The following is a 45,263-nucleotide window of genomic DNA, read 5'->3' as shown; positions in this document are numbered from 1 at the left end:
CGCCCAAGCGGCCGACGGCCCGGAATAGAAGCGCCTCCGGTTCCGTCTTCCCCGGCTACGCCGTGGACCGCTTGGCCGACGCCTCCAGTCGGCCCTGGCGCTTTATGGGGCACACAATCAAGATCAAGGGCCTCACGGGATCAAGATCAAAAGCGGGTTTGCGGTGCCGCCGTGGCTGTGCTCTGGCTGTGACTGCGTGACTTGCCAAAGTCACTTCTCGATGACTTCCCCACGCATCGGCGCCAACCGCGCAATCAGCCGGTTCTGCGCCGTCACCGGCACGCCCTGGTCTTCCATGGCCTTGATCAGGTCCTCCACCAGCGCGTTGAAATCACTGCGGGTCAGGTGCTGGCCCTTGTGCGACTCGGCCATGGTGTCGCCGGTGTAGGTGCACGGCCCGCCCGCCTCGACGCAGAACTGCTCGATCAGCTTGTCGCGCAGGCGGGTGATGTTGACGTTGCGGAAGTGCTCGACGATGCGCTCGTCGTGGGCGATGTGCAGCAGCATACCCTCGACGATCCGGGTGATGCCGGGCTTGGCGCCCAGGTCGCGGTAGAGGCTGTCGTCCTTGGGCGGCTGGGTGTTGGCGGTGCAGGCGCCGAGCAGCAAGGCGGTGGCAAGCAACAGGCGGCGCATGTCAGTAGCTCCCCTGGATCGACAGGTACGTGCCGTTCTGGTTGTCCAGGGTAGCGATTTCGCCCAGGCGCGCGTAGGCCAGCACCACGGACACGTGTTTGTTGGGGAACCAGCCCACGAACAGGTCGGCCCAGTCGCTCTCGCCGGAGAACGACAGGTTGTCAGGCTTTTCCTTGTACTCCAGGCCCACTGCCCAGCGCGGGTTGAACAGCACCGCCACCGAACCCTCCTTGAGCACGCTGCGGGTGTCGCGGCGGTCGCCGCCAAAGCCCAGCACGCCCAGTTCGTTGGCGCGGCTGTAGCGCAGGTTGCCGTTCACCAGCAGGTCGTAGCCGAACGCGCCGCCGAGGAACAGCCGGCTGGCCGCCAGGTAGCCTTCCACGTCGGAGTCGCGCCTGGCGCCGACCATCTGTGGAATTTCGAAATTGTTGTCGTGCTTGTACTCAAGGCCCAGGGACACCTGGGGCAACTGGTCGTAGATCAGGTCGCCGAACAGCCGCACCTTCACCCCGAAGATATCCTGGCCCAGGCTGCTCTGGGGCAGGTCGAGCTTGTGCCCCAGGGTGCCGAGGTCGAAGCGCTGGTGCGCGTAGGAGACTTCCACGCGGTTGTCGTAGCTGGCCGCCAGGCCCACCACGTCCAGGTTGTAGTCGGGCAGGTCGACGTGGGTACCGAACGCCGTAGCGCCCCACTCGCCCTGCTCGCCGTAGCCGGCCAGCACCGCCCAGGGGTTGATGCCGCCACCCGCGGCGCCATCCAGGCTGGAGGCGCCACCGGTGGCCAACAGGCGCCCCTGGTCCGCCACGGCGACCGAAGACAGGCACAACGAACACAGCAACAGGGACAATCGACGGGTCATATTTCAGTGGACCATGGCAGACAATGAAGGCAGGGGTTGCTTGAGCCAGGCCTCGAAGGCCATGGCGGTAAGCGGGCGGCTGATCAGGTAGCCCTGGGCCGTGTCGCAGTGCCAGCGCTCCAGCAGGCGCAGGCTGTGTTCGTATTCGACGCCCTCGGCCACCACCTTGAGCCCCAGGTTGTGGCTCATCTCGATAGTGGAACGCACAATTACCGCGTCTTCGCTGGTTTCATCCAGGTTGCGCACGAACGACTGGTCGATCTTCAGCTCCTGCACCGGCAGGCGCTTGAGGTGCGCCAGCGACGAGTAGCCGGTGCCGAAGTCGTCCACCGACAGGCTGATGCCACATTCGCGCAGGCGGTACAGCACTTTGAGCGCCGACTCCGGCTCGCGCATGATGGCGCTTTCGGTGATCTCGAAAATCAGCTGCCCGGCCGGCACGTCGTACACCTTGAGCAGCGCCGAGACGCGCTCGGCCAGGTCCTGGCCCAGCAGGTCGTCGGCGGAAATGTTCAGCGACAGCTGCACGCGCAGGCCGCGGCCGTTCCACTCGCTGAGCTGGCGGATACCTTCCTCGATCACCCAGCGGGTCAGGATCTGGATGCTGCCGGTGCGCTCCGCCAGCTCGATGAACTCGCCGGGCGAGACGATGCCCAGTTGCGGGTGGTGCCAGCGCAACAAGGCCTCGGCCTGGCGCACCTGGCCCTGGCGGATGTCCAGCTTGGGTTGGTAGTTGAGCAGCAGCTCGCCGTTGTCGGCGGCGCGGCGCAGGTCGCGGATCAGGCGGATCTGGCGCTGGTGCGCCAGGTCGCGGCCCTGCTCGTAGACCTGCAGGCGGCCGGGCATCTGCGAGGCGTCCTTGAGGGCCACGGCGGCTCGGCCCAGCAGCTCCTCGGCGTTGGCGCCATCGGCGGGGAACGCGGCGATGCCGATGCGGCAGTCCAGGGCCACGTCGTGGCCGTTGAAGCGGTGCGGCTTGAGCAGCAGCTGCTGGAGTTTGTCCGCGCGGGCCACGGCGCTGTCGCTGTCGGTGTGCTCCAGCAGCAGCAGGAATTCGTCGGCGATCAGGTGCGCCAGGGTGTCGCCGGGCGTCAGGGTCGCCTGCAGGCGCTGGCTGACCTGTTTCAACAGGCCGTCGACGAACGCCGGGCCGGCGCCTTCGCTCAGCGCGCGCAGGTTGTCCACGCCCAGGTACAGCAGGGCCATGGGCCGGTTGGCGGCGATGGCGCTGCTCAGGCGTTCCATGGCCAGGGTGCGGTTGGGCAGGCCGGTGAGGCTGTCGTGCAGGGCGTTGTGCGCCAGCTGCAGTTCGCGCTCGGCGATGCCCTCGCGCATGTGGTTGAAGGCCTTGGCCAACACCCCCAGCTCGTCGCGACGCTCCAGGTGCACCGGGCTCTGGTAGTCGCCGTTGCCGATGCGCTGGGCCGCCTGGGCCAGCACTTCCACTGGCTGCGACACGCTGCGCGCCAGCAGCAAGGCGCCGGCCAGGGACGCCGCCAGCGCCGCCAGGGCGATCACCAGGATGGTGTTGTCCAGCGTCGCGAAGGCGTGCAGGGCGTCGTCCAGCGGGCTTTGCAGCAGGGCGATGACCTGGCCGCCGTCGTTGTCATCGAGCATCAGCGGCTGGCTGAGGTAGCGGCGCTGGTCGTGGCTGGCCAGCGACACCTGGTGGCTGGCGCCGTTGGCCAGCATCCACTCGGTAATCGACGGCAGCAGCGCGGGCGGTTGGGTGCTGACCAACGTGCCCAGCTGGCCGCCGTCACGGGACAGGAACGACACCTGCAGGTTGGTCAGGCTGTGCAGTTCCTGGGCCAGCGCGTCGTCCATGACGAAGCCCACCACCACCCGGCCGATGGGCAGCGGCGCCATCACCGGGGCCTCCACCAGCAGGTGCGGTTGGCCCCCCAGGGGCACGATCAGCATGGCCTGGTTCTGCCGCCGCGCATCGCGCAGCGCCTGGTCGAAACGGAACGCCGTGCCATCCGCAAGCCCGGCCACGGTGCTGGCCATGACCTTGCCGTCCATGCCCAGCAGGATCATGTCGCTGGCGCCAATGCGCGAGCCATGGTTGGCCAGGGCCGAGCGAATGGTCGCCGAGTCGCCGCTGGCCACCGCGTCGCGGAAGCCGAAGTCGGCGGCCAGCAGCTGCGCGGCGTCCTTGAGGCGCTTGCCGCGGGCGTCGAGCAGGCGTTCGAATACCCGCGCGCCCAGCTGCAACTGATCGGCAGCCTGGCCCCGCACCGCATCGGTGGTGGCCAGCTTCACCGACAGGGTCAGCGCGGCGATCACCACCAACAGCAAGAGGATGAGCACGCAGGCGATGCGTGCCTGGAAACTACTTCTCAGTTTCACGGACAGCTTTATTGAAGGCATCGCCGAAGCCACTCGTTTCAGGAGCATGGGGGGTGTCGGCCGCAGGCGGCGTCACCGTGAGGTTCCAGGAACGCTGCAGGCCGCTGGCGGCGACGTCGATGGCGCCACCGCTGACGGTCTGCATGTCGGGCAACTGCGGGTGCCACAGGGTGACCTGATAATGGCCTGGCGGCACGTCCAGGCTGAGGCTGCCGTCGGCACCACTGACGGCAAACCATGGATCATCGGTCACGTAGATATAACCCAGCATCCAGTCATGAATGTTGCAACCCAGCACCACTACCCCGGGTTTGTCGAACAGCAGTGGCTTGGTCGGCGTCCCTTCGTACAAGCGTAGTTCGAAACGCTTGGGGGTTGAGAACGAATACACCTGGTGGCGGATGTTGTCGCTGTTGGGGAACTTGATGTTGGTGCCGGTGTGCACGGCCAGCACGTGGGGCACGAACTCCTGCTTGACCTGGTCCATGTCGGCGTTCGGCGCGGCGTTGCCCGGGCCCTGCCCTTGCAGGCTGAGCACCGCGCCCGGCAGCGGCTTGCCGGCGGGGTCGACGATTTGCACCTTCAATGGCGCGGCCACGCACGCGGCGGCCATACCCAGGCCCAGCAGCGTTGCAGCAACATGCTTGAACAATTTCGCCATAGCGGCACCCAAGGTCAGAAATCAGAATGCGCCAGCCTTGGCAATCGCGTGCTCCGGCAGATTAACCGTACCGGACAAAGAGATCACGCGGAAAAAAGAGGCAAATAGCCATCACTGAATTTTCCCGACGAAAGGCGGCGAGCCAGGCCGCGAGAATAGCACTTGAACGTCTATTCCGTGGCCTGCAACACAGCTCATGTGCACGTGCCGGTGGGTATATGAAGGTTATCGTCAGCTTTTGGTAAAGCTGGAGTGCCGCCATTGAAACCACCGGGCATCTGCCCCATCTAACCGCCATAGTCATTTGCGCAGGTGCCCCATGAGCGACCAGCAGGATTTCCCCGAACACCCGAACGAGCAGCCGGACCACGAGCACATCGAGCATTCGCCCCATTCCAGCACCGAGCTGGCCTTGCCCGACCAGAACCTGCCGGACAAGGTCTACATCATCCCGATCCACAACCGGCCGTTCTTCCCGGCCCAGGTGCTGCCGGTCATCGTCAACGAGGAGCCCTGGGCCGAGACCCTCGACCTGGTAGCCAAGGAGCCGCACCACTCGCTGGCGCTGTTCTTCATGGAGACGCCCCAGGACACCCGCCACCTGGACACCTCCAACCTGCCGCTGTACGGCACCCTGGTGAAGATCCACCACGCCAGCCGCGAGAACGGCAAGCTGCAGTTCGTGGCCCAGGGCTTGTCGCGGGTGCGCATCCGCTCCTGGCTCAAGCACCACCGCCCGCCGTACCTGGTGGAAGTCGAATACCCGCACCAGCCGGCCGAGCCCACCGACGAGGTGAAGGCCTACGGCATGGCCCTGATCAACGCGATCAAGGAACTGCTGCCGCTCAACCCGCTGTACAGCGAGGAGCTGAAGAACTACCTCAACCGCTTCAGCCCCAACGACCCGTCGCCGCTCACCGACTTTGCCGCCGCCCTGACTTCGGCCACCGGGGCCGAGCTGCAACAGGTGCTGGACTGCGTGCCGATGCTCAAGCGCATGGAAAAAGTGCTGCCCATGCTGCGCAAGGAAGTGGAAGTGGCGCGGCTGCAGAAAGAGATCTCCGCCGAGGTGAACCGGCAGATCGGCGAGCACCAGCGCGAGTTCTTCCTGAAGGAACAGCTCAAGGTCATCCAGCAGGAGCTGGGCCTGACCAAGGACGACCGCAGCGCCGACCTCGAACAGTTCCAGCAGCGCCTGGAAGGCAAGACCCTGCCCGCCCAGGCGCAGAAGCGCATCGACGAGGAAATGGGCAAGCTGGCCATCCTGGAGACCGGCTCGCCGGAATACGCCGTCACCCGCAATTACCTGGAATGGGCCACCGCCCTGCCCTGGGGCGTGTACGGCAAGGACAAGCTGGACCTCAAGTTCGCCCGCAAGGTAATGGACCAGCACCACGCCGGCCTGGATGACATCAAGAGCCGCATCCTCGAATTCCTCGCCGTGGGCGCCTACAAGGGCGAGATCAGCGGCTCCATCGTGCTGCTGGTGGGCCCGCCGGGCGTGGGCAAGACCAGCGTCGGCAAGTCCATCGCCGAATCCCTGGGGCGGCCGTTCTACCGCTTCAGCGTCGGCGGCATGCGCGACGAGGCCGAGATCAAGGGCCACCGCCGCACCTACATCGGCGCCCAGCCGGGCAAGCTGGTGCAGGCGCTGAAGGACGTGGAGGTGATGAACCCGGTGATCATGCTCGACGAGATCGACAAGATGGGCCAGAGCTACCAGGGCGACCCGGCCTCGGCGCTGCTGGAGACCCTGGACCCGGAACAGAACGTCGATTTCCTCGACCACTACCTGGACCTGCGCCTGGACCTGTCCAAGGTGCTGTTCGTGTGCACCGCCAACACCCTGGACTCCATCCCCGGGCCGTTGCTGGACCGCATGGAAGTGATTCGCCTGTCGGGGTACATCACCGAGGAAAAGCTGGCCATCGCCAAGCGCCACCTGTGGCCCAAGCAGCTGGAAAAGGCCGGCGTCGACAAGAGCAAGCTGAGCATCAGCGACAGCGCCCTGCGCGCGGTCATCGAGGGCTACGCCCGCGAAGCCGGCGTGCGCCAGCTGGAGAAACAGCTGGGCAAGCTGGTGCGCAAGGCCGTGGTGAAACTGCTGGATGAGCCGGACCAGGTCATCAAGCTGGGGCCCAAGGACCTGGAAGCCTCGCTGGGCATGCCGGTGTTCCGCAGCGAGCAGGTGCTGTCGGGCAAGGGCGTGATCACCGGCCTTGCCTGGACCAGCATGGGCGGCGCCACGCTGCCCATCGAGGCCACGCGCATCCACACCCACAACCGCGGCTTCAAGCTGACCGGGCAGTTGGGCGAGGTGATGAAGGAGTCGGCGGAGATCGCCCACAGCTACATCAGCTCCAACCTGAAGCAGTTCGGCGCCGACACCACCTTCTTCGACGAGGCCTTCGTGCACCTGCACGTGCCCGAGGGCGCCACGCCCAAGGACGGCCCAAGCGCCGGCGTGACCATGGCCAGCGCCCTGCTGTCCCTGGCCCGCGACCAGGCGCCGAAGAAAGGCGTGGCCATGACCGGCGAGCTGACCTTGACCGGGCACGTGCTGCCCATTGGCGGGGTGCGCGAGAAAGTCATCGCCGCACGCCGGCAGAAGATCAACGAACTGATCCTGCCGGAGGCCAACCGTGGCAACTTCGAAGAGCTGCCCGATTACCTCAAGCAGGGGCTGACGGTGCACTTCGCCAAGCGCTTCGCTGATGTAGCGAAGGTACTGTTCTAAGTCCGCCGCACGCAATCTGTAGCCGCTGCCGCCAGGCTGCGCTGGCCCTCTGCCTCGCTGAAGATATTCGGTGAACCCCAGGGCCAGCGCAGCCTGCGGCAGCGGCTACAGCTGTGCGCCATGACACACATCTTCGGTTATGCTGGCGGCCATCCCGTTCACCTGGAGCCGTCCATGACCGCTGCCCGCCTCCTCCTGCCTGCCAGCCTTGCGCTGCTGGCCGCTTGCGCCCAGCAACCGACGCACAACGTCGACCTGGCCAAGCAAAGCCAATGTCCCTTGAAACTGGTCACCGGCCAGACCCTGACCCTGGCCCTGCCCAGCAACCCCACCACCGGCTACCGCTGGCTGGTGCAGAACCCTGCGCCCAACGTGCTGCAGGTGCTCAGCCCCGAGGTCTACACCAACCCCGAGGACGCCGGCCTGGTCGGCGCGGCCGGCCAGTCGGTGTGGCGCTTCCAGGCCAAGGCCGCGGGCGACGGGCACTTGCTGCTGGTGTTGCAGCAGCCGTGGGCGCCGGAGGTGAAGCCGGTGCAGGTGTTTGATTGTTCCATCAGCGTCAAATAGCCCTTGTGGGAGCTGGCTTGCCAGCGAGCTTTTAGAGGGTCCCAACAGCTCGCTGGCAAGCCAGCTCCCACAGTCTGTCTATCTCACCTGCAATAAACCGCCAATCCCGGTAAAATCCCGGCCTTCGTTTTTTACCGACCCGCCGGAACCGCCGTGAGCAAAGAACCCGACCGCCTTTTCGCCCAGCCCCTGGCCCAGGTGCCCGACTTCGCCTTCAACGAAGACGTGGTGCGGGTGTTCCCGGACATGATCAAGCGCTCGGTGCCCGGCTACCCGACCATTGTCGAGAACCTCGGCGTGCTGGCCGCGCAGTTCGCCCAGCCGCACACCGCGCTGTACGACCTGGGCAGTTCCCTGGGCGCCGTCACCCAGTCGTTGCGCCGCCACGTGCGCAGCGACGACTGCCGGGTGATCGCCGTGGACAATTCCAGCGCCATGGTCGAGCGCTACCGCGAATACCTCAACGCCCAGGACTCGATGTTCCAGGAGCTGCTGCCGGTGCAGGTCATCGAAGGCGACATCCTCAGCCTGGACTTCGCCCCGGCGTCGGTCATCGCCATGAACTTCACCCTGCAGTTCATCGCCCCCGACCAGCGCCTGGGCCTGCTGCAACGCATCCGCCAGGCCCTGGTGCCGGGCGGCGCGCTGATTCTGTCGGAGAAGCTGCGCTTCGCCGATGAACAGGAACACGAACTGCTCACCGACCTGCACATCGCCTTCAAGCGTGCCAATGGCTACAGCGAACTGGAAATTGCCCAGAAGCGCAGCGCCATCGAGAACGTGATGAAGCCCGACAGCCTGGAGGAAAACCGCGAGCGCCTGCTGGCCGCCGGTTTCTCCAAGGTGGTGCCCTGGTTCCAATGCCTTAACTTTGCCTCGTTGATTGCCCTGCCATGATTGATCTAGCCCCCCTGGTCCGCCGCATGGCGGGCACGCCCCTGGCCAAGTGGAGCGAGGGCCTGCAGGCCCAGCTCGACGCCAAGATGGAAAAAGGCCACGGTGACCTGGAACGCTGGCAAGCGGCCCTGGACGCCCTGCCCGCCCTGGTGCCCAGCGAAGTCGAGCTGGCCAGCAGCCTGACCCTGGACTGCGCCTGCGACGACGCCACCCGCGCACAGATGCGCAGCGCGCTGATGGGCCTGTCGCCCTGGCGCAAGGGCCCGTTCAACCTGTTCGGCGTGCACGTGGACACCGAATGGCGCTCGGACTGGAAATGGTCGCGAGTGGCCCCGCACCTCGACCTCAAGGGCAAGCGCGTGCTGGACGTGGGCTGCGGCAATGGCTACTACCAGTGGCGCATGCTCGGCGCCGGCGCCGACAGCGTCATCGGCGTGGACCCCAACTGGCTGTTCTTCTGCCAGTTCCAGGCCGTGCAGCGCTACCTGCCGGACCTGCCTGCCTGGCACCTGCCGTTCGCCCTCGAAGACCTGCCGGCGAACCTGGAAGGCTTCGACACGGTGTTTTCCATGGGCGTGTTCTACCACCGCCGCTCGCCCATCGAACACCTGCTGGCCCTCAAGGACTGCCTGGTGAAGGGCGGCGAACTGGTGCTGGAAACCCTGGTGGTGGAAGGCGACAAGCACCAGGTGCTGGTGCCCGAGGACCGCTACGCGCAGATGCGCAATGTATGGTTCCTGCCCTCGGTGCCGGCCCTGGAGCTGTGGCTGCGGCGCGCCGGTTTCACTGACATCGAGTGCGTGGACGTGAGCCTGACCACCGTGCAGGAACAGCGCAGCACCGAGTGGATGAAATACCAGTCGCTGGGTGATTTCCTCGACCCCAACGACCACAGCCGCACCATCGAAGGCCTGCCGGCGCCGATGCGCGCGGTGATCAAGGCCCGCAAGTAACCCTCCTGTGGGAGCTGGCTTGCCAGCGAGCTGTGGCTGCCCCGAAAAGCTCGCTGGCAAGCCAGCTCCCACAAGGGTTACACCAACCCGTCGATCATCACCTGCGCGGTGCCCCGGGAGCAGCGCTCCACCCGCCCGCGCACGCCATACACCGCCGCCAGGCTGTCACCATCGATGACCTCGGCCGGCGCCCCATGGGCAATCAACCGCCCGCCCTTGAGCATCAGCACCCGGTCGGTCTGGCGCAGGCTGATGTTGATGTCGTGCAGCACGATCAGGGTCACCATGTTGCGCTCGCGGGTCTCCTGGCCAATCACCTCCATCACGTGAAATTGGTGGTTGAGGTCCAGCGCGCTCAGCGGCTCGTCCAGCAACAGCAGCAGCGGCTTGCGGATCAGCGCCTGGGCCAGGCCCACCAACTGCTTCTGCCCGCCTGACAGCTGGTCGAGGAAGCTCATGGCCAGGTGGGCGATGCCCAGCCGCTCCAGCAGCGCCCGGGCTTCGTCGATGTCCTGCTGGCGCGGGGTGTTGCCACTGGCACGGCGCGCCACCAGCAACGATTCGAACACCCGCAGGTGCACGCTGGCCGGCAGGCTCTGGGGCAGGTACACCACACGCTCGGCGCGGGCGGCGTAGCTGGCCTTGAGCAGGTCGTCGCCTGCCAGCAACACCTGGCCGCTGGCCGGCGTCAGGCCGGCGATGGCCTTGAGCAAGGTGGACTTGCCGCAGCCGTTGGGCCCCAGCAACGCCGTGACCTGGCCCCGGCCGATGCCGGCCAGGGACAGCTGCTCGATGATGCGACGCTTGCCGTAGCTGACGTCCAGTTGCCGTACTTCAAGCATCAGTGGCCTCCGCTGCGGCGCAGCACAATCGACAGGAAGAACGGGATACCCACCAACGAGGTGACGATACCCACCGGAATCAACACCCCAGGGATGATGTTCTTCGACGCCACCGAGGCCAGCGACAGAATCAACGCACCGGCCAGGGCGCTGCCCGGCAGGTAGAAGCGATGGTCCTCGCCGAACAGCAGCCGCGCGATGTGCGGGCCCACCAGGCCGATGAAGCCGATGGTGCCGACGAAGGCCACCGCCAGCGCCGACAGTACGCTGACCCGCAGCAGGGTCCCCAGGCGCAGGCGCTTGACGTCGATGCCGAAGCTGGCCGCGCGGTCTTCACCCAGGCGCAGCGCGGTCAGCTGCCAGGCCCGGCGCAGGGCCAGGGGCAAGGCCACCGCCACGGCCAGCGCCAGCAGGCCGACCTTCATCCAGCTGGCCCGGGCCAGGCTGCCCAAGGTCCAGAACACCAGGGCCTGCAGCGAGTCTTCGGTGGCCACGAACTGAATCAGCGACACCAACGCACCGAAGGTGAAGCCCAGGGCGATGCCGAACAGCACCACCACGCTGGTGTCGGCCTTGCGCCAGCGCGCCAGCAGGTCCAGCGCCAGGGTGGCGATCAAGGCGAAGAGGAAGGCATTGATCGCCACCAGCCACTCGTCCGGCACGCCGGGAATGCCCAGGTTCAGCACAATCGCCAACGCTGCGCCAAACGCCGCGGCATGGGACACGCCCAGGGTGAACGGGCTGGCCAACGGGTTGTTGAGGATGGTCTGCATCTCGGCGCCGGCCAGGCCCAGGGCGGCGCCCACCAGCACTGCCATCAGCGCCTGGGGCAGGCGAATGCTCCAGACGATCACCTGCTGGCCGGGGTTCACCGAGGCCTTGTGCACCAGGGTCTGCCACAGGTCGTGCAAGGTCAGGCCCGATGGCCCGAGGGTGAAGTCCAGCAGCAGCGAGGCGACGATGGCCACCGCGAACAGCCCCAGCAGCACCAGGCGCCGGCGCAGCACGCGCTGGTAGTCGTCGGTGATCGCCTGCTGCGTTGCAACCTCCATGTTCATGGCGCAGCCTTCAGGTCGGCCCAGAAGGCGCCGCTGATGTCTTCAGGCAACATTTTCTGCAGCTCCGCCTGGGTCTTCAGCGGGTCGAGGTCCTTGAACTGTTGCGGGTAGAACCACTTGGCCATGGCTTCCACCGCCATGATGTTCAGCGGCGAATTGTAGAAGTTGTGCCACAGGCCATGCACCCGGCCTTCGCGCACGGCCGTCAGGCTGTTGATGCCTTCGCGGGCCACCAGCGGCTGCATGCTGGCGCGGGCATTGGCCACGCTCACGCCGATACCGGCCTTGTAGCCAGGGTCGGTGGCGGTGTTGTCGCGGGTGCCGTCGACCAGATAGAAGCGTGGATCGGTGGCGATGAGTTTTTCCAGATTGATATCGCCAATGATCCCCGGCAGCAACCCGACAGCAATGTTGTTGCCGCCAGCCGCCTCGATGAAGTCGCCCATGTTGCCGTTGCCGGCAGTGTGGCAGCAGGCAACGCCACCCTTGCCCACCCCTGCGAGCATCTCGAGGAACACAGTGGGGCGTTGTTCATGGGGAATGGCGTTGACCACATCCTGCACGCGCTTGAGGTGCTGCTGGTAGAAATCGATGTAGGCCTGGGCCTGTGGCTCGCGGTGCAGCACCTTGCCCAGCAGGCGCATGCTGGGCACGGTGTTCTGCATCGGGTGCTGGCGGAAGTCGATGAACACCACCGGCACGCCGGCGTCCTGCAGCTGCTTGACGATGGGGTTGTCCAGGCTCGGGCCATGGCCGGCGATGCCGAAGATGGCCACGTCGGGGTTCAGCGCCAGGACCTTCTCGGCGCTGACGCTGGCTTCGGAGGTGGTGCCGATGGTCGGCACCTTGGCGATGGCCGGGTAAATGGCCTTGAAGGCGTCGTAGCCGGGCTTGTCCACCGAGCTCAGCTCACCCTGCCAGCCGGCCACGCGCTGGAACGGCTGCTTGCCTTCCAGCAGCGCCATGGCGTAGATCATCCGCCCCTCGCCCAGCAGCACGTGCTGGGGGTTGTCCGGCACCTGCACCGTGCGCCCGGCGATGTCGGTGACCGTCTGCGCCAGCAGCAACGGGCTGAACAGGCTCAGGGCCAGGGCGGCCAGCAGGCCTTTGGCGCGGGTGGAACGGGTTGCACGGCGTTGCATCGGGACACCTCGGTCGGATGAAAAACGCCGCCGATTTTAACTGCCAATGATTCTTAACTCCGTGAAACATGTGTCAGGTGTGGCTCACACCAGCACGCTGCGGTCGAACACGAACACCTTGCCCGGCTCCGGGCGGTGCTCGAGCAGGGTCTGCGGGCGGCCCATGGGCGGGCGGTTCTTTTCCCCGGTGTCGACGATCCAGCCCTTGTCCTTCATGCGTTCCAGGCGCCCGCGCAAGGTGGTGTGCTGCACCGCCTGGCCCAGGCTGGCCTCGAACGCGGCCAGGGCCTCGGTGACGGTGAAGCGCGGCTGCAGCAGGTGCAGCGGCAAGGCCGTGTACACCGCCTTCGCCGACAGGCGGGCGTGGGCCTGGGCCACCAGCTCGGCGTGGTCGAAGGGCAGCGCCGGGATGGCGTCCAGGGCGAAGAAGCGCAGGTCATCGCCTTCCAGCGCCGTGGTCGGGCACAGCAGCGCCAGGTAAATGGTGCTCATGGACCAGCCACGCGGGTCGCGGCTGGCGCTGCCCACGGTGGCCACCTGCTCCAGGTGGCGTGGCACTACCCGCGCCTTCTCGTCCAGGGCGCGGGTGGCGGCGGCGTCCAGGCTGGCATCGGCGCAGCGGCCGTTCACCAGCACGCCGGGCAGCGCCCACTGGTCCTTGAACGGCTCGCGGGCGCGGCGAATCAGCAGCAGCTCCAGGCGCTGCTGCGGGTTGAGGCGCAGGGCGACGATGTCGACGCTGGCCAGTATCTGCGCGTTGTTCATGGGTGGCAGGTCCTGTTGGGGTGCGGCTGATGGCCCTATCGCGAGCAAGCTCGGCTCCTACAGCGTACACGCCGTCCCGTAGGAGCCGAGCTTGCTCGCGATGAGGCCCGCAGCTTCGATGCAAATTTCTGCTTGACCACATATTACATCAGGTGGAATATGTAGTCACGCACAGCGAAGCAAGGAGTTGCCCCATGAAGATCGCCAGTTTCGACATCGACGCCCAGAAAGGCTTCACCCCCCTCTGCCCGGCCGAGCTGCCGGTGCCCGAAGGCCATCTGATCGGTGCGGCGCTCAACCACCTGGCCAGCTTCGCCAGCCTGCGCCTGGGCAGCAAGGACGCCCACTCGCCGCAAGCGGCCTGGGTGGTCGACAGCCCGGAAAAAATGCTCCAGCCGCTGGCCCTGCCCAACGCCGACATCACCTGGGTCAGCCACTGCGTGCCCGGCACCACCGGCTTCGAGCTGCTGGACGAGCTACCCAAGCCGCTGGACTACGATTTCTTCGTGTGGAAAGGCATCGAGCCCGACCTGCACCCCTACGGCGCCTGCTACCACGACCTGGCCGACACCCGCAGCACCGGCGCCATCGAGTTCCTGCGCCAGCAGGCGGTGGGCTTCGTGCTGGTAGGCGGCCTGGCGCTGGACTACTGCGTGAAGACCACTGCCCTGCAGCTGCGCAACGCCGGCTTCCGCGTCGGCGTGTACCTGCCCGCCTGCCGCGCCATCGCCGAAGCCACTGCCACCGCCGCCTGCCAGCAGATGCAGGCCGCGGGCATCGAACTCTATGCCAGCGCCGCTGAACTGGCCGCTGCCGTGAACAAGGAGGCCTGAGCATGGCCGAGAGCGTATTTGCCGACCGTATCGTGCAGAACCTGCTGGACACCGACTTCTACAAACTGACGATGATGCAGGCGGTGCTGCACAACTACCCCAACGCCGAGGTGGAGTGGGAGTTCCGCTGCCGCAACGCCGAGGACCTGACCCCGTACCTGGCCGAGATCCGCTACCAGATAGAGCGCCTGGCCGACATTTCCATCACTCATGACCAGCTGGCGTTTCTCGAACGCATTCCGTTCATGAAGCCGGACTTCATCCGCTTCCTCAGCCTGTTCCGCTTCAACCTGCGCTACGTGCACACCAGCGTCGAGGCCGGCCAGCTGTGCATTCGCCTGCGCGGGCCGTGGCTGCACGTGATCCTCTACGAGATCCCGCTGCTGGCGATCATCAGCGAGGTGCGCAACCGGCAGCGCTACGGCAATATCGTCATGGAGCAGGCCAGCGAGCAGCTGTACAAGAAGCTCGACTGGCTCAAGGGCGAAGCCAGCGCCAGCGAACTGGCCGGCTTCCAGCTGGCCGACTTCGGCACCCGCCGGCGCTTCAGCTACCGGGTGCAGGAAGAGGTGGTGCACATCCTCAAGCGCGACTTCCCCGGCCGTTTCGTCGGCACCAGCAACGTGCACCTGGCCCGCGAACTGGACGTGAAGCCCATCGGCACCATGGCCCACGAGTGGTTCATGGCCCACCAGCAACTGGGCCCGCGCCTCATCGACAGCCAGATCGCCGCCCTCGACTGCTGGGTGCGCGAATACCGTGGCCTGCTGGGTATCGCCCTGACCGACTGCATCACCATGAATGCCTTCCTCAAGGACTTCGACCTGTACTTCGCCAAGCTCTTCGACGGCCTGCGCCACGATTCCGGCGACCCGCTGCAGTGGGCGGAAAAGGCCATCCAACACTATGAAAGCCTGGGCATCGACCCGCTGAGCAAAACCCTGATCTTCTCCGACGGCCTGAACCTGCCCAAGGCGCTGGAACTGTATAGAGCGCTGCACGGGCGGATCAATGTAAGCTTCGGCATCGGCACCAACCTGACCTGCGACATACCCGGGGTCGAGCCCATGAACATCGTGATCAAGATGACCGCCTGCAACGGCCATCCGGTGGCGAAGATTTCCGATACGCCGGGCAAGACCCAGTGCCTGGACGAGAACTTCGTCACCTACCTCAAACATGTATTTCGCGTCTGAATCGCACCCTCAGGAGTTCGACATGAGCAACCGTCAAATCGAAATCGCCCAGGCCCTCAACGTGGTGCCGCCCTTCGCCGACGCTGCCGCGCTGGAAGCGGAAATCGACCGTCGCAAGGCCTTCATCAAGCAATGCCTGCGCAACGCCCACGTCAAGGTGCTGGTGCTGGGCATCAGCGGCGGCGTCGACTCGCTGACCGCCGGCCGCCTGGCCCAGCTGTCGGTGGAAGAACTGCGCGCCGAAACCGGCGACCAGGGCTATAAATTCATCGCCGTGCGCCTGCCGTACAACATCCAGCACGACGAGCACGACGCCGCCGCCTCGATGCAGTTCATCCGCGCCGACGTGGAAGACACCGTGAACATCGCCGGCGCCGTGCTGGGCCTGTCCGAGCAGGTCGCCCACCTGCACGGCCTCACCGACGCCCGCCGTGACTTCGTCATCGGCAACACCAAGGCGCGCATCCGCATGGTGGCCCAGTACACCATCGCCAACGCCAACAACGGCCTGGTGATCGGCACCGACCACGCCGCCGAGGCGGTGATGGGCTTCTTCACCAAATTCGGCGACGGCGCCTGCGACCTGGCCCCGCTCAGCGGCCTGGTGAAGCACCAGGTACGGGCCATTGCCCGGCACCTGGGCGCGCCGGAAAACCTGGTGGAAAAAGTGCCCACCGCCGACCTCGAGGAGCTGCGCCCAGGCAAGCCCGACGAAGAGGCCCACGGCGTCACCTACGCGCAGATCGACGCCTTCCTGCACGGCCTGAAGGTGAGCGACGAGGCCTACGCCATCATCGTCCGCACCTACGACAACAGCCAGCACAAGCGCGAGCTGCCGTTCGCGCCTTAACCCGCCAGCACGTGCTGGCCGCGCTCCTTGAGCAAGGCCAGCAGCACCTGCGCCGCCGGCGACAGGTAGCCATCGATGCGCACCGTGACCCCCATGGTGCGCGTCACCGTGGTCTCCGCCAGCTCCACCTCGCGCAGCAGGTTCATGCCAATGCCATGCTCCAGCGACTCACGCGAGAAGAAACTGAGCAGGTGCGTGTGGGCGATCAGCCGCGGCAGTACCGACACCGTGTTGCTCTCCACCTGTACCACCGGCGGCGGCAGCTCGCGGCTGCTGAACAGGTTGTCCAGCCAGCGCCGCGACGACACCGTGGGCCCAGGCAGCACCCAGCGGTAACGGTTGAGGTCGGCCAGGGTGTAGGGGCCGTCGAAGATCGGGTGGCTGGCGCTGGCCACCACCACCGCCTCGTCGCGCAGCAGCGGGTAGCTGGCCAGCGGCCCTTCGCTGGCGATGAACGAACTGATGATCAGGTCCAGGCGCCCCGCCACCAGCGATTCGCGCAGCACGTCGTCCTGGCCGATGGTCAGGTTCAGGGTGATGTCCGGCGCCCGTTCCAGGAGTGCCGCGGTCAGCTGCGGCAGCAGGTGGTCGGCCATGGACGCGGCGCAGCCCAGGCGAATGGTGCCCACCGTGCCGCTGGCGAAGTCCTTCACCTCGCGCTCGGTCTCGGCGATGCTATGGCGCAGCTCGCGGCCACGGGCCAGCAGCAGCTCGCCGACGTCGGTGAGCTTGATGCCGCGGCCCTCGCGCCGGAACAGTTGGGTGCCCAGGGATTCTTCCAGGCGCTGGATGCTCTTGGTCAGCGCCGGCTGGCTCCGGTTGAGCTTATCGGCGGCCCGGCCCAGGTGGCCGAGCTCGGCGATGGTTTCAAAGTAGGTGAGGTCGCGCAGGTCCATAATTCATAACCGCCAGTTATCGTTTCATCAGTATTAGAAAATAGACTTGATCGGTTGCCAGGTCGATAATTCTTCCGCGTCCTGCCTTGACCAGGGCGCCTGGAGACTTGAAACCGTGTCGCGTGCCCCTTCCCTCGCTCTACGCTACTGGCCCACCTGGGCCCAGTGGTTCGCCCTGATCATCCTTGCCGGCAGCGCCGGCCAATTGCTCAACCACCTGCAACTGCCCGCCGGGCAATTCGTCGGCCCCATGCTGGTGGCCATCGGCTTCGGCGTCTGCGGCACCACCCTGCGCATCCACCGCCAGGCGTTCCGCCTGTGCCAGGGCACCATCGGCCTGCTGGTGGCGCACTCCATCAGCATGGCCGTGCTGACCGCCGTGGTGCAGTCCTGGCCGGTGATGCTGTTCGCCACCGCCCTCACCGTGCTGCTGAGCACCGCAGTGGGCCTGGTGATGGCCCGCTACGGTGGCATCGGCGCCCGCACCGCGGCCTGGGGCACCTCGCCGGGGGCAGCCTCGGCCATGGTCTCGATGGCCGAGGACAACGGCGCCGATGGCCGCATCGTCGCCACCATGCAGTACGTGCGGGTGGTGTGCGTGGTGATGATCGGCGCGCTGGTCAGCCGCCTGCTGGGCGCCGACGGCAGCGGCACCCAGGCCCATGGCGCGGTGGTCAGCCTGCAGGGCGCGCCGCTACTGGACCTGGCGCTGAGCCTGGCGGTGATCGTCATCGGCGTGCTGCTGGGCACGCGCCTGCCGGCCGGCGCCCTGCTGGGGCCGTTGCTGCTGGGCGGCGTGCTGCAGCTGTGCGGGCTGATCCACATCGTGCTGCCAGCGCCGGTGCTGAGCCTGGCCTATGCCACGGTAGGCTGCTACGTGGGCCTGCGTTTCGACCGCACCACCATCCGCTACGTGTTCAAGCGCCTGCCGGCGATGATCAGCGGCTCGCTGCTGCTGATCGTGCTGTGCGCACTGTCGGCGTGGCTGGTGGCAGACCTGCTGGGCAAGGACTTCCTTTCGGTGTACCTGGCCACCAGCCCGGGCGGCCTGGACTCCATGGCAATCATCGCGGTGGACACCCATTCGGACGTAGGGCTGGTGCTGGCGATGCAAACGCTGCGGTTGTTCGGGGTGATCGTGACCGGCGCGTGGCTGGCGCGGTGGGTGATTCGGTTGTCGGAGCGCTAGGCCGTATTGATTTCACTCCAAAGGAATGAAATCAATACGAAATGAACCGAGCGTCCGGCTTATCGAGCGATACCGGACCTCGGTGGCTTTGGAGCCGTAATGATTTCATTGCACTCTTAAAGACGTAAAACCGTAAATAATTGATTTATAACGATTTAATTTCTGGCACTGCCCTTGCTCTGTTCAACCTCATTCCAAACAGAACACAAGGACCGCGCCATGTTCTCCAAAAGCCTCACCCTCGCCGATTTCGACCCCGCCCTGCACGACGCCATCGCCCTGGAGGCGCGCCGCCAGGAGCAGCACATCGAGCTGATCGCTTCCGAGAACTACACCAGCCCGCAGGTCATCGAGGCCCAGGGCTCGGTGTTGACCAACAAATACGCCGAAGGCTACCCGGGCAAGCGCTACTACGGCGGCTGTGAGTTCGTCGACGTGGTCGAGCAACTGGCCATCGACCGCGCCAGGCAGTTGTTCGGCGCCGATTACGCCAACGTGCAGCCGCACTCGGGCAGCCAGGCCAACGCCGCGGTGTTCCTGGCCCTGCTGCAACCGGGCGACACGGTGCTGGGCATGAGCCTGGCCCACGGCGGGCACCTGACCCACGGCGCCAAGGTGAGCTTCAGCGGCAAGCTGTACAACGCCGTGCAGTACGGCATCGACGACCAGGGCCTGATCGACTACGACGAGATGGAACGCCTGGCCGTGGAGCACCAGCCAAAGATGCTGATTGCCGGTTTCTCGGCCTATTCGCGCACCCTGGACTTCGCCCGCTTCCGCGCCATCGCCGACAAGGTCGGCGCCTACCTGTTCGTCGACATGGCCCACGTCGCCGGGCTGGTGGCCGCCGGCCTGTACCCCAACCCGCTGCCTTACGCCGACGTGGTCACCACCACCACGCACAAGACCCTGCGCGGCCCGCGCGGCGGCCTGATCCTGGCGCGCAGCAACCCGGCGCTGGAGAAGAAGCTCGACTCGGCGGTGTTCCCCGGCGGCCAGGGCGGCCCGCTGATGCACGTCATCGCCGGCAAGGCGGTGTGCTTCAAGGAGGCGCTGGCGCCCGGATTCAAGGCGTATCAACAGCAGGTCATCGACAACGCCCAAGCCATGGCCGCGGTGTTCGTTGACCGTGGCTACGATGTGGTGTCCGGCGGCACCGACAACCACCTGTTCCTGGTCAGCCTGATCCGCCACGGCCTCACCGGCAAGGACGCCGACGCCGCCCTGGGCCGCGTGCACATCACCGTCAACAAGAACGCCGTGCCCAACGACCCGCAGTCGCCGTTCGTGACCTCGGGCCTGCGCATCGGCACCCCGGCGGTCACCACCCGCGGCTTCGGTACCGCCGAGTGCACGCGCCTGGCCGGCTGGATCTGCGACGTGCTGGATCATTTGGGCGATGCCGACGTGGAAGCCGAGGTAGCCGCCCAGGTTGCGGCACTAAGCCGCGACTTCCCGGTATACGGCCGCTAGTCGGGCCGGGTTGCCCTCTGGCACACTTCGCCCGGAAGAACTGCCAAGTAGGGCAACCTAGCAGGCCTGCGGGCCCATGTCGGGAATAACAATGAAACTGCATCAACTTCGCGCTTTAGTCTCCATCCACGAAACCGGTAGCCTGCAAGACGCCTCGCAAGTGCTGCACCTGACCCAGTCGGCCCTGAGCCGCGCCATCAAGGAGCTCGAAAACGAGCTGGGCATTACCTTGCTGGTGCGCTCCAACAAGGGCATGACCCTCACCGAATACGGCCAGCGCATGCTCGGCCACGCCCGCCAGGCACTGGAAAGCGTGCGCCGCGCGCGCCAGGAAATCGAAGACATGAAGGGCCTGGTGGTGAGCGAGATCACCATCGGCGTGACGCCCGTCACCGCTTTGCTGCAGCCGCTCAAGCAGAGCCTGGTGGACTTCCAGCACAGCTACCCCAACGCCACGCTGAAGGTGCTGGAAATGCGCCCCACCCAGCTGCTGCAGCACCTGCGCGACGGCCTGCTGGACTTTGCCCTGACCTCCCAGGTGCCGGCCAACGCCGTGGGCCTGGACTGGCAGCCGCTGTGCCGCATTCCCGGCGTGGTGGTGGTGCGCAAGGACCACCCGCTGCGCATGGTGCGCTCGCTGCGGTTGTTGCAGCAGGCGCACTGGATCAGCGTCGACCCGCTCACCGACAGCCAGTCGCAGTTCAACCAGCTGTTCGAAGGCAGTGCCCTGGGCCGCCCGCGCAAGGTGTTCGAGTGCACGGCCATGAACCTGGCGATCAAGATGCTGATCGACAGCGACGCGGTGATGATCATGAGCCAGCCGGCACTGGGGCATGACTTGGTGGGCCTGAGCGACATGTCCAAGCACCTGCTGAAGGTCGACATCCAGGAACCGGTGCCCGAATATTCGGTGAACCTGGTGTGCGTGAACCGCAGCTACCTGACCAAGACCGCAGGGCAGCTGTTTGCCCAGTTGCAGGAACAACTGGCCAACAAACCCGCCATCGTCTAATCCGTAACAACGATATCGGGTGGGAGCTGGCTTGCCAGCGAGCTTTTGGCACTTGAACAGCTCGCTGGCAAGCCAGCTCCCACAAAAACGATCCGGCATCCCAATGGAGCATTGCGCAAGGGGTTGCACGGCGCGCTGGATGAGGCGGGTGGGGGCTCTGCCACGGGGTTTGTTCTGATACGCAAATGCCGGCGCCCTATCTGGAGAGCGTCTCGCGTTACCCTTCTGCCCACCTCAAGGGCACCACATTCGCGCACCGCGAGTCGAAAATGCCCACCCGGCGCTCCCGCCATTTCATACACCGCCCCTGACCCGCACCAACGGTTGGGGGCTTGCATAAAAGCGATGTGCACTTTCACCGGCGCTGTTCAACACTGCGGACCACCACGATCCCGGGTACAGGAACATCGCCATGAAGAGCACCCCCGCCAGTGATTTGCCCCTCCAACCCAGCCCGGCCCAGGCCTCGCTGCAAGCGCGCAAGATGCGCCGCGTGGTGATTGCCTCGTCCCTGGGCAACGGCCTGGAGATCTACGATTTCACCGTGTACAGCTTCTTCGCGGTGATCATCGGCAAGCTGTTCTTCCCCGGCGAGTCGGCGCTGGCCTCGCTGCTGATGTCCCTGGCGACCTTCGCCGTGGGCTTCCTGATGCGCCCGCTGGGCGCGGTGCTGATCGGCCGCGTGGCTGACCGCAAGGGCCGCAAGGCGGCGCTGTCGCTGACCATCGCGCTGATGACCCTGGGCACCGGCATCATCGCCTTCACCCCCACCTATTCGAGCATCGGCATCGCCGCCACCCTGCTGCTGGTGTTCGGCCGCCTGCTGCAAGGGCTGTCGGCCGGCGGCGAAGTGGGCAGCGCCTCGGCGTTCCTGATGGAATCGGGGCACACCGACAACCGCTGCTTCATGGTCAGCTGGCAAGGCGCCAGCCAAGGCGCTGCGGCGCTGCTGGGTGCCCTCACCGGCCTGCTGTTGAGCAGCAACCTGAGCCCCGAATCGCTCGAAAGCTGGGGCTGGCGCGTGCCGTTCGTGATCGGCCTGCTGATTGGTCCGGTGGGCTGGTTCATTCGCCAGCACCTGGAGGAAACCCATACTGAAACCACCAACACGCCTTCGCTGATGCAACTGCTGCGCGAACACAAGGGCACGCTGCTGCTGGGCATCATGTGGATGGCCGCCTCCACCGTGAGCATGTACATGGTGGTGTTCTACATGCCCACCTACCTGGTGCGCACCCTGCATTACCCCAGCAGCTTTGCCTTCGCCCTGGTGGGCCTGGCCAGCGCCCTGCTGGCGGTGATTCCGCCCATTGCCTCGCGCTACGCCGACCGCCTGCCCCGGCGCAAGCCATTGCTGTACTGGATCGCCGGCCTGGCACTGGTGTTCGCCTACCCCGCGTTCCTGCTGCTGGGCCTGCAAAGCACCTGGCTGTGCATGCTGGCCATCACCCTGCTGATCATGCCCATGGCCGTGGGCGTGGGTGCCAGCTTCGCCATGCTGATGGAGGCCTTCCCCCGCGAGCAGCGCGTCACCGGGCTGTCGGTTATCTACAGCTTCGGCGTGACCCTGTTCGGCGGCTTCTCACCGTTGCTGGTGACCTGGCTGATCGGCCTGACGGGCAACCCGCTGACCCCGGCCCTGTACCTGATCGCCACCCTGATCATGAGCCTGATCGCCCTGCGCCTGTTCCCGGAACATCCGGGCCGCGACTGACTCCCCCCTTTACTGCCAGAAAAAGGAAGCAACCGTGAGCAACCTGATCATCAACCAGAAACTGCAAGCCAGCGCTGAACATTTCGCCACCATCCGCCGCGACATCCACAGCTTCCCCGAACTGGGCGGCGAGGTGCCACGCACCGCCGGCCTGGTGGCGGAGATGCTCGGTGCCTGGGGCTACGAGGTGCATACCGGGGTGGGCGGCTGCGGCGTGGTGGGCGTGCTCAAGCGCGGCAACGGCGCGCGCACCCTGGGCATCCGTGCCGACATGGACGCCCTGCCGATCCTGGAAAAGAACGGCCTGCCCTGGGCCAGCCAGTACCAGGGGCGCATGCACGCCTGCGGCCACGACGGCCACACCGCCACGCTGCTGGCCGCGGCCGAGCAGCTGGCCCTGCACGCCAAGTTCGACGGCACCCTGAACCTGATTTTTCAGCCGGACGAAGAAGGCCTGTGCGGCGCCAAGCAGATGATCGACGACGGCCTGTTCACCCGCTTCCCCTGCGACGCGGTGTACGCCTACCACAACATGCCCGGCCTGCCCGTCGGCCAGGCCGTGGTGCAGGCCGGCGGTTTCATGGCCTCGTCCGAGCGCGTGACCATCACCCTGACCGGCCGTGGCGGCCATGGCGCCATGCCCGAACGGGCCATCGACCCGGTGCCGGCGCTGGCCAGCATCATCACCGCGCTGCAGACGGTGATCTCGCGCAACCTGTCCACCGATGACGCCGCCGTGCTCAGCGTGGGCATGGTGCAGGCCGGCACCGCGTACAACATCATTCCCGAGACGGCCAAGGTGATGCTCAGCGTGCGCACCGCCGACCCGGCCGTGCGTGAGCGGGTGGAGAAGCGCATTCGCGAGATTGTCGAGGGGCAAGCCGCCAGCTTCGGCGTGAGGGCCGAGATCGACTACTGCCTGCTGGCCCCGGTGCTGGTCAACAGCAAGGCCGAGACCGAGCGCATGCTGGGTGTGGCCCGTGAGGTGCTGGGCGCGCAGAACGTGCTGGAGAAAATGCCGGTGCGCATCATGGGCAGCGAGGACTTCGCCTGGATGCTGCACGAGAAGCCGGGCTGCTACTTTATCCTGGGCAACGGCACCGGCGAGTTCACCGGGTGCTCGGTGCACAACGACCACTACGACTTCGACGACGCGGTGATCCCGCTGGGCGCGGCGTGCTGGGTGGGGTTGGTGGAAGGTTATTTGAAAGGTTGAGATCGCGGACGCGGCCTTCGGCCGCTGCTACGGAGGATTGTGCCATCCCCCTCCCGTAGCAGCGGCCGCAGGCCGCGTCCGAAGCCTACGCGATCAGCGAGCAGCAGCCACGATCAGCTGCTTCATCTCGCTCACCGCCGCCTTGAAGCCCACGAACAACGCATGGGCCACCAGCGCATGGCCGATGTTCAATTCGTTGATGCCCTTGATGGCCGCCACCGCTTCCACGTTGTGGTAGTGCAGGCCATGGCCGGCATTGACGATCAACCCCTGGGCCACGCCAAACGCCACGCCATCGGCGATGCGCTTAAGCTCCTCAGCTACCTGCGCCGGGGTTTCGGCATCGGCGTAACGGCCCGTGTGCAGCTCGATGGCCGGCGCGCCAACGCGCTTGGAGGCGGCGATCTGGCGCTCGTCGGCGTCGATGAACAGCGACACTTCACAGCCGATCTTGCTCAGGCGCTCTACCGCCGCCTGGATACGCGCTTCCTGGCCGGCCACGTCGAGGCCGCCTTCGGTGGTCAGCTCCTGGCGGGTTTCCGGCACCAGGCACACGTGGGCCGGACGGATGCGTTCGGCGAACGCCAACATCTCTTCGGTAACGCCCATTTCGAAGTTCATGCGCGTCTGCAGCACGTCCTTGAGCAGCAGCACGTCGCGTTCCTGGATGTGCCGGCGGTCTTCGCGCAGGTGCACGGTGATGCCGTCGGCGCCCGCCTCTTCGGCGTCCAGCGCAGCCTTGACCGGATCAGGGTAGCGGGTGCCGCGGGCCTGACGCAGGGTTGCCACGTGGTCGATGTTGACGCCGAGAAGAATGCGATTGCTGGTGGTCACGGGAGCGCTCCTTGGAATTGAGACCCCAAGGATACGTGGTGCTCACGGCTTGCGAAACAGTTCCCGACTGACCAACGGACGACCGCCCAGGTGCACGGCCAGCGCCTGGCGCATCAGGCGCTTGGCAGCGCTCAATGCGCCGGGGGCAGTCCAGTCGGCTTCGGCCATGGCCAGCAGCTCGCTGCCCTTGAACAGGCCTGGCTGGATCAGCCACACGCGTTCAAGGCCGGCGTCCACCTGCAGGCGGTACAGGCCGTCGGCCTCCACCGGGTCGCCGTTGACGTCGCTGTCCATGGCGAAGCCGTAGCCCAGTTCATCCAGCAGCCGCCATTCGAACGCGCGCAGCAGCGGCTCCAGGGGCAGGCCGGCGGCCAGCGCCTGCAAAGTGGCGGCGTAGCTGTCGTAGATAACCTGGTTGGGGTCTTCGGCCGGCAGCAGGCGGGTCAGCAGTTCGTTCAGGTACAGGCCGCTGAACAGCGCGTCGCCGACCATCCAGGAGGCCACGCCCACCGCTTCCATGCGCCCGACGTTCTTCAGCTCACCCTTGCCACGGAACTCCACTTCCAGCGGCACGAACGGCCGCGCCAGGCTGCCGGCCTTGCCACGGGCGCTGCGCAGCACGGCGCGCAGGCGGCCGCCCGGGGTAAGGAAGTCGACCAGGGCGCTGTTCTCGCGGTAGGGGCGCGAGTGCAGGACGTAGGCGGGGTAAAGGACGAGGGTGGACATGGGTCGGCACTCGGTTTCAGGCGTTCCAAACAATTGTGGGAGCTGGCTTGCCAGCGAGCTTTCGGGCCTCAAAAGCTCGCTGGCAAGCCAGCTCCCACAAAAAACCATTCCCCCAAGGGGGAATGTGGCGCAGATCAGAGGTCGCCGTAACCCAGCGAGCGCAGGGCGCGTTCGTCGTCGGACCAGCCGCCCTTCACTTTCACCCACAGGTTGAGCATGACCTTGGAGTCGAACAGCAGCTCCATGTCCTTGCGCGCTTCCATGCCGATGCGCTTGATGCGCTCGCCCTTGTCGCCAATGATGATCTTCTTCTGACCATCACGCTCCACCAGGATCAGGGCATGGATGTGCAGGGTCTTGCCCTGCTGCTTGAACTCTTCGATCTCGACGGTGATCTGGTACGGCAGCTCGGCGCCCAGCTGGCGCATGATTTTCTCGCGTACCAGTTCGGCGGCCAGGAAGCGGCTGCTGCGGTCGGTGATCTGGTCTTCAGGGAAGAAGTGGTCATTTTCCGGCAGGTGCTTGGCGATCAGGCCTTCCAGGGCGTCGAGGTTGTGACCCTGCTGGGCCGACACCGGGACGATCTCGGCGTTGGGCAGCTGCTCCTGCAACCAGGCCAGGTGTGGCATCAGCTCGGCCTTGTCCTCGATGCGGTCGGTCTTGTTGATGGCCAGGATCACCGGGCCCTGCACGTACTGCACGCGCTCCAGCACCAGTTGGTCTTCGTCGGTCCACTTGGTGCGGTCCACCACGAAGATCACCACGTCCACGTCTTTCAAGGCCGCCGAGGCAGTCTTGTTCATGTAGCGGTTGAGCGCCTTTTCGTTGCTCTTGTGCATGCCGGGGGTGTCGACGTAGATGGCCTGGATCTCGCCTTCGGTCTTGATGCCCAGCATGTTGTGGCGGGTGGTCTGCGGCTTGCGCGAGGTGATCGCCAGCTTCTGGCCCAGGATGTGGTTGAGCAGCGTGGACTTGCCCACGTTCGGGCGGCCGACGATTGCGACATAGCCACAGCGGGTTGGGGTTGTATCAGTCATTGCCATTCTCCACGCCCAGGGCAATCAGGGCTGAAGCGGCCGCTACCTGTTCGGCAATACGACGGCTCACACCCTGACCTCGGCTTTTTTCGTTCAAAAGGGTCACTTCACATTCGACGAAAAACGTCCGGCAATGCGGTTCGCCCTGGATATCCACCACTTCGTAACGCGGCAGTTCGCAACCACGCGACTGCAGGTATTCCTGCAGGCGGGTTTTGGGGTCCTTGTTGGTGTCCACCAGCGTCAGGCTGTCGAACTCGCTGGTCAGCCAGGACAGCACACGCTCGCGGGCCACTTCCATGCCCGAATCCAGGTAGATGGCACCAATCAGCGCTTCCAGGGCATCGGCCAGGATCGATTCGCGACGGAAACCGCCGCTCTTCAATTCACCGCTGCCCAGGCGCAGGTATTCGCCCAGGTCGAAACCACGGGCCAGTACGGCCAGGGTCTCGCCTTTCACCAGCCGGGCGCGCAGGCGCGACAGCTGGCCTTCGCGGGCCTGCGGGAAGCGTTCGAACAACGATTCACCGGCCACGAAGTTGAGGATGGCATCACCGAGGAACTCCAGGCGCTCATTGTTGCGCCCGGCGAAGCTGCGGTGAGTCAAGGCCAGCACCATCAGGTCCTGGTCTTTAAAGGTATAGCCGAGCTGACGCTCGAGACGGCTCAAGGAAACACTCACGGTTTACGCACGCTGAATTCGTGGTCAAATTTCACCACCAGATCGACGTTGCCGATCAGTGGCTCACGCTGTTCGTATTGCAAATGGGCGGCGAACACGTCGTCGTCCAGTGTCACTTTCATGATGTTGCGGGCTTGCAGGTCACGGATGTTATTGACACTCATGCCCTTGTCCACATGGTTGTAGAAATCACCAACCGTGTCGATTTTCTCCGCCTTGTCGGTCGCTGCCGATTCGATGATCTTCTTCATCGTCCAGTAGTCGAAATAGTGCGGCAGCACCTTGAAGGCCGTACTGGCGACAAACCCCAGTATGGCCAGCAGTACCAGCCCTCCCAGCAGCGAAATACCTTTCTGCGAACTGGCTGCGTTCATGCTCAAGCTCTCCATCCCTGCTGCCGCCTGAAAAGCATTCGGCGCTGTCCACTGGACAGCGCCGCCTGGTGTTACTTGATCAGCCCGACTCGCGAGAAGTTCGGCAAGTGGCTCATCTTCGGCTCCGGCCAGCTCATCCAGACCGCGAAGGCCTTGCCGACGATATTGCGGTCCGGGACCATGCCCAGCAGTTCCTTGGGAATACGCGGGTCATCCCAGTAACGGCTGTCGTTGGAGTTGTCGCGGTTGTCGCCCATCATGAAGTAGTGCCCGGCAGGCACGGTCCATTGATTGTCCGGCGGCATGTGATAGCGGCCCATTTCCTTGCGGATCAGGTGCTCGACGTCGCCGAGTTTTTCCTGATACAGCTCGGCGGTGCCCAGGCTGTTGGGCTCTTCGCCCAGCAGTTGCTCGGCCACCAGTTGGTCGTTGACGTACAGGCGCTTGTCATTGGTGTAGCGGATCTTGTCGCCCGGCAGGCCAATGACGCGCTTGATGTAGTTGACGTTCGGGTCGCTTGGGTAGCGGAACACCATGACATCGCCACGCTGCGGGTCACCGATCTGGATGATCTTCTGGTCGATCACCGGCAGGCGGATGCCGTAGGAGAACTTGTTGACCAGGATGAAATCACCCACTTCCAGGGTCGGCTTCATGGAACCCGACGGGATCTGGAAGGGTTCGACCAGGAACGAGCGCAGCACCAGCACGATGAACAGCACCGGGAAGAACGACTTGCCGTATTCGACCAGCGCCGGTTCCTTGTTCAACTGCTCGAGCACCACCGGGTCCGGCTCGCTGACACTACCCTGGTAGGTTGCGATCGCGGTCTTGCGGCGCGAAGCCAGGAAGACCAGATCGAACAGGGCCAGCAAACCGCAGACGGCGACAGCAATGACCAACAACAGCGGGAAATTTAGAGACATAGGACCTAACTATCCAACCTGAGCACGGCGAGGAAGGCTTCTTGTGGAATTTCCACGTTACCGACCTGTTTCATGCGTTTCTTACCGGCCTTCTGCTTCTCCAGAAGCTTGCGCTTACGGCTGACGTCACCGCCATAGCATTTGGCCAGTACGTTCTTTCTGAGCGCCTTGACAGTGGTCCGGGCCACGATCTGCCCGCCGATGGCGGCCTGGATCGCAACGTCGAACATCTGCCGAGGAATCAGTTCTTTCATCTTCTCGGTCAGCGCGCGGCCCTTGTAGTGTGCGTTGTCGCGGTGAACGATCAGGGCCAGGGCGTCAACCTTGTCACCGTTGATCAGCACGTCCAGCTTGACCAGGTTGGCCGACTGGTAGCGATCGAAATGGTAGTCCAGGGAAGCATAGCCGCGGCTGGTGGATTTCAGGCGGTCGAAGAAGTCCAGCACCACCTCGTTCATCGGCAGGTCGTAGCGCACCTGCACCTGGCTGCCGAGGAACTGCATGTCGCGCTGCACGCCACGCTTCTCGATGCACAGGGTAATGACGTTGCCCAGGTGCTCTTGAGGCACAAGGATAGTGGCGGCCACGATCGGCTCGCGGAAATCTTCCACCGAGGACACGTCAGGCAGCTTCGACGGGTTGTCGACGTAGATGGTCTCGCCGGTCTTCAGCACCACTTCGAAGATTACGCTTGGCGCGGTGGTGATCAGGTCCAGGTCGTACTCGCGCTCCAGGCGCTCCTGGATGATTTCCATGTGCAGCATACCCAGGAAGCCACAGCGGAAACCGAAGCCCAGGGCGTCGGAGCTTTCCGGCAGGTACTGCAACGACGAGTCGTTGAGGGTCAGCTTGGACAGCGCGTCGCGGAAGTCTTCGAAGTCTTCGGAGCTGACCGGGAACAGGCCGGCGTAGACCTGTGGCTGGATGCGCTTGAAACCAGGCAGCACCGGCACGTCCGGGGTGCTGCTCAGGGTCAGGGTGTCACCCACCGGCGCGCCGTGGATGTCCTTGATGCTGGCGATGATGAAGCCCACTTCGCCCGCTTTCAGGTCGGCGGTGGCGGTGTGCTTGGGGGTGAACACGCCCACGCTGTCGACCAGGTGCACCTTGCCGGTGGACTTGACCAGGATCTTGTCGCCCTTCTTCACGCGGCCGTGGCGCACGCGTACCAGGGAGACGACGCCCAGGTAGTTGTCGAACCAGGAGTCGATGATCAACGCTTGCAGCGGATCTTCGATGTTGCCGGTAGGGGCCGGAATGTCCTGGACCAGGCGCTCGAGCACGTCGATCACGCCCATGCCGCTCTTGGCGCTGCAGGCCACGGCGTCGGTGGCGTCGATGCCGATGACCTTCTCGATCTCGTCCTTGACGCGATCGGGGTCGGCCTGGGGCAGGTCCATCTTGTTCAGCACGGGCATGACTTCCAGGCCCTGCTCGATGGCGGTGTAGCAGTTGGCGACCGACTGGGCCTCCACGCCTTGACCGGCATCGACTACCAGCAGCGCGCCCTCGCAGGCGGCCAGCGAACGGCTGACTTCATAGGTGAAGTCGACGTGGCCGGGGGTGTCGATGAAGTTCAGCTGGTAGGTCTTGCCGTCCTGCGCCTTGTAATGCAGCGTGACGCTGTGGGCCTTGATGGTGATGCCACGCTCACGCTCCAGGTCCATGGAGTCCAGCACCTGAGCTTCCATCTCGCGATCGGCCAGGCCGCCGCACATCTGGATGAACCGATCGGCCAGCGTCGACTTGCCATGGTCAATGTGGGCGATGATGGAGAAATTGCGGATATGACTCAAATCACTCACGGATCAACACTCAAAAAGGCTGCGGGCCGGACGCCCAACGAAAAATAGCCGGGAATTGTACCTGAATTACGGGGCGATGTGGGAGACGGTTGATCATGAACATCCTGGGGAAGCCCACCCCCATCGACATCCGCTCACAAAAAAGGGCGGCCCACCGGCCGCCCTCCCCTGTTTCAACGCCAGCTTATCACTCGCTCAGCTTGAAGGTGATGAAGCTTGCGCGGCCCTGGCGCAGCACGCGCATGGACACCGAGCGGTTCTTCGGCAGGCCTTTGGCGATGTCGGTGAACTCCTTCGCCGAACCGATGGCCTGGTTGTTCAGGTGGGTGATGACGTCACCCGGCTGCAGGCCGATCAGCGCCGCTGGGCCATCCTGCACGTCCTTGATGACCACGCCGCTTTGCAGGTCCAGGGACTTTTTCTGATCGGCGGTCAGGTCGGCCACCGAGACGCCCAGGCGGTTGCTGTTGCTCTCGGCCTGGGACTTGGCGGCGCCACCGGCGAGGATGTCGTCGTCATTGGCCGGCATGGCACCGACGGTCACGTCGATGGTCTTGCGCTTGCCCTCGCGCACCACTTCCAGGCTGGCCTTGGCGCCGGCCTTGAGGCCGCCCACCAGGTGCGGCAGGTCTGCCGACATGACGATCGGCTGGCCGTTCATGCTCAGGATCACATCACCCACCTGCAGGCCGGACTTGGCCGCCGGGCCGTCCTCGACCATCTGCGCCACCAGGGCGCCGGCCGGCTTGTCCAGGCCGAAGGATTCAGCCAGGTCCTTGTTCACTTCCTGGATGACCACGCCCAGCCAGCCGCGGCTGACCTTGCCGTCTTTCTTCAGCTGGTTGGAGACGTCCATGGCCACGTCAATCGGGATAGCGAACGACAGGCCCATGAAGCCACCGGAGCGGGTGAATATCTGCGAGTTGATGCCCACCACCTCGCCGTTCATGTTGAACAGCGGGCCGCCGGAGTTGCCCGGGTTGATGGCCACGTCGGTCTGGATGAACGGCACGTAGGCGTCGTTGGGCAGGGTACGGCCCTTGGCGCTGACGATGCCCTTGGTGACCGAGTGATCGAAGCCGAACGGCGAGCCGATGGCCAGCACCCACTCACCGACCTTCAGCTTGTCGGAATCACCCAGTTTGACCGTAGGCAGGTTCTTGCCGTCGATTTTCAGCAGGGCCACGTCGGTCCGCGGGTCGGTGCCCACCAGCTTGGCTTTCAGTTCGCTGCGGTCGGACAGGCGCACGATGATTTCGTCGGCGTCGGCGATCACGTGGTTGTTGGTCAGCACGTAGCCGTCGGGCGAGATGATGAAGCCCGAGCCCAGGGACTGGGCCTCACGCTGGCGATCACCGCCCTTGGGGCTGCGCGGCGAGCGCGGCATGTTGCGGAAGAAGTCGCGGAAGGCCGGGGGCAGGTCGTCCAGGTCCGGCATGTCGCCGGCACCGGCGCTGCGGTCGGGCAGCTTCTGGGTGGTACTGATGTTGACTACCGCGGGCGAGGCCTGCTCCACCAGGTTGGTGAAGTCAGGCAGCGCCTCGGCCTGGGCGGTAACGACCTGGCCGAGCATCAGCACGGCGGCGCACACGGTCAGGTAATGCTTCAAGCGTAGTATCGACATACGGCTCCCGTATTTAACGAGCTAGGTTTAGCAAGTGGGTTCGCCAGACGCACAAAACCCGGGCACTGCCGCAAGGCAATGTCCGGGTCCGGGGGTGTCGGCAGTGGCGATCCTGAAACAGCAGACAAGGCCAGACCCTTGAGGGTCTGACCTATAGAAAAAATCAGGGGGTTTTGCAACCTGACTGACAGAAGTTTCATTTCGTCATCCTTTGTAACGGATGCCGTGAAGCGCCATGCGACGTGCTCCCTGCACGCCCACTCCTGCTCAGCACAGGCGCCTCAATTCTTCGCCTGGGCGTCTTGGGCACGCATCGACAAGGCGATGCGCTCGGCGGTGCCGATGGGAATCTCACCCACCACGGTGACCATCACTTCCCCGTTGGGGGTGGTGAGGCGCCGCGACACGGCCGAGGTCGGCCCCAGCTGCGTGCGGGTGTCAGCCCCGACGCTGCCATTGAGCGGCTCGAGGAACACCGAGAAGCGCGCCAGGCCATCGTCATACATCAGGCTGCTGACGGTGGTCTTGGTGTCGGGGTCCTTGCGCGAGGAACTGCCGGCCAGCTCGAAGCCCGGCGGCAGCCAGTCCGAACGCCAATGGCCGGCGGCGGGCGCCGAGGCCTGGGCGACAACGGCCGGCCCCAGGGGCTTGCAGTTGTCGCTGGCAGCCAGCTCCGCATCCGTGGGCACGTCGGTGTCCAGGCGGGTGAACTGGAAGCGTTCCAGCAGGCGCCCCTTGTCGTCGAGCAACAACGACTTGAGCGGCAGGCCAGTCTTGCTGTCCAGGTGCAATTCGAAACCGTAGCGGTGCTGATCCTTGGGGGTCAGCGTAACGATGGTGGCATCGCGCCCGGCCACGCGTGATTGCCCCGCGACAGCAAGGTCGTACCAGGACATCAGCTTGAGGGGGTCGAGCACGCGGCCAGAGGAATCAGGCGTCTCGCTCACACCGGGAACCAGGGCGCCACTCACGCACTGGGTACGGCCATCCACGCGCACGACTTCCTGGGCCGAGCCATCGAGCTGCAACAGCCGCTCGCTGACCTTGCCGTTCTGGGCGCGATGCCAGATGTCGTGGGTGGTGAAACTGCCGTTGCGTTCGTAGACGAAGGTACCCTGGAAGCTCTGCTGCTGCTCGGCCTGGGCCAGGCGGTTAAGCCACTGCGAAGCGTCGCTGGCCGCGAAGGCCGGGACGCTCAGACAGGAACCGAGCAATAGCGGTAGTAGCGGTATGGCGCGCATGGTCCTCCTTAGCGGTTTTCAAGGCTCGCGGCACGTGCGTATGGCAACGCGCTTTCGGTCCCTTTCAACGCAGCTTCCTGGGCGTGTTGGCGCAGGTAGCCTGGCAAGCGCTGGTCATGCATGCCAGCCTGACCTTGCAGAACACCGTTGGCCATGGGGCCAGTGCTCTGGTCGTTGCTCTCAGTGTAGCCTGCCAGCACGGCCGGGCCCTGCACCTGCGGCACGGAAGGTGCCTGCTGGGTAGCCGGTTGCTGCTGGGCCAGCTGGTTGCCGGCGATTTCGTCCTGGTTGTACAGGCGCACGCCTGCCAACACCGCCACGGTGACCGAGGCTGCCACGGCCAGGCGGCCCAGGCTGCGCCATGGACCACGAGTGGCCTTGACCGGTGCGATTTCCTCGGCAATGGCTGCCGATACGGCGGTGGCCAGGTCCAGGCGTGGGTCGAGCAAGTCCTTGTGCATTACCGCACGGGCAATCTGGTAGCGATTCCAGGTTGCACGTGTTTCTGGATCTTCCAGGGCGTTGATGACCCTGCGCAGTTCCAGTTCGTCCGCTTCGTTATCCATCACCGCGGACAGCGATTCCTGCAAAGCTTCACGACTCATGGCGGTTCCTCTCTTGGCTGTCGCCGCTGTCTCAGGTTTCCTGCAACAAAGGCTGCAGGGCTTTATCTATGGCCTCCCGAGCGCGGAAAATCCGAGATCGCACGGTACCCACCGGGCATTGCATGACGCTGGCAATGTCCTCGTAACTCAGACCGTCGAATTCACGTAAAGTTAACGCCGTACGCAAATCTTCTGGCAGTTGCTGGATGGTCCGGTGGACGGTGCCCTCGATCTCATCTCGTAACAGGGAGCGCTCCGGAGACTCCAGATCCTTGAGGCCATGATCGCCGTCGTAGAACTCGGCATCCTCGGAACTTACATCGCTATCTGGCGGCCGACGACCGCGGGACACCAGGTAGTTTTTCGCCGTGTTGATGGCGATGCGGTACAGCCATGTATAAAAGGCACTGTCACCGCGGAAATTGCCAAGCGCCCGATACGCCTTGATAAAGGCCTCTTGCGCCACGTCCTGGGCTTCATGGGTGTCGTGCACGAATCGCACGATCAACCCGAGAATCTTGTGCTGGTATTTCAGCACCAACAGATCGAAAGCTCGCCGGTCGCCGCGTTGAACACGCTCGACCAGTTGCTGATCCTCTTCCTGGGTTAGCATGAACACTCCTCGTTGAGCCGGGAGGAGCATTGCTTAAGCCATCGTTCAGGCTTGCAATCATAGACTCGGGCTTTTCGCAAAAGTTCTCCCCTCCAAGCAAGTTTCCTGCACGCCATGATTTGACCTGCACGAAAACCGCAGCGCGGTCATGGCCGGCTGCGTCAATAATCTTGTCGTCGAATCCGCTTGCAGTGGCCAGCGACTTCAGCCCCACATAAAGCCGACGCCGTTTTCCTTCTCATGGGCGACCGTCTATGGATACCGGGGTGTTGAATAAAGTTCCCGGTATTTGCAGGGATCGCCCGCGGACATTGCGCGATTGTGCGTTGACCGCCGGTGTTTCAGCCATGAAACAAGGCTCAAGCACGGTCGATCAGGCGCAAGCGCCCCATCCGTCGGTTCGTGTATCAGATAGCCCGACCAACGGTATAGTTCCACAACGCCATGAAGGCTTGGCTATTGTGCCGATACCCCCCTCTATATACTAGTAGCCCATGACCGATCCGCGATGCTCATGCGCCAGTAGCAGCTGCCAAAGGCGGCGTCCTGTACCAACCGCTACGAAGTGAGGATTGCGCGCGCAGGGCCGCTTGGAGGAGACTGCGCCGAAAACAATAGTCGCCCCCGCGGAATAAAGACATGAGCCAGCAGTATCAACACGACGTTCTAGTGATTGGCAGCGGTGCCGCCGGGCTTAGCCTGGCCCTGACCCTGCCCGGGCATTTGCGCATTGCGGTACTGAGCAAGGGCGACCTGTCCAACGGCTCCACCTTCTGGGCCCAGGGCGGCGTGGCCGCGGTGCTCGACGACACCGACACCGTGCAGTCCCACGTCGAGGACACCCTCAACGCCGGCGGCGGCCTGTGCCATGAAGACGCGGTGCGCTTCACCGTGGAGCACAGCCGCGAGGCCATCCAGTGGCTGATCGACCAGGGCGTGCCGTTCACCCGTGACGACGACCCGGCCCACGACGAGAACAGCTTCGAGTTCCACTTGACCCGCGAGGGCGGCCACAGCCACCGGCGCATCATCCACGCTGCCGACGCCACCGGCGCGGCGATCTTCCGGACGTTGCTGGCCCAGGCCCGCCTGCGGCCCAACATCGAGCTGCTGGAACAGCGCGTGGCGGTCGACCTGATCACCGAGCGGCGCCTGGGCCTGGCCGGCGACCGCTGCCTGGGCGCCTACGTGCTGGACCGCAACACCGGCGAGGTCGACACCTTCGGCGCGCGCTTCACCATCCTCGCCACCGGCGGCGCGGCCAAGGTCTACCTCTATACCAGCAACCCCGACGGCGCCTGCGGCGACGGCATTGCCATGGCCTGGCGCGCCGGCTGCCGGGTGGCCAACCTGGAATTCAACCAGTTCCACCCCACCTGCCTGTACCACCCCCAGGCCAAGAGCTTCCTGGTGACCGAGGCCCTGCGCGGCGAAGGCGCGGTGCTGAAACTGCCCAACGGCGAACGCTTCATGCCACGCTTCGACCCGCGCGCCGAGCTGGCGCCACGGGACATCGTCGCCCGCGCCATCGACCATGAAATGAAGCGCCTGGGCGTGGACTGCGTGTTCCTCGACATCAGCCACAAGCCGGCCGAGTTCGTCACCAGCCACTTCCCCACTGTGTACGAGCGTTGCCTGGCCTTCGGCATCGACATCACCCGCCAGCCCATTCCGGTGGTGCCGGCCGCGCACTACACCTGCGGCGGCGTGATGATCGACCAGCACGGCTGCACCGACGTGCCCGGCCTGTACGCCATCGGCGAAACCACCTTCACCGGCCTGCACGGCGCCAACCGCATGGCCAGCAACTCGCTGCTCGAATGCTTCGTGTACGGCCGCTCCGCCGCCGCGCACATCGTCGAGCAACTGCCGCATACAGCGCTGCCCGAGCGCCTGCCGCAGTGGGACGCCAGCCAGGTGACCGATTCGGACGAAGACGTGATCATCGCCCACAACTGGGACGAGCTGCGGCGCTTCATGTGGGACTACGTGGGCATCGTGCGCACCACCAAGCGCCTGCAACGTGCCGAGCACCGGGTGCGGTTGCTGCTGGACGAAATCGACGAGTTCTACAGCAACTATAAAGTCAGCCGCGACCTGATCGAGCTGCGCAACCTGGCCCAGGTGGCCGAGTTGATGATCCGCTCGGCCATGCAGCGCAAGGAAAGCCGCGGGCTGCACTACACGCTGGATTACCCGGAGATGCTGCCCGAGGCGCTGGACACTATCCTGGTGCCGCCCACCTTCGACGACTGAACTTGAGCCGCACCCGCAGGCGCCGATGCTCGTCGGTGCCCAGGGTGTCGGCGGGCAGGCACAGGCTGCGCGGCCACCACTGCCCCGGCAGGCGGAAGCGCAGCAGCACCAGGCCCGGCAACGCCATGCTGTCGGGCAGCAGTTGCACCGCCTGCCAGCCCTGGCCACGGTTCCACAGCGCCCAGCCGCCGGCATCACGGCGCAGGGCGCGCCAGGCGTGGGGGTGGCTGAGCAGAAGGCTGCGGGGCAGGTGCCAGGCGGCGTGGGCCAGGCATATCAACATGCCCAGGCCGCGCCAGGCGAACGGCGCATCGAGCAGCACCAGGCTGAACAGTGCCAGCCCCAGTGCCGCCAGGTAGGCCGCCAGCAATCGCCGCGAGGCGTGCCAGCGGCAATGAAACAGCTTACTTGGGCTGGACACGGTCCAGGATCATGCGAACCATGCGCTGCAGCTCCGGGTCCTCGGATTCGGTGCGTTCCATGAACCAGCCGAACATGTCCTGGTCTTCGCATTCCAGCAGGCGGCGGTAGCATTCGCGGTCCACGTCATTGAGGCTGGGGTACACCTCCTTGACGAAAGGCACCAGCAACACGTCAAGCTCCAGCATGCCGCGGCGGCTATGCCAGTAGAGCCGGTTGAGTTCAATATCTTCGACCATGGAGCGCTCCTCAAATAGGCGCGCAGTATACAGCGACCTGCGCCGCGCGGCACTTGGACGCATGTCTATATATGTGTGGGGTGCGCGGGACGCGGCCTGCGGCCGCTGCTACAGGTGTGCGGGGTGCCACCGATCCGGTTCGGCGCCGGCCTGCGGCACACCTCCAACCCGTAGCAGCTGCCGCAGGCGGCGTCCGGCACCAACACGCTGTTCAACCATAGTCACCTACCTATTTTCCCGGCAGCGCTCTATGATGGAGCCCAGTCTTTTAGCCCTTGCGATGCCCCATGGCCAATTCTGCTTTTTTCTGCGCGCTGTCCCACGAAGGCGTCCTCGCCGTACGCGGCTCCGATGCCGGCAAGTTCCTGCAGGGTCAATTGACCTGCAACATCAACTACCTCACCGAGCAGTACGCCAGCCTGGGCGCGCGTTGTACCCAGAAGGGCCGCATGCAGTCCAGCTTCCGCATCCTGCTGCAAGGCGATGGCGTGCTGCTGGCCATGGCCCGCGAGCTGGTGGAGCCGCAACTGGCGGACCTGAAGAAGTACGCGGTGTTCTCCAAGTCCAAGCTCACCGACGAAAGTGACGCCTGGGTGCGCTTCGGCCTGGTCGACGGCCAGCCGGCGCTGGCGGCCCTGGGCCTGGAACTGGGCGAAGAGAGCAACGTCGCCACCCGCAACGAAGCGTTGATCGCCGTGCGCGTGTCGCCCCAGCGTGCCGAGCTGTGGGTGCCAGCCGAGCAGGCCGAGGCCGTGCGCCAGCAGCTTGCGCAGCACCTGCCCCAGGGCGAGCTGGACGCCTGGCTGCTGGGCCAGGTGCGCGCCGGTATCGCCCAGGTGATGCCGGAAACCCGCGAGACGTTCATTCCGCAGATGCTCAACCTGCAGGCCGTGGGTGGCGTCAGCTTCAAGAAAGGCTGCTACACCGGCCAGGAAATCGTGGCGCGCATGCAGTACCTGGGCAAGCTCAAGCGCCGCCTGTACCGCCTGTCGCTGGCTGACGGCCAGCCGCCGGCGCCAGGCACCGCATTGTTCTCGCCCAACCACGCCAGCGCCGTGGGCGAAGTGGCCCTGGCGGCCGCTGCCGAGCAAGGCGTGGAGCTGCTGGCCGTGCTGCAGGCCGACGCCGTGGAAGACGGCAACCTGCACCTGGGCAGCCCGGAAGGCCCGCGCCTGAGCCTGCTGGACCTGCCCTATGAACTGGATCGCGACCGCGAGATCCAACGCTAGGCTACATTGCCCCGCCCCCGCGACCGCGTCCAGGAAGTCCCCATGAGCGAGCTGGCCGAGACAGTCCAAGAGCATTTGCTGACGGCCATCGCCAACGATGACCTGGTGCTGCCGACCCTGCCCGAAGTGGCCTTGCAGATTCGCGAGGCCGCCGAGGACGTCGATATCAGCATTCCTGCCCTGGGCAAGGTCATCGGTCGCGACCCGGCGTTGGCGGCGCGGCTGATCAAGGTGGTCAACAGCCCGATGCTGCGCGCCACCCAGGAAGTCACCGACCTGACCGGCGCCATCAACCGCCTGGGCATCAACTACAGCAGCAACCTGGCCATTGGCCTGGTGATCGAGCAGATCTTCAACGCCCGCGCACCCGTGGTGCAGGCCAAGCTGCATGAGGTGTGGAAGGCCAGCCTGGAAGTGGCCGGCATCAGCTACGAGCTGTGCCGCCGCTACACCCGGCTCAAGCCGGACCAGGCGGCGCTGGCCGGGCTGGTGCACCAGATCGGCGTGCTGCCGATTCTCACCTACGCCGAAGAACACAATGAGCTGCTGGCCGACCCGGTGTGCCTGAACCACGTCATAGAGCGCATCCAGCCGGTGCTGGGCAGCAAGATCCTCGCCGAGTGGGAATTTTCCCAGGCGCTGGTGCAGGTGCCGGGCGAATACCTCGACCTCAACCGCCCCAGCGTTCAGCTGGACTACACGGGGCTGATCCAGATCGCCCGGCTGCTGCGCCAGCATGACGTCCATCGCCTGCCTGACCTGGCGGCCTACCAGCACCTGGGCGTGGGCGACGAAGTGCCGCTGGACAGGCTCGAGCTGGACGCAGCGATGGCGATGTTCCGCTAATCGGCGACAAAACTCACCCGCACCTTCAAGCCGGTCTGCGCGCCATCGTGCAGGCTGATCTGCGCCCGGTGGGCCTTGCAGATCTCGCCGACGATCGCCAGGCCCAACCCCGAGCCCTTGGCGCTGCGCCGGTAGAAACGCTCGAACACCTTGCCCCGCTCGCCCTCGGGAATACCCGGCCCGTCGTCTTCGACTTCCAGCACGGCCGGGGCGCTGACCCGCAAGATCACGTTGCCGCCCACCGGCGTGTGCGCCAGGGCATTATCCAGCAGGTTGCTGAGCAGCTCGTTGAGCAGCGTCGGCTCGCCGCGCAGCCACACCGGCTGCTCGGCCTCCAGCGCCAGGGCCACGCCACGGGCATGGGCCAGGGGCGCCATGGCCATGCCCAGTTCGCGGGCCACTTGGCTCAGGTCCAAGCGCTGGGCGCCGCCCTCGGCGATGGCGCGGGCACCGTTCTCCACCCGCGCCATGGACAGCAGCTGGTTGGCCAGGTGGGTCAGGCGGTCGGCGTCCTGGCCGGCGGCGTCCAGGGTCTGGCGCCACACCTCGCCCTGCTCGGCCCGCTGGCCCAGGGCAATGCGCGCCTTCAGCGCTGCCAGCGGCGTGCGCAGCTCGTGGGCGGCGTCGGCGATAAACTGCGCCTGGCGCTCGAACTGCCCGCGCAGGCGTTCGGTGAAGTGGTTGAGCGAGGCCACCAGCGGCACCAGTTCGCGCTGCACGCTGACCACCGGCAACGGCCGCAGGTCATCAGGCTGGCGTGCTTCAACCTCGGCGCGCAAGCGTTCCAGCGGGCGTAGCGCGGCGCTGACCGCGTACCACACCAGCATCAGCGCGCCCAGCCCCAGCATGCCCAGGCGCAGCAGCGTGTCGGCCATCAGCCCGCGGGCCATGCGGATGCGCGCCTCCTCGGTCTCGGCCACGCGAATCTCGGCCATACCGTTCATTTCCGGCTCGCTGACCGCCTTGAGCAGGCTGACCACGCGCACGTCCTGGCCCAGGTAGCGGCCGTTGTAGAAACGCGCCAGCGCCGGGTAGTCGTCGGTGCGCGGCGTGCCCGGCGGCGGTGCCGGCAGGTTTTCGTAGCCAGAGATCAGCTGCTGGTGAATGTCGTTGACCTGGTAGTAGATGCGCCCGGCGCTGTCGTAGGCGAAGGTGTCCAGCGCCACGTAGGGCACGTCGGCGCTCAGGCTGCCGTCGCGCTGGGACAGCCCGGCAGCGATGGTCCGCGCCGACGCCAGCAGGGTGCGGTCGTAGGCGGTGTCGGCGGCCTCGCGGCCGTTCCAGTAGGCGCTCAGGCCGCTGGCGAGCATCAGCACCACCAGCAGCAACGCCAGGTTCCACAGCAGGCGCCCGCGCAGGCTGTCGAGCTTACGCATCGCGACCTTCGAGCAGGTAGCCCAGGCCGCGGAAGGTGACGATGGCCACGGCCTGGCCATCGAGTTTCTTGCGCAGGCGGTGCACGTAGATCTCGATGGCGTCGGCGCTGGCCTCCTCGTCCAGGCCGAACACCTGGGCCGCCAACTGTTCCTTGCTCATCACCCGCCCCGGCCGGGCGATCAGGGCTTCGAGCACGGCCTGCTCGCGAGAGGTCAGGGTCAGCAACTCATCGCCGAGGGTGAAGCGCCGGGTCTCCAGGTCGTACACCAGCGCGCCGCAGCGCTGCTGGCGCTCGCCACCCAGCACGCTGCGGCGCAACAGCGCCTTGACCCGCGCCTCCAGCTCGCTGAGCTCAAAGGGCTTGGCCAGGTAGTCGTCGGCGCCCAGGTTGAGGCCGTGGACGCGGTCCTTGACGTCGCTGCGCGCGGTCAGCATCAGCACCGGCAGGTGCTTGCCACGCCCGCGCAGGCGCGCCAGCACCTCGAAACCGTCCATGCGCGGCAGGCCGACGTCGAGCACGGCCAGGGCGTACTCCTCGCTGCCCAGCGCCAGGTCGGCGGCCACGCCGTCGTGCAGCACATCCACCGTCAGGCCGGTATGCTTGAGCGCCTGGGCCACGCTTTCAGCCAGCGGCAAGTGGTCTTCGGCAAGTAGGACGCGCATGGTCAGGTATCTCTTGTTGTAGGTATCGACGCGGCAGTGTACGCCCCGATCCACGGCTGTGAAGGGCTGCGAAGGGCAATTTTCGGCTGAAAGGTTGGCGAAAGGTTGAGCCCCTAGGATCGAGCCACGACGGGTCCGCCATGGGCCTGCCGCGCAAGACGCCACGATGCGTTTTCGCCATAACAAGAACAAGAACTGGAGACATCACATGAGCCCTACCCTGCGCCAGCTGGCCTTGGCGGCCAGCTGCCTGTTGCTGGCCAACACGGCGTTCGCCGCCGAACCCAAGCGCCCCGAATGCATTGCCCCGGCCTCCCCCGGCGGCGGTTTCGACCTGACCTGCAAGCTGGTGCAAAGCGCCCTGGTCAACGAGAAAATCCTCACCAAACCCATGCGCGTCACCTACATGCCTGGCGGCGTGGGCGCCGTGGCCTATAACGCCGTGGTCGCCCAGCGCCCGGCCGATGGCGGCTCGCTGGTGGCCTGGTCCAGCGGTTCGCTGCTGAACCTGGCCCAGGGCAAGTTCGGTCGTTTTGACGAACACGCAGTGCGCTGGCTGGCGGCGGTGGGCACCAGCTACGGCGCCATCGCGGTGAAGAGCGATTCGCCCTACAAGAACCTCGACGACCTGGTGCAGGCGCTGAAAAAAGAGCCCGGCAAGGTAGTGATCGGTGCCAGCGGCACGGTCGGCAGCCAGGACTGGATGCAGACTGCGCTGATTGCCAAGGCCGCCGGCATCAACCCGCGCCAGCTGCGCTACGTGGCCCTGGAAGGCGGCGGTGAAATCGCCACCGCGTTGCTGGGCGGGCACATTCAGGTGGGCAGTACGGACATTTCCGACTCCATGCCGCACATCCAGAGCGGCGACATGCGCATGCTGGCGGTGTTTGCCGACAAGCGCATCGACGAGCCGGGCATGAAAGACATCCCCACCGCCCGCGAGCAGGGCTACGACATCGTCTGGCCGGTGGTGCGCGGCTTCTACCTGGGGCCAAAGGTCAGCGATGCCGAATACGACTGGTGGAAAACAGCGTTCGACCAGATGCTGGCGTCCGACGACTTCGCCACGTTGCGCACCCAGCGCGCGCTGTTCCCCTTCGCCATGACCGGCGCCGAGCTGGACGGTTACGTGAAGAAACAGGTAACCGAGTACAAGGCCCTGGCCCAGGAATTCGGCCTGGTGCAGTGACCTGCGGCCTGCCTCGTCCCGAGGCAGCCCCCTCTCGCCAAGGAGTTTCGACCATGGCCCTGCAACGACTGTTTGCCATTGCCCTGCTGCTGGCCTGCGCCGCGCTGGCGGTGATGGCCTGGCCCTACCAGGCCGCTTTTTCCTACGAACCCGTGGGCCCGCGCGCCTACCCACTGCTGATGCTGGGCCTGATGGCCGCAGGCCTGCTGTACATGGCCGTGCGCCCCAGCGCCATCATCCACAGCGACGAGGCACCGCCACTGGACCGCGCCACCCTGGGCAAGATCGGCGCCTGCGTGGTGCTGTTGCTGGTGTTCGCCGGCACCTTCGAACCCTTGGGGTTCATTCTTGCCAGCGTGCTGACCGGTATCCCCATGGCCCGCCTGTACGGCGGCCGCTGGCTGCCCAGCGCTGTGGTGGTGAGCCTGATGAGCGTGGCCCTGTACCTGCTGTTCGACAAGGCCATGGACGTCCCCCTGCCCCTGGGCCTGCTCGACGTACTGGAGAACTGACATGGATACCTTCAGCTACCTGGGCCAGGGCTTCGGCGTGGCCCTGAGCCCCTACAACCTGGTCACTGCCCTGTGCGGCACGCTGATCGGCACCGTGGTCGGCCTGCTGCCGGGCCTGGGGCCGATCAACGGCGTGGCGCTGCTGATCCCGATTGCCTTCGCCCTGGGCTTGCCACCCGAGTCGGCGCTGATCCTGCTGGCAGCGGTGTACCTGGGTTGCGAATATGGCGGGCGCATCAGCTCGATCCTGCTCAATATCCCCGGCGAAGCCTCGACGGTGATGACCACCCTCGACGGCTACCCCATGGCCCGCCAGGGCCTGGCCGGGGTGGCGCTGTCGCTGTCGGCCTGGAGTTCGTTCATCGGCGCGTTCATCGCCACCTGCGGCATGGTGCTGTTCGCGCCGCTGCTGGCGCAATGGGCCATTGCCTTCGGGCCCGCCGAATACTTCGTGCTGATGGTGTTCGCCATCGTCTGCCTGGGCGGCATGGCCGGCGACCGGCCGTTGAAGACCTTCATTGCCGCGCTGATCGGCCTGTTCCTGGCCTGCGTGGGCATCGACGCCAACAGCGGCGTGTACCGTTTCACCGGCGACAACGTGCACCTGGCCGACGGCATCCAGTTCGTGGTGCTGGTGCTGGGGCTGTTCTCGGTCAGCGAGATTCTGCTGTTGCTGGAGAAGACCCACCGCGGCCAGGAAGCCGTGAAGGCCACCGGGCGCATGATGTTCAACGTCAAGGAAGCGGCCTCGGTGTTCGTGGTGAACATCCGCTGCGGCCTGCTGGGCTTCGTGATGGGCGTGCTGCCCGGTGCCGGTGCCACCCTGGCCAGCGCCGTGGCCTACATGACCGAGAAGCGCATGGCCGGCGCCAGCGGCACCTTCGGCCAGGGCGACAAGCGCGGCCTGGCGGCGCCGGAAACCGCCATCGGCGCCTCGGCCTGTGGCGCCCTGGTGCCGATGCTGACCCTGGGCGTGCCCGGCTCGGGCACCACGGCGGTGATGATCGGCGCCCTGTCGCTGTACAACATCACCCCCGGGCCGCTGCTGTTCCAGCAGCAGCCGGACATCGTCTGGGGCCTGATTGCCTCGCTGTTCATCGCCAACATCATGCTGGTGATCCTCAACATCCCGATGATCCGAATTTTCACGCGCATCCTCTCGGTGCCCAACTGGGCGCTGGTGCCGGTCATCGCGATCATCACCGGCATCGGCGTGTACGCGGTGCATGCCACCACCTTCGACCTGTTCCTGATGGTGGGCATCGGTATCTTCGGCTACATCCTGCGCAAGCTGGACTTCCCGCTGTCGCCGGTGCTGCTGGGGTTCATCCTGGGCGGGCTGATGGAGCAGAACCTGCGGCGCGCGTTGTCGATCTCGGACGGGGCGCTGAATATCCTGTGGTCCAGCCCGATCACGGCGGGGGTGTGGGTGCTGACGGCGCTGATGCTGCTGTTGCCGTTGCTGCGCCGTTGGCGCAAGCGCGCGGTGTCGGCTGTTGCCTAGACCGCGTTGCCCGCATCGCGGCCAAGGCCGGCTCCTACACTGTCCGTGGTAGGAGCCGGCCTTGGCCGCGATGGCATCACACGGGCGGCAACTGCCAGTCGATCGGCGCCAGGCCGCTCTGCTGCAGGAACTTGTTGGTGCGGCTGAAATGCCCATTGCCGATAAAGCCGCGGTAGGCCGACAGCGGCGAGGGGTGCACCGAGGTCAGCACCAGGTGCTTGCTGCTGTCGATCAGCTTCTGCTTGCTCTGGGCATGGGCGCCCCACAGCAGGAACACCACGCTCGACTGCTGGTCGCTGACGGTCTGGATAATGCGGTCGGTGAACGACTCCCAGCCCTTCTTCGCATGGGACGCGGCGTTGGCGCGCTCCACGGTCATGGTGGTGTTGAGCAGCAGCACGCCCTGCTCGGCCCAGTGCTGCAGGCAGCCATGGGGCGCGATGTCGATGTTCAGGTCGCGCTTCAATTCCTTGTATATGTTCACCAGCGACGGCGGCGTGGCAATGCCCGGCTGCACCGAGAAGCACAGGCCGTGGGCCTGGCCCGGGCCGTGGTACGGGTCCTGGCCGAGGATGACCACCTTCACCTGCGGCAGCGGCGTCAGGTTCAGCGCGTTGAAGATCAGCGGGCCGGGTGGGTAGATTTCCTTGCCGGCGGCGTGTTCCTGGCGCAGGAACTCACGCAGCTGGTTCATGTACGGCTGGTCGAATTCG

At 65.5% G+C, this 45,263-nt stretch carries 43 protein-coding genes (1 of these 43 only partly in view); 18 read left to right on the top strand and 25 right to left on the bottom strand.

Translation table 11 applies throughout. The annotated features are described in order from the left end of the window. Nucleotides 1–210: 210 nt before the first annotated feature. Genes ACWKWX_RS02595 through ACWKWX_RS02580 form a run of 4 tightly spaced genes read right to left on the bottom strand, consistent with a single transcriptional unit; the run spans nucleotide 211 to nucleotide 4,508 of the window. Nucleotides 211–636, bottom strand: coding sequence for a group I truncated hemoglobin (locus tag ACWKWX_RS02595; RefSeq protein WP_416426577.1), 426 nt, complete (start codon nucleotides 634–636; stop codon nucleotides 211–213). Nucleotide 637: 1 nt separating this feature from the next. Next, complete coding sequence (locus ACWKWX_RS02590; protein ID WP_416426579.1) at nucleotides 638–1,495, bottom strand: DUF3034 family protein; 858 nt, start codon at nucleotides 1,493–1,495, stop codon at nucleotides 638–640. Between the two features lie 3 nt (nucleotides 1,496–1,498). Further along, nucleotides 1,499–3,847, bottom strand: coding sequence for a putative bifunctional diguanylate cyclase/phosphodiesterase (locus tag ACWKWX_RS02585; RefSeq protein WP_473004320.1), 2,349 nt, complete (start codon nucleotides 3,845–3,847; stop codon nucleotides 1,499–1,501). After that, the gene (locus ACWKWX_RS02580) at nucleotides 3,831–4,508 is read right to left on the bottom strand and encodes a methylamine utilization protein (protein ID WP_416426583.1); all 678 of its coding nucleotides are present in this window, start codon (nucleotides 4,506–4,508) and stop codon (nucleotides 3,831–3,833) included. Before ACWKWX_RS02580 ends, ACWKWX_RS02585 begins: the two co-directional genes overlap by 17 nt. A gap of 319 nt (nucleotides 4,509–4,827) precedes the next feature. Here ACWKWX_RS02580 and lon point away from each other — a divergent pair, with 319 nt between their 5' ends. The 4 genes from lon (at nucleotide 4,828) to cmoB (ending at nucleotide 9,662) form a co-directional block, all read left to right on the top strand. Further along, on the top strand, nucleotides 4,828–7,245 hold the full coding sequence (lon, locus tag ACWKWX_RS02575) for an endopeptidase La (protein WP_416426585.1): 2,418 nt from the start codon (nucleotides 4,828–4,830) through the stop codon (nucleotides 7,243–7,245). Nucleotides 7,246–7,419: 174 nt separating this feature from the next. After that, on the top strand, nucleotides 7,420–7,812 hold the full coding sequence (locus ACWKWX_RS02570; RefSeq protein ID WP_416426586.1) for a protease inhibitor I42 family protein: 393 nt from the start codon (nucleotides 7,420–7,422) through the stop codon (nucleotides 7,810–7,812). A gap of 153 nt (nucleotides 7,813–7,965) precedes the next feature. Then, the gene (cmoA, locus tag ACWKWX_RS02565; protein ID WP_483826949.1) at nucleotides 7,966–8,709 is read left to right on the top strand and encodes a carboxy-S-adenosyl-L-methionine synthase CmoA; all 744 of its coding nucleotides are present in this window, start codon (nucleotides 7,966–7,968) and stop codon (nucleotides 8,707–8,709) included. Further along, a complete protein-coding gene (gene cmoB / locus ACWKWX_RS02560; protein ID WP_416426588.1) occupies nucleotides 8,706–9,662 on the top strand; it encodes a tRNA 5-methoxyuridine(34)/uridine 5-oxyacetic acid(34) synthase CmoB in 957 nt (318 codons plus the stop codon). Before cmoA ends, cmoB begins: the two co-directional genes overlap by 4 nt. Nucleotides 9,663–9,739: 77 nt before the next feature. Here the strand turns inward: cmoB and ACWKWX_RS02555 are convergent, their stop codons facing one another. From ACWKWX_RS02555 to ACWKWX_RS02540, 4 genes are all read right to left on the bottom strand, one after another. Continuing rightward, entirely contained in the window at nucleotides 9,740–10,504 is a 765-nt protein-coding gene (locus tag ACWKWX_RS02555; RefSeq protein WP_483826948.1) for an ABC transporter ATP-binding protein, read from the bottom strand. Continuing rightward, nucleotides 10,504–11,562 (bottom strand): FecCD family ABC transporter permease, encoded by a 1,059-nt coding sequence (locus tag ACWKWX_RS02550; RefSeq protein WP_483826947.1) that lies wholly within the window; start codon nucleotides 11,560–11,562, stop codon nucleotides 10,504–10,506. The genes ACWKWX_RS02555 and ACWKWX_RS02550 overlap by 1 nt, the downstream gene beginning before the upstream one ends. Beyond that, complete coding sequence (locus tag ACWKWX_RS02545) at nucleotides 11,559–12,704, bottom strand: ABC transporter substrate-binding protein (RefSeq protein ID WP_483826946.1); 1,146 nt, start codon at nucleotides 12,702–12,704, stop codon at nucleotides 11,559–11,561. Before ACWKWX_RS02545 ends, ACWKWX_RS02550 begins: the two co-directional genes overlap by 4 nt. Before the next feature lie 84 nt (nucleotides 12,705–12,788). Next, nucleotides 12,789–13,469 (bottom strand): NUDIX hydrolase, encoded by a 681-nt coding sequence (locus ACWKWX_RS02540; protein WP_416426593.1) that lies wholly within the window; start codon nucleotides 13,467–13,469, stop codon nucleotides 12,789–12,791. Nucleotides 13,470–13,663: 194 nt separating this feature from the next. On the opposite strand from ACWKWX_RS02540, the gene ACWKWX_RS02535 reads away from it, so the two are divergent. From ACWKWX_RS02535 to nadE, 3 genes are read left to right on the top strand one after another with little or no spacing between them, the layout of a single operon-like run. Next, a complete protein-coding gene (locus tag ACWKWX_RS02535) occupies nucleotides 13,664–14,302 on the top strand; it encodes an isochorismatase family protein (RefSeq protein ID WP_473004327.1) in 639 nt (212 codons plus the stop codon). Nucleotides 14,303–14,304: 2 nt separating this feature from the next. Continuing rightward, nucleotides 14,305–15,498, top strand: a complete 1,194-nt coding sequence (gene pncB / locus ACWKWX_RS02530) for a nicotinate phosphoribosyltransferase (RefSeq protein WP_416426596.1) — start codon at nucleotides 14,305–14,307, stop codon at nucleotides 15,496–15,498. Nucleotides 15,499–15,520: 22 nt separating this feature from the next. Then, the gene (gene nadE, locus ACWKWX_RS02525) at nucleotides 15,521–16,348 is read left to right on the top strand and encodes an NAD(+) synthase (protein WP_473004330.1); all 828 of its coding nucleotides are present in this window, start codon (nucleotides 15,521–15,523) and stop codon (nucleotides 16,346–16,348) included. Here the strand turns inward: nadE and ACWKWX_RS02520 are convergent. Further along, the gene (locus tag ACWKWX_RS02520; RefSeq protein ID WP_483826945.1) at nucleotides 16,345–17,244 is read right to left on the bottom strand and encodes a LysR family transcriptional regulator; all 900 of its coding nucleotides are present in this window, start codon (nucleotides 17,242–17,244) and stop codon (nucleotides 16,345–16,347) included. The genes nadE and ACWKWX_RS02520 overlap by 4 nt on opposite strands. A 115-nt stretch (nucleotides 17,245–17,359) precedes the next feature. On the opposite strand from ACWKWX_RS02520, the gene ACWKWX_RS02515 reads away from it, so the two are divergent. From ACWKWX_RS02515 to ACWKWX_RS02495, 5 genes are all read left to right on the top strand, one after another. Next, complete coding sequence (locus ACWKWX_RS02515; RefSeq protein WP_473004333.1) at nucleotides 17,360–18,433, top strand: AbrB family transcriptional regulator; 1,074 nt, start codon at nucleotides 17,360–17,362, stop codon at nucleotides 18,431–18,433. A gap of 219 nt (nucleotides 18,434–18,652) precedes the next feature. Further along, the gene (glyA, locus tag ACWKWX_RS02510) at nucleotides 18,653–19,906 is read left to right on the top strand and encodes a serine hydroxymethyltransferase (RefSeq protein WP_483826944.1); all 1,254 of its coding nucleotides are present in this window, start codon (nucleotides 18,653–18,655) and stop codon (nucleotides 19,904–19,906) included. 91 nt (nucleotides 19,907–19,997) lie between these two features. Further along, nucleotides 19,998–20,918, top strand: a complete 921-nt coding sequence (locus ACWKWX_RS02505) for a LysR family transcriptional regulator (RefSeq protein ID WP_416426601.1) — start codon at nucleotides 19,998–20,000, stop codon at nucleotides 20,916–20,918. A gap of 412 nt (nucleotides 20,919–21,330) precedes the next feature. Continuing rightward, complete coding sequence (locus ACWKWX_RS02500) at nucleotides 21,331–22,632, top strand: MFS transporter (RefSeq protein WP_473004336.1); 1,302 nt, start codon at nucleotides 21,331–21,333, stop codon at nucleotides 22,630–22,632. A 34-nt stretch (nucleotides 22,633–22,666) separates the two neighbouring features. Continuing rightward, nucleotides 22,667–23,848 (top strand): M20 aminoacylase family protein, encoded by a 1,182-nt coding sequence (locus tag ACWKWX_RS02495; protein ID WP_483826943.1) that lies wholly within the window; start codon nucleotides 22,667–22,669, stop codon nucleotides 23,846–23,848. A gap of 93 nt (nucleotides 23,849–23,941) precedes the next feature. On the opposite strand, the gene pdxJ is transcribed toward ACWKWX_RS02495, so the two are convergent. The 11 genes from pdxJ to rpoE all read right to left on the bottom strand — a co-directional run bounded on the left by pdxJ (nucleotide 23,942) and on the right by rpoE (nucleotide 34,315). Continuing rightward, entirely contained in the window at nucleotides 23,942–24,682 is a 741-nt protein-coding gene (gene pdxJ / locus ACWKWX_RS02490) for a pyridoxine 5'-phosphate synthase (RefSeq protein ID WP_473004338.1), read from the bottom strand. 42 nt (nucleotides 24,683–24,724) lie between these two features. After that, entirely contained in the window at nucleotides 24,725–25,408 is a 684-nt protein-coding gene (gene recO / locus ACWKWX_RS02485) for a DNA repair protein RecO (protein WP_416426608.1), read from the bottom strand. Between the two features lie 134 nt (nucleotides 25,409–25,542). After that, the gene (gene era / locus ACWKWX_RS02480; RefSeq protein ID WP_416426610.1) at nucleotides 25,543–26,445 is read right to left on the bottom strand and encodes a GTPase Era; all 903 of its coding nucleotides are present in this window, start codon (nucleotides 26,443–26,445) and stop codon (nucleotides 25,543–25,545) included. Next, nucleotides 26,438–27,127 (bottom strand): ribonuclease III, encoded by a 690-nt coding sequence (gene rnc, locus ACWKWX_RS02475; RefSeq protein WP_416426612.1) that lies wholly within the window; start codon nucleotides 27,125–27,127, stop codon nucleotides 26,438–26,440. The genes era and rnc overlap by 8 nt, the downstream gene beginning before the upstream one ends. Further along, nucleotides 27,124–27,501, bottom strand: a complete 378-nt coding sequence (locus ACWKWX_RS02470; protein WP_416426613.1) for a DUF4845 domain-containing protein — start codon at nucleotides 27,499–27,501, stop codon at nucleotides 27,124–27,126. The genes rnc and ACWKWX_RS02470 overlap by 4 nt, the downstream gene beginning before the upstream one ends. Nucleotides 27,502–27,572: 71 nt before the next feature. Next, entirely contained in the window at nucleotides 27,573–28,427 is an 855-nt protein-coding gene (gene lepB, locus ACWKWX_RS02465; RefSeq protein ID WP_416426614.1) for a signal peptidase I, read from the bottom strand. A 5-nt stretch (nucleotides 28,428–28,432) separates the two neighbouring features. Further along, complete coding sequence (gene lepA, locus ACWKWX_RS02460; RefSeq protein ID WP_476299956.1) at nucleotides 28,433–30,232, bottom strand: translation elongation factor 4; 1,800 nt, start codon at nucleotides 30,230–30,232, stop codon at nucleotides 28,433–28,435. A gap of 187 nt (nucleotides 30,233–30,419) precedes the next feature. Continuing rightward, the gene (locus tag ACWKWX_RS02455; RefSeq protein WP_473006901.1) at nucleotides 30,420–31,805 is read right to left on the bottom strand and encodes a DegQ family serine endoprotease; all 1,386 of its coding nucleotides are present in this window, start codon (nucleotides 31,803–31,805) and stop codon (nucleotides 30,420–30,422) included. 332 nt (nucleotides 31,806–32,137) lie between these two features. Continuing rightward, nucleotides 32,138–33,097: a MucB/RseB C-terminal domain-containing protein gene (locus tag ACWKWX_RS02450; RefSeq protein ID WP_416426618.1), complete on the bottom strand. Its 960-nt coding sequence runs from the start codon at nucleotides 33,095–33,097 to the stop codon at nucleotides 32,138–32,140. Nucleotides 33,098–33,105: 8 nt separating this feature from the next. Beyond that, a complete protein-coding gene (locus ACWKWX_RS02445) occupies nucleotides 33,106–33,702 on the bottom strand; it encodes a sigma-E factor negative regulatory protein (RefSeq protein ID WP_416426620.1) in 597 nt (198 codons plus the stop codon). A 31-nt stretch (nucleotides 33,703–33,733) separates the two neighbouring features. After that, nucleotides 33,734–34,315: an RNA polymerase sigma factor RpoE/AlgU gene (gene rpoE, locus ACWKWX_RS02440; RefSeq protein ID WP_003252049.1), complete on the bottom strand. Its 582-nt coding sequence runs from the start codon at nucleotides 34,313–34,315 to the stop codon at nucleotides 33,734–33,736. Nucleotides 34,316–34,954: 639 nt separating this feature from the next. Here rpoE and nadB point away from each other — a divergent pair. Continuing rightward, nucleotides 34,955–36,571 carry an L-aspartate oxidase gene (nadB, locus tag ACWKWX_RS02435; RefSeq protein WP_416426622.1) on the top strand — a complete coding sequence of 539 codons (1,617 nt, stop codon included), beginning with the start codon at nucleotides 34,955–34,957 and terminating at the stop codon, nucleotides 36,569–36,571. Here nadB and ACWKWX_RS02430 read toward each other — a convergent pair. Together ACWKWX_RS02430 and ACWKWX_RS02425 are read right to left on the bottom strand one after the other, a co-directional pair. Beyond that, nucleotides 36,540–36,992, bottom strand: coding sequence for a protein YgfX (locus ACWKWX_RS02430; protein WP_483826942.1), 453 nt, complete (start codon nucleotides 36,990–36,992; stop codon nucleotides 36,540–36,542). The genes nadB and ACWKWX_RS02430 overlap by 32 nt on opposite strands. Beyond that, the gene (locus ACWKWX_RS02425) at nucleotides 36,976–37,230 is read right to left on the bottom strand and encodes an FAD assembly factor SdhE (RefSeq protein ID WP_027976992.1); all 255 of its coding nucleotides are present in this window, start codon (nucleotides 37,228–37,230) and stop codon (nucleotides 36,976–36,978) included. The genes ACWKWX_RS02430 and ACWKWX_RS02425 overlap by 17 nt, the downstream gene beginning before the upstream one ends. 287 nt (nucleotides 37,231–37,517) lie before the next feature. On the opposite strand from ACWKWX_RS02425, the gene ygfZ reads away from it, so the two are divergent. Both ygfZ and ACWKWX_RS02415 read left to right on the top strand, forming a co-directional pair. Beyond that, nucleotides 37,518–38,459: a CAF17-like 4Fe-4S cluster assembly/insertion protein YgfZ gene (ygfZ, locus tag ACWKWX_RS02420; RefSeq protein ID WP_416426627.1), complete on the top strand. Its 942-nt coding sequence runs from the start codon at nucleotides 37,518–37,520 to the stop codon at nucleotides 38,457–38,459. Between the two features lie 42 nt (nucleotides 38,460–38,501). Next, entirely contained in the window at nucleotides 38,502–39,305 is an 804-nt protein-coding gene (locus tag ACWKWX_RS02415) for an HDOD domain-containing protein (RefSeq protein ID WP_416426628.1), read from the top strand. Here ACWKWX_RS02415 and ACWKWX_RS02410 read toward each other — a convergent pair. Together ACWKWX_RS02410 and ACWKWX_RS02405 are read right to left on the bottom strand one after the other, a co-directional pair. Then, a complete protein-coding gene (locus ACWKWX_RS02410) occupies nucleotides 39,302–40,681 on the bottom strand; it encodes a sensor histidine kinase (RefSeq protein WP_483826941.1) in 1,380 nt (459 codons plus the stop codon). The genes ACWKWX_RS02415 and ACWKWX_RS02410 overlap by 4 nt on opposite strands. Next, nucleotides 40,674–41,345 (bottom strand): response regulator, encoded by a 672-nt coding sequence (locus ACWKWX_RS02405; RefSeq protein WP_416426632.1) that lies wholly within the window; start codon nucleotides 41,343–41,345, stop codon nucleotides 40,674–40,676. Before ACWKWX_RS02405 ends, ACWKWX_RS02410 begins: the two co-directional genes overlap by 8 nt. Nucleotides 41,346–41,553: 208 nt before the next feature. On the opposite strand from ACWKWX_RS02405, the gene ACWKWX_RS02400 reads away from it, so the two are divergent. From ACWKWX_RS02400 to ACWKWX_RS02390, 3 genes are read left to right on the top strand one after another with little or no spacing between them, the layout of a single operon-like run. Continuing rightward, complete coding sequence (locus tag ACWKWX_RS02400) at nucleotides 41,554–42,534, top strand: Bug family tripartite tricarboxylate transporter substrate binding protein (protein ID WP_416426634.1); 981 nt, start codon at nucleotides 41,554–41,556, stop codon at nucleotides 42,532–42,534. Between the two features lie 53 nt (nucleotides 42,535–42,587). After that, nucleotides 42,588–43,046: a tripartite tricarboxylate transporter TctB family protein gene (locus ACWKWX_RS02395; protein WP_483826940.1), complete on the top strand. Its 459-nt coding sequence runs from the start codon at nucleotides 42,588–42,590 to the stop codon at nucleotides 43,044–43,046. 1 nt (nucleotide 43,047) lies between these two features. Next, nucleotides 43,048–44,550 (top strand): tripartite tricarboxylate transporter permease, encoded by a 1,503-nt coding sequence (locus ACWKWX_RS02390; protein WP_483826939.1) that lies wholly within the window; start codon nucleotides 43,048–43,050, stop codon nucleotides 44,548–44,550. Between the two features lie 76 nt (nucleotides 44,551–44,626). Here ACWKWX_RS02390 and ung read toward each other — a convergent pair whose 3' ends face one another. Then, nucleotides 44,627–45,263, bottom strand: the 3' portion of a protein-coding gene (ung, locus tag ACWKWX_RS02385) for a uracil-DNA glycosylase (protein ID WP_416426640.1). 56 nt of this gene lie beyond the right edge of the window; only the last 637 of its 693 coding nucleotides appear in the window; the start codon falls outside the window, past its right edge — the gene reads right to left on this strand; it ends in the stop codon at nucleotides 44,627–44,629.

The sequence above is a fragment of the Pseudomonas imperatae genome, from assembly GCF_057128625.1.
The sequence above is the reverse complement of the archived record's forward strand: the minus strand, read 5'-3'. Positions and strand labels throughout refer to the sequence as shown.

What these genes read in the sequence shown, in the direction of transcription:
- ACWKWX_RS02450 (WP_416426618.1), bottom strand. Translation starts at nt 33,097, where the DNA reads ATGCGCGCCATACCGCTACTACCGCTATTGCTCGGTTCCTGTCTGAGC.
- ACWKWX_RS02500 (WP_473004336.1), top strand. Translation starts at nt 21,331, where the DNA reads ATGAAGAGCACCCCCGCCAGTGATTTGCCCCTCCAACCCAGCCCGGCC.
- recO (WP_416426608.1), bottom strand. Translation starts at nt 25,408, where the DNA reads ATGTCCACCCTCGTCCTTTACCCCGCCTACGTCCTGCACTCGCGCCCC.
- ACWKWX_RS02570 (WP_416426586.1), top strand. Translation starts at nt 7,420, where the DNA reads ATGACCGCTGCCCGCCTCCTCCTGCCTGCCAGCCTTGCGCTGCTGGCC.
- ACWKWX_RS02470 (WP_416426613.1), bottom strand. Translation starts at nt 27,501, where the DNA reads ATGAACGCAGCCAGTTCGCAGAAAGGTATTTCGCTGCTGGGAGGGCTG.
- ACWKWX_RS02505 (WP_416426601.1), top strand. Translation starts at nt 19,998, where the DNA reads ATGAAACTGCATCAACTTCGCGCTTTAGTCTCCATCCACGAAACCGGT.
- rpoE (WP_003252049.1), bottom strand. Translation starts at nt 34,315, where the DNA reads ATGCTAACCCAGGAAGAGGATCAGCAACTGGTCGAGCGTGTTCAACGC.
- lepB (WP_416426614.1), bottom strand. Translation starts at nt 28,427, where the DNA reads ATGTCTCTAAATTTCCCGCTGTTGTTGGTCATTGCTGTCGCCGTCTGC.
- ACWKWX_RS02545 (WP_483826946.1), bottom strand. Translation starts at nt 12,704, where the DNA reads ATGCAACGCCGTGCAACCCGTTCCACCCGCGCCAAAGGCCTGCTGGCC.
- ACWKWX_RS02395 (WP_483826940.1), top strand. Translation starts at nt 42,588, where the DNA reads ATGGCCCTGCAACGACTGTTTGCCATTGCCCTGCTGCTGGCCTGCGCC.
- ACWKWX_RS02400 (WP_416426634.1), top strand. Translation starts at nt 41,554, where the DNA reads ATGAGCCCTACCCTGCGCCAGCTGGCCTTGGCGGCCAGCTGCCTGTTG.
- ACWKWX_RS02390 (WP_483826939.1), top strand. Translation starts at nt 43,048, where the DNA reads ATGGATACCTTCAGCTACCTGGGCCAGGGCTTCGGCGTGGCCCTGAGC.
- ACWKWX_RS02455 (WP_473006901.1), bottom strand. Translation starts at nt 31,805, where the DNA reads ATGCTCGGCCAGGTCGTTACCGCCCAGGCCGAGGCGCTGCCTGACTTC.
- nadB (WP_416426622.1), top strand. Translation starts at nt 34,955, where the DNA reads ATGAGCCAGCAGTATCAACACGACGTTCTAGTGATTGGCAGCGGTGCC.
- ACWKWX_RS02520 (WP_483826945.1), bottom strand. Translation starts at nt 17,244, where the DNA reads ATGGACCTGCGCGACCTCACCTACTTTGAAACCATCGCCGAGCTCGGC.
- glyA (WP_483826944.1), top strand. Translation starts at nt 18,653, where the DNA reads ATGTTCTCCAAAAGCCTCACCCTCGCCGATTTCGACCCCGCCCTGCAC.
- ACWKWX_RS02595 (WP_416426577.1), bottom strand. Translation starts at nt 636, where the DNA reads ATGCGCCGCCTGTTGCTTGCCACCGCCTTGCTGCTCGGCGCCTGCACC.
- ACWKWX_RS02590 (WP_416426579.1), bottom strand. Translation starts at nt 1,495, where the DNA reads ATGACCCGTCGATTGTCCCTGTTGCTGTGTTCGTTGTGCCTGTCTTCG.
- ygfZ (WP_416426627.1), top strand. Translation starts at nt 37,518, where the DNA reads ATGGCCAATTCTGCTTTTTTCTGCGCGCTGTCCCACGAAGGCGTCCTC.
- ACWKWX_RS02540 (WP_416426593.1), bottom strand. Translation starts at nt 13,469, where the DNA reads ATGAACAACGCGCAGATACTGGCCAGCGTCGACATCGTCGCCCTGCGC.
- ACWKWX_RS02405 (WP_416426632.1), bottom strand. Translation starts at nt 41,345, where the DNA reads ATGCGCGTCCTACTTGCCGAAGACCACTTGCCGCTGGCTGAAAGCGTG.
- ACWKWX_RS02425 (WP_027976992.1), bottom strand. Translation starts at nt 37,230, where the DNA reads ATGGTCGAAGATATTGAACTCAACCGGCTCTACTGGCATAGCCGCCGC.
- ACWKWX_RS02410 (WP_483826941.1), bottom strand. Translation starts at nt 40,681, where the DNA reads ATGCGTAAGCTCGACAGCCTGCGCGGGCGCCTGCTGTGGAACCTGGCG.
- ACWKWX_RS02550 (WP_483826947.1), bottom strand. Translation starts at nt 11,562, where the DNA reads ATGAACATGGAGGTTGCAACGCAGCAGGCGATCACCGACGACTACCAG.
- ACWKWX_RS02445 (WP_416426620.1), bottom strand. Translation starts at nt 33,702, where the DNA reads ATGAGTCGTGAAGCTTTGCAGGAATCGCTGTCCGCGGTGATGGATAAC.
- nadE (WP_473004330.1), top strand. Translation starts at nt 15,521, where the DNA reads ATGAGCAACCGTCAAATCGAAATCGCCCAGGCCCTCAACGTGGTGCCG.
- cmoB (WP_416426588.1), top strand. Translation starts at nt 8,706, where the DNA reads ATGATTGATCTAGCCCCCCTGGTCCGCCGCATGGCGGGCACGCCCCTG.
- ACWKWX_RS02555 (WP_483826948.1), bottom strand. Translation starts at nt 10,504, where the DNA reads ATGCTTGAAGTACGGCAACTGGACGTCAGCTACGGCAAGCGTCGCATC.
- era (WP_416426610.1), bottom strand. Translation starts at nt 26,445, where the DNA reads ATGACTGATACAACCCCAACCCGCTGTGGCTATGTCGCAATCGTCGGC.
- pncB (WP_416426596.1), top strand. Translation starts at nt 14,305, where the DNA reads ATGGCCGAGAGCGTATTTGCCGACCGTATCGTGCAGAACCTGCTGGAC.
- ACWKWX_RS02535 (WP_473004327.1), top strand. Translation starts at nt 13,664, where the DNA reads ATGAAGATCGCCAGTTTCGACATCGACGCCCAGAAAGGCTTCACCCCC.
- lon (WP_416426585.1), top strand. Translation starts at nt 4,828, where the DNA reads ATGAGCGACCAGCAGGATTTCCCCGAACACCCGAACGAGCAGCCGGAC.
- ACWKWX_RS02415 (WP_416426628.1), top strand. Translation starts at nt 38,502, where the DNA reads ATGAGCGAGCTGGCCGAGACAGTCCAAGAGCATTTGCTGACGGCCATC.
- ACWKWX_RS02580 (WP_416426583.1), bottom strand. Translation starts at nt 4,508, where the DNA reads ATGGCGAAATTGTTCAAGCATGTTGCTGCAACGCTGCTGGGCCTGGGT.